This is a genomic window from Pseudomonas sp. ERMR1:02 (genome assembly GCF_002277815.1).
In the GTDB taxonomy this organism is placed as follows: Bacteria; Pseudomonadota; Gammaproteobacteria; order Pseudomonadales; family Pseudomonadaceae; genus Aquipseudomonas.
Map to the genome: position 1 here is coordinate 1 of NZ_NKJI01000033.1, position 47,381 is coordinate 47,381.

Consider the following 47,381-nt stretch of genomic DNA (forward strand, 5'->3'; position numbering starts at 1 on the left):
CCAGGTCGAAACCGTAGACGTTCAGCATCTCGACCAAATCGCGGCCCTCCCCTTGCAGGCACACCAGAAACGTTGGCGGTACCGGCAGGGATTTGTAGCCAGCGGCGTGTGCCGCAGCTTCATCGGTGTAGATCGGATCGGTCTCGCCAATGGCCTTGGCGAAGAACGCAGCCGGCCTTTTTCCACTTCGGCGCTGGTCACACCCAGCGAGCGGCCTATAAGGCTCTTGTCTGCCATGTCACTTGTCTCCTGTCAGGTTCTTCAAATCACGTGTTCACAAACACAGACGCAATGGATCAGGCACGGCCGTACAGCGTCACGACGCAGGCGCCGCCCAGACCCAGGTTGTGCTGCAAGGCATGACGTACGCCTTCAACCTGGCGGTCCTGGGCGGTGCCACGCAGTTGGTGAGTCAGCTCGTAGCACTGCGCCAGTCCGGTGGCACCCAATGGATGCCCTTTAGAGAGCAGGCCGCCGGACGGATTGGTCACCACCTGGCCGCCATAGGTGTTGTCACCATCGAGCACGAAACGCTCGGCGCCACCTACCGCGCAGAAACCCAGCGACTCATATGTCAGCAGCTCGTTGTGCGCGAAACAGTCGTGCAGTTCGGCGACACGGATGTCCTGGGGGCCGATACCGGCTTGCTCATAGACTTCACCTGCCGCGCGTTCGGCCATGTCGAAACCGACCATCTGGATCATTGACGGCGGCTCATAGGCAATCGGTCGATCAGTAGTCATCGACTGCGCCAGAATCACTACGTCAGCGCGCAGGCCGTGTTTTTTCGCGAACGCGTCAGTGCAGATGATCGCCGCAGCTGCGCCGCAGGTCGGCGGGCAGGCCATCAGACGGGTCATCACACCCGGCCAAACAACCTGGTCATTCATGACGTCTTCGGTGGTCACGATCTTGCGAAACAGGGCCAGCTGATTGTTCGCCGCGTGACGACTGGCTTTAGCGCGGATTGCAGCAAAGGTGCTCAGTTGCGTGCCGTATTTGTGCATGTGCTCACGACCAGCGCCGCCGAACATCTTCAGGGCCATTGGCATTTGCGGCACATCGCTGGCCAGTTGCTCGGCAATATCCAGCCCTTTACCCATCACTCCCGGACGGTCATCCCAGTTGTTTTTCAGGGCGCCGGGCTGCATCTGCTCGAAACCCAACGCAAGGGCACAATCGACGGCTCCGCTCTCCACCGCCTGACGTGCGAGGTACAGGGCACTGGAGCCGGTCGAACAGTTGTTGTTGACGTTGACGACCGGAATGCCGCTCATGCCGACTTCATAAAGGGCGGACTGACCGCTCGTGGAATCGCCATAGACGTAACCGACGTAGGCCTGCTGCACCAGCTTGTAATCTAGGCCGGCATCCTTCAGGGCCTGGCGAGTCGCCTCGGCTCCCATCTCAATGTAGGTACCGCTGGCGCCTGGTTTCAGAAACGGAATCATGCCTACGCCGGCTACATATGCTTTGTGCGACATCTTGTTCTCCATACGGGATTGTTTGTGCTTCGTGACTTGACCACGAAGCGACGCGGCGGCTGGGCCGGCTCACATCTCGAAGATACGTAGGGTGTCGACCAATCGACCTGCCCCGGAAGAGTGGTGGGTGGTGGGTTGCCCTGCCAGGCACCTGTTCGCCGACATCCCCCTCCCTGTGTGCCACTCCCCCGGAGTGGGTCCGATCAATCAACGCTGGCTTAGCTTCTGCTGCCATACCCGGCGATTGCAGGCCGATTACTTACCGCAAGGCATGCAGCGCCCTACACGGGCTGCATCGAGAATGCACTGAGGAGTTTCCATGACGGTTCTACAAGGCAAAGTCGCAATCGTGACCGGAGGGGCATCGGCATCGGCCGCGCCACTGCGCTGTTGTTCGCACGCCAAGGCGCCAAAGTCGTGGTCGCTGACAGGAGCGAGGCAGTCGGCCAGGAAGTGGTGCAGTTGATTGAGCAAGAAGGCGGCCAAGCTTTTTTTCATACACTGGATGTGCGCAGTGACGAGAGCTGCGCCGCATTGGTCGCGGCAACGCTGGCGCGTTATGGACAACTGGACATTGCCTTCAACAACGCTGGTGTGTTTGCAGCACCGACGCTGACAGAAGACCAGGGCCTGGATCTCTGGCAGCGCATGCTCGACGTCAACCTGACCGGCGTTTTCAATTGCATGGTCCACGAACTGCGCGCAATGAAAGAGCGCGGCGGTTCCATCATCAATACCGCCTCCGTGGCCGGGATCAGCGGTACGTACGGCGCGGCTGCCTATACCGCCTCCAAGCATGGCGTAATCGGCCTCACGCGCAGTGCAGCACTGGAATATGGCAAATACGGCGTGCGCATCAACGCTCTATGCCCAGGGCTGATCGAGACGCCGATGACCGTCGGGCCGGACAGCGGGTTCAACGAAAAAATGATCAATGCCGGTGTAAGGAGCTCAGCGTTACGTCGTCAGGGCCGCCCTGAAGAGATGGCCGAAATGGTCTTGTGGCTGGCCTCGGATAATTCGTCCTACGCCACCGGCGGGCATTTCGTGGTCGACGGTGGATTATCCGCTTAAGCGCTCCCCCCTCCTTAATACGCGGACCCGAATGATATGAAGCTATTGCAGAACAAGGTTGCAATCGTCACTGGTGGCTCGTCCGGCATCGGTCGTGCCACAGCGCTGTTGTTTGCCCGCGAAGGTGCCCGCGTGGTGGTGGCGGACATGAACGATAGCGCAGGCCAGACGGTAGTCGATGAGATCCGTCATGCAGGCGGCGAGGCCTTTTTCCGGCATGTCGACGTGCGCAGCGACGAAGATTGCGCCGCGCTGGTCGAAGTGACACTGGGGCATTACGGCCAGCTGGACGTCGCCTTCAACAATGCCGGCATCGGTGGCAAAAAGCACCGGTGGAGAACCAGACACTGGCGCAGTGGCGCAACGTGCTGGATGTGAACCTGACTGGGGTTTTCAACTGCATGGTCCATGAACTGCGGGCGATGAAGCAGCATGGCGGCTCGATCATCAACACCGCGTCGATCATGGGCTTGCAAGGCCTCGCAGGTGCTGCGGCCTATTCGGCCGCCAAACACGCGGTCATCGGCCTCACGCGCAGCGCGGCGCTGGAATACGGCAAATACGGCGTGCGAATCAACACGCTGTGCCCAGGCTTTGTCGAGACGCCGATGATCGCCGGCGCTGACAGCGATTTCGATCCGCAGACACTGGCCGTCCTGCACAAGACCATTGCCCAGCGGCGCTTGGGTGATCCGTGCGAGCAAGCGCAGATGGTGCTTTGGCTGGCCTCTGCCCAATCCTCCTATGCCACCGGTGGGCACTTCGTTGTCGACGGCGGCGCCACGGCTTAAGCCTCGGTTTATTACAGCATCCGATATTGAACAGTTTTTGAGGACTTGCTCGATGGACATTCGCTATACACCTGCCGAACTCGACTTCCAGGAGGAAGTGCGCGCGTTTTGCAGGAAAATCTGCCGGCCGCCATTGCTGCTCGCGGTCGCCATGGCAAACGATTCAACAAGCAGGACCAAGTCGCCTGGATGCGCCTGCTCAACAAGCGTGGCTGGCTTGCCGCCAGTTGGCCAGTTGAATTCGGCGGTACCGGCTGGGGCGTGGTTCAAAAGCACATTTTCGAAGAAGAGTGTGCCGCCTTCGGCGCCCCGGCCATTGTGCCGTTTGGCATCAACATGGTCGGCCCGGTAATCATTAAGTTCGGCACGCCTGAGCAGCAGGCGCATTTTCTTCCGCGCATCCTCAACAGTGAAGACTGGTGGTGCCAAGGATACTCCGAGCCAGGGGCCGGTTCCGACCTGGCCTCGTTGAAGACCCGTGCCGTGCGCGAGGGCGACCACTATGTGGTCAATGGCCAGAAAACCTGGACCACGCTGGCGCAATACGCCGACTGGATCTTCTGCCTGGTACGCACCGATCCCGACGCGCAACAACAACGGGGCATCAGCTTCCTGCTAATCGACATGAAAACCCCGGGGATTACCGTACGCCCGATCATCACCCTCGATGGTGAGCATGAAGTCAATGAAGTGTTCTTCGACAACGTGCGCGTACCGGTGCAAAACCTTGTCGGCGAGGAAAACCACGGATGGACCTGCGCCAAGTACCTGTTGACCCACGAACGCACCAGCATCGCCGGCATTGGCCAGGCCAAGCAGATGCTGTCACGCCTCAAGAAGATTGCCCGTGCGGAGTTGCGCAACGGCCGCCCTTTGATCGAAGACACCCTGTTCCGATCGCAGATCGCTGATGTCGAAATTCAGCTGAAGGCCATCGAAATGAGCAATCTGCGGATCGTTGCTGCTGCCCGTGATGGCGGCGTCCCAGGCCCGGAAAGTTCGTTTTGAAGATCAAGGGCACCGAAATTCGCCAGAGCATCACCTACCTGATGAGCAAAGCCGTGGGTCCCTACGGCATGCCGTTTATCGAGCAGGAACTGGGCTATGGCAAGGGCGAAAACCTCTACACCCAATACAGCTCCACGCCGACCGCTCAGTACCTGGATATGCGCAAGGCGTCGGTCTATGGCGGCTCCAACGAAATTCAGAAGAACATCATCGCCAAGATCATTCTTGAGCTGTAGGAGACTTGAATCATGGACTTTAAACTTTCCGAAGAGCAGCAAATGCTGCAGGAAACATCCCTGCGCCTGGTTCGTGACGCCTATGGCTTCGAACAACGCGAACAATTTTCTAAAACCGAATCAGGTTTCAGCGACAGGTTCTGGCAGCAACTGGGGGAACTGGGACTGACCGCCGTACCCTTCCCCGAAGAGTTGGGTGGTTTTGGCGGCAGTGGCGTGGAGAGCATGTTGATTATGACCGAGCTGGGCCGGGGTTTGTGCCTGGAGCCCTACCTGCACTCGGTCATTTATGCGGGCGGCCTGATTAGTCAACTCGGGAGTGATGCGCAGCGTCAAGAGCTCATCCCCCAAGTGGCCAGCGGTCAGCTACAACTGGCCGTCGCCGTTGATGAACCCACCAGCCATTACCAGCTCCATGATGTGCAAACCCGCGCCGAAGCGGTTGCGGGCGGCTGGAAACTTAACGGACGCAAGTCCGTGGTGGTGGCCGGGCAAAGTGCCGGGCTGCTCCTGGTGTCGGCGCGCACCGCCGGCGCCGACCGTGATGAAACAGGCATCAGCCTGTTCCTGCTCGACCCTGCCGCCCCCTGTGTGCATCGCCGCGCCTACCCGACCATGGATGGGCGCAAAGCCTGTGAGTTGTACCTTGAAGACGTCATGGTCAGTGCCGGGAATTTGTTGGGTGAACCGGGCGTGGCCCTGACCGCGCTGCGCTACCAGCAGGGTCGTGCGATTGCTGGGCAGTGCGCCGAAGCGGTTGGCAGTATGGCTGCCGCCTGCGACCTGACGCTGGAATACCTGAAGACCCGCAAGCAATTCGGTCAGGTGATAGGCAAATTCCAGGCGTTGCAGCATCGCATGGTCGATATGCGGATCGAACTGGACCTGGCCACGTCCATGACCATCCTCGCCGCCTGTGCGGCTGATGAACCCGACAGCGACGATCGCAGCAGAACGCTGGCCGCTGCCAAGTGCTACATCGTTCGGGCGGCGCGCTTCATCGCCGACCAGAGCATTCAGTTGCATGGCGGGATCGGCCTGACTTGGGAATATGTACTTTCGCATCATGCCAAGCACCTGCTGATGCTCAGCCATCAGTTCGGCGATGACGACCACCACCTAGACGCTTATAGCCGCCTGATGGACGTGGCATGAGCAACGTCCTGTTCTTTCACCCGATTCTGTCTGCGCAATTAAGGTGATTCCATGCTGCAAGGCATCAAGATAGTTGAAATTTGCGGGATCGGCCCCGGGCCGTTCTCCGCCATGCATTTGGCCGACCTGGGGGCCGAGGTGATCGCGATCGAGCGCGATGCCGGCGGTGCTTCGCGGGTCAACCTGCTCAATCGCGGCAAGCGTTCGGTCATCGCAGACCTGAAAAGTGCCGTGGGTCGTGAACTGGTACTGCGCTTGATCGAGGATGCCGATGCGCTCATCGAAGGCATGCGGCCGGGTGTGATGGAGCGCCTCGGGTTGGGACCGGAGCAGTGCCAGGCACGCAACCCGCGCCTGGTCTACGGTCGCATGACAGGCTGGGGCCAGAGCGGGCCGCTGGCCAAAACAGCCGGTCATGACAACAACTATTCATCGTTGTCGGGCGCGCTTTTTCACAACGGCACACCCGATGCGCCGCCCTCCTCCGCATTCGCCACCCTGGGTGACATCGGTGGCGGCGCGTTGTACATGACCATCGGGTTACTCAGCGGCATTCTGAATGCGCGGGCAACCGGCAAGGGTTCGGTAGTAGACGCGGCCATTGTCGACGGTTCAGCGCATATGCTGCAGCTGATGCTCTCGACTCGCAACATCGGCTACATGACCGACGAACGCGGCAAAAACATTCATGACAGCTCACCGTTCTACGCGACCTATCGTTGTGCGGACGGAGGCTTCGTCACACTCGGGTCCATCGAGCCGCAGTTCTATACCCTGCTCCTTGAAAAGCTTGGACTGCAGGGTGATTCGCGCTTTGTCTGGCAATGGGATCGTCGGCACTGGAAGCAACAGCACCAGCATTTCACCGAGCTGTTTGCCAGCAAAACCCGTGCTCACTGGTGCGATTTGTTCGAGGGCACCGATGCGTGCTTCGCTCCTGTACTGCCCCCACACGAAGCCGCGTTACACCCGCACAACAAGGCACGCGGCACGTGGTTCGAGCGCGACGGTTTGCTGCAAACAGCCGTGGCACCGCGCTTCAACGGTGAGGTGGTCACGCCAGGGGAAATACCGTCACCTGGGGAACATACCGAGCAAATCATGGGCATGTTGAATGCGCCCTCAAAAGGCTCGGTCTGGCGCTCCGCCTGATGCTCTGGCTCGCCGGGTCGGTAAGACCTGGCGCTTGTACTCCCGACATTCTGAAAGAGACTGCCGTGTCCCGTACCGATCAGACTCACCAGCAGCCAACGCAAGCAGACCCCGATGCCGGTTTTCCGGCTGGCGTCGCCTTGCGTGCGCTCAATGAAACACAGCCTCTCGACTGGCTTACCATCAATCGCTATTTGCACCAGCAAGGCCTGCACGTCGATTCACACTTGGTGCCTCGACAATTCGTCGGCGGCCTGGCCAACCTTAACTTTCTGTTGCGGGTCAATGACGAATGGGCGGTCCTGCGCCGCCCGCCGTCGGGCCCGCTGCCGCCTGGCGCGAACGACATGCGCCGGGAGCACAGAATTTGTCGCGGCTATCACAAGGCTTTGCCCTGGCTCCGCGCAGCTTTCATCTGTGTGAAGACCCCGGCATCGCCGGCGCGCCTTTTCAACTGATCGAGTTCCGTGCTGGCGTAGCGATACGTGGTAATCAGCTCGCTCCTTTGGCGGCTACCACGGAGGTCGGCGAGCGTCTGTCGCTGATGATGGTGCAGACCCTCGCTGCGCTGCATGCGGTTGACGCTGAGGCCGTCGGGCTTGGCGACCTGGGACGCCCAGACGGCTTTTTTCGCCGAACCACCGAAGGCTGGATCAAGCGCTGCGAACTGATTAGCGAAGGTGATCCCGGCGCAGCCGCCCGTGAAAGTATCCGCTGGCTGACCCGAGTTACCGACCCGTCAGCCACTGCACCTGTACTGCTGCATAACGACTTCAAACTGGACAATATCCTACTGGATCGTCACACGCAGGAGCCGGTAGCCATCGTCGATTGGGACATGGGCACCCGCGGAGATGCTTTGTTCGACCTCGCGACCCTGCTCAGTTACTGGAGCGAAGACGGCGATACATCCGCTATGCAACGCCTCAAACAAATGCCCACCGCGCACCCGGGGTTCCTTAGCCGCGAGCAAGTGGCCCAACGCTACGCGCACGCCACAGGGCGCTCCATCGACGAACTCAAACCCTGGCGCGTACTGACCCAGTTCAAGCTCGCCGTGGTTTTCCAGCAGTTGTACCAACGCTATCGCAGCGGTGAAACCCAAGACCCGCGTTATGCCGACTTCGGCCGCCTGGCGGATGAACTGCATGAGTTCACCCTCGCCATCATCACCGGCAAAACATTCTGAGAGACGACACCATGGACTTTTCATTAGCACCAGAGCAGTTGGCGTTGCGCGACAAAACCCAAGCCTTTATCCGCGACGTGGTCATGCCCTATGAACGCGATCCACGCCGCACACCACACGGACCTGACCTCAGCCTGCGCCAGGAACTGGTCGAGCACGCCCGCGCCGCCGGCCTGCTTACCCCTCAGGCAAGTAAGTCACTGGGCGGTTTGGGCCTTTCTCATCAGGATAAAGCGGTGATATTCGAAGCGGCCGGTTATTCCATGCTCGGCCCGGTCGCCCTCAACTGCGCAGCGCCAGACGAAGGCAATATGCACATGTTGGAACAGGTCGCCACGCCGACGCAGCAGGCTCGCTGGCTACAGCCAATGGTGGATGGCAAGACCCGCTCGTGCTTTTGCATGACCGAGCCGCATCCCGGTGCTGGCGCAGACCCGTCCCAGATGAAGACAACCGCCGTGGCCACCGCCGAGGGTTTCCTGATCAACGGCACCAAATGGTTGATCACCGGTGCTGAAGGCGCTGCATTCAGCATCATCATGGCGCGCACATTGGTCGATGGTGTGGACGTGGGCGCTACCATGTTTCTCATTGACTTGCCGAACCCGGGTTTCCGTATCGAGCGCACCCTCGACACGCTGGACTCGTCCTTCCCGGGTGGACATGCGCAGATCGTTCTCGACAACCTGTTTGTCCCCGCCGACCAAGTACTCGGTGAAGTCGGCAAGGGTTTCCGCTATGCCCAGGTCCGCCTGGTACCCGCCCGCCTGACCCACTGCATGCGTTGGTTGGGCGCGGCAAAGCGCGCGCACGACATCGCCACCCAATACGCCCGTCATCGCCAGGCATTCGGCAGCCCGCTGATTGACCACGAAGGCGTCGGGTTCATGCTCGCCGACAACGAAATCGATTTGCACCATACGCGTCTGGCTGTCGCACATACGGCCTGGCTGCTCGATCAAGGCGAACGCGCAAGTACCGAGAGCAGCATGGTCAAGGTGCATTCCGCCGAAGCAATCTGGCGCACGGTCGATCGTTGTGTGCAGATCCTCGGCGGTATGGGTGTCACACGCGACACTGAAGTTGAGCGCATTTTTCGCGACGTTCGAGCCTTCCGTATTTATGACGGTCCGTCGGAAGTCCATCGCTGGAGCATCGCGCGCAAACTGGCCAAGGCTGCATCATGAACAGCGCAACTCAGGCGGCGGGCCTGGAAAACAAAGTGGTGATCGTCACCGGTGGCGGGCGCGGATTGGGTCGCGCGATTTCCGCAGGCTTCGCTCAGGCCGGTGCTCGGGTAGCGCTCGTCGGTCGTGACGCCGCTACCCTGGCACAGGCCAGACATACGATTGTCGAAGCCGGAGGTCAGGCCGAAGCCTTTCTCGCCGATGTGTCTGATGAAAGCAGCGTCGAGGCCCTGTGCAAAGAGGTAGTCGCGACTTGGGGATGTATCGATGTGCTGGTCAACAATGCCGGCATCAATCCTTGGTACAAGCCTGCCGAAGACACCGCTTTGACGGAGTGGCGCGCAATTATCGACACCAACCTGACCGGTGTATTTCTCACCTGCAAACACGCAGGCAGGCATATGCTCGCAGCGGGTCGAGGCGCAATTATCAACATCACATCGGTAGCCGGCCGTGTCGGCCTGAGCAAAACCACTGCCTATTGCGCGGCCAAAGGTGGGGTTGAACTAATGACCCGGCAACTGGCGATGGATTGGGCACAACGGGGTGTTCGGGTAAACGCCGTGGCGCCGGGTTACTTCGCTACCGAACTCACCGAAGGTATGCGTCAACACCCTGTGTTGGGTAAACGGGTGACCGACCGCACGCCTATGGGGCGCTTCGGTGAACCCGATGAAATTGTGGGCGCCTGCCTGTTCCTGGCGTCCCCGGCGGCCGGATACATCACTGGTCAATCGCTAGGCGTCGACGGGGGCTGGACGGCTTGTTGATCTAAGCCCAAATACATTCGCCACTGCCGTTTTGTTGATTGGACAAAGCCCGCTCTTGAGCACTCTTGAGCGGGCTTTGTCGTTTTTGTCGATCCACCTACCCCTACCCACTCCTTTTCCCCTCCTCATGGGTGGACGTGTCAGGCAGAGGCGAACTTAGCATCGGGACGGCACAGAGAACCGATGGCCAGGCGACCGGCATTACCGCCTGCTGCCTCTGCGCTTTTAACGCTTATGACCCTACTCGGAGTACCGCATGACAAAACAACAATGCGCGGAATCTTTCGGCCGCATTTACTGGCCACTGCAGTTGCCCTGGGCATCAACGTGCAGGCTTACGCTGTCAATTTCAACATGGGTGAGATAGAGGGTAGTTTCGATTCATCGTTATCGTTGGGTTCCAGCTGGGCCGTACGCGGACCTGACCCGGATTTCATTTCCAACTTCAACTCGCAGGGTGTCAGGGGCAATGCATCGTCGCGCACCAACGATGACAACCGCCTGAATTTCAAAAAAGGTGAAACCTTCTCGAAGATCTTCAAGGGCGTGCATGATCTTGAATTGAAATACGGTGATAGCGGTGCCTTCGTGCGCGGCAAGTACTGGTACGACTTCGAGTTGATGGACGAAAGTCGTCCGTTCTACGACATCGATGACCACGGCCGCCAGCGTGCGGCCAAATCATCCGGGCGATGTTCCTCGACAGCTTCGTCTACCACAACTACACCATCGACAATCTGCAAGGCAATGTGCGTCTTGGCAAGCAGGTGGTGAGCTGGGGCGAAAGTACCTTCATCGGCAATTCGATCAACAGCATCAACCCGATCGACGTGGCGGCACTACGCCGGCCCGGCGCAGAAGTGAAGGAAGGCCTGATCCCGGTCAACATGTTCTACATGTCCCAGGGGTTGTCCGAGAACGTCACCGTCGAAGGCTTCTATCAGCTGGAGTGGGCACCCTCGGTACTGGATAACTGCGGCACATTCTTTGGCAACGACGTCACGCCTGAAGGCTGTAACGATCGTGCGGTGATCGCGGGTCTTGATTTGGCGCCAGGCGTTGCGACTAATAGCAAATCAGGCTTGGCCGTGGCGGGCACGGCGGCTCAAGGTGGGGGTTTCGACGATGCCTACGTGACCCGCACCAAGACCAAGGATGCCCGTGACAGTGGCCAGTTCGGCCTGGCGTTGCGCTGGTTCGTACCGGATTTCAACGACACCGAGTTCGGTGCCTATCTGATGAACTACCACGCCCGTAACCCCAACCTCGATTTCACCCGTGCGACTGTGACCGCCAACACCGGGGCAGGCGCAGCCACCGTCCCCGGCGCTATCAACTCGATCAGGACCGCGACTTACAACGTGGTCTACCCGGAAGACATCCGCCTGTATGGTCTGAGCTTCTCGACCAACATTGAGGGTACTTCGCTGGGAGGGGAAATCAGCTTCCGGCCGAACATGCCGCTGCAACTCAACGGTGCCGATCTCAACCTGGCCGCTGTTGGTAACAAAAATTCCCCGCTGTTCGTATCCGGTGCATCGCAGAACGTCGCCGGAGCGCCGCTCACGGGTTACGCGCGGATGCCCGTTCTGCAAACACAAATGACCGCTACCCGATTCTTCGACCAGGTGATGGGCGCGAGTCGCCTGACTGTGATCGGTGAGGTGGGCTACAACCGCATCAACGGTCTGGGCGATTCAGATGGCAACGACTTGCGCTTTGGCCGCAGCACGATATTTGGCGCTGGTGAACTGGTCACAGGAGCCGGTGCGGGTGCGACAGGGCCACAAACCTGTGCGGGCGCTCCGAGTCAGGTTCCAGGCGCCGCAGCAGGGGTCACCCGACCTAGCAACCCGCAACAGGAATGCAACAGCCACGGCTTTTACACCACCGATTCGTGGGGCTATCGACTGCGTGGCAAGCTGGATTACCCGAACGTGTTCGCCGGCATCAACCTGTCCCCCAACATCGCCTGGTCCCATGACGTTGACGGCAACGGACCGAACTTCGAGGAAGGTCTCAAAGCCGTCAGCCTGGGGCTGGATGCCGACTACGCCAACCTCTACACCGCCAGCCTCAGCTACACGGATTTCTTCGGCGGCCATTTCAACACTAACGGCGACCGCGACTATGTAGCGCTCAGTGTCGGCGTGAATTTCTGAAAGTCGATAGACAGAGGATGAACAGAATGAAAAAGAGCAGCATTTTGACTGCCGGCGTGCTGGCACTGACCTTATTGGCCAGTAGCGTGATGGCAGCGGTTTCGCAACAGGAGGCCGACAAACTCGGCACTGTACTCACCCCATTCGGTGGGCAGAAAGAAGGCAATGCCGACGGCAGCATCCCTGCATGGACCGGTGGCCTCAAAACCAACGCAGCGCCGGTTACCAACGATTTTATCGGTAACCCTTTCGAGGGTGAAAAGCCGCAGTTCGTGATTACCGCCGCCAATGCCGCGCAATACAAGGACAAACTGACACCCGGCCAAATGGCGATGTTCCAGCGTTATTCGCAGACCTACAAGATCCCGGTTTACAAGTCCCAGCGCACAGCCTCTTCGACCCAGGGTGTCTATGAGGCCGTCAAAACCAGCGCACTGAACACGGTGCCTGTCAACGATGGTTATGGCCTGCAGAACTTCGAGAAGTCGCACTACTACGCGTTCCCGATTCCGAAGTCCGGCCTTGAGGTGGTCTGGAACCATCTGACCCGTTATCGCGGCACCAGCTTCATCCAGAACCTGATTCAGGCTACACCCCAGGTTAACGGCAGCTACACCCTCGTCAACGTCCAGCAAAGTGCCGGATTTCCCTGGCAGATGAAAGATGCCGATCCGCAGCAAAGCGCTAACATCCTGTTCTACGTCAAGCAGGAAGTAACGGCGCCGGCGCGCATGGCGGGCAACGTGCTACTGGTGCATGAAACCCTGGACCAACTGAAGGAACCACGCATGGCCTGGGCCTACAGTGCCGGTCAGCGTCGAGTACGCCGCGCGCCGCAGGTAGCCTATGACGGACCAGGCACAGCCGCCGACGGCCTGCGCGTAGCCGACCAGAACGACATGTTCAACGGTGCCCCCGATCGCTACGACTGGAAATTGATCGGCAAGAAAGAAATGTATGTCCCGTATAATAACTACTCGTTGTTCTCACCCAAGGTGAAGTACGACGAGATCATCAAGGCCGGGCATATCAATCAGGACCTGACGCGTTACGAGCTGCACCGGGTGTGGGAAGTCGAAGGCACGCTCAAGGCAGGTGAACGGCACATTTATGCCAAACGTCATATGTACTTCGACGAAGACACCTGGGCTATTGTCGAAGTCGATCATTACGATGGTCGTGGGCAATTGTGGCGGGTCGGCGAAGGTTTTCTGGTCAATGACTACGTGCAGGGCACCGCGAACTACGCCGCCGTCACCGTGTATGACCTGATTGCCGGCCGCTATATCGTCTCCAACCTGCAGAACGAAAACAAACGTGGCCAGGACTATAGCTATCGTCCAACCATGACTGACTTCACCCCGGCTGCGCTGCGTAACGCCGGCATTCGCTAAACATCTCGCTCCAATGCCCCCGGTAGTTCGCCTTGTCAACGGGCGAATTACACGGGGCAAATGCTGAGGAACTGTAATGATCGTTACAAGATTTACACTCCCTATTAGCTTCTGTTTGGCGTTACTCCTGCCGCTTCATGCGCAATCGGCTAGCAGCGAATCTCAAACGCCCCCAAGCCTTACGGCGACACAGGCCCGTGAAGAGAACGCTTACACCCTTGGCGTGCAGGCTTATTTGTGGGGCTACCCGCTGTATTACTACGATGCTTCTGCGGCCAAATCCCTGCAAGCGGGCGCAGTCTCCATGAACGCCTTTCGCAAATACAGCGCGTTGAAAACCGCCAAGGACCGCACGATAGTCACCCCAAACAACGTGACTATCGATGCCTATGCGCGCTTCGATGTCTCCAGGGAACCTGTGGTGATACATGTACCGGCATTGACCGAGCCCCGGTGGTATTTGACTCAGATCGGCAACATGTTTGATGAGGTCAGCCGCAACATCGGCGGCGTGAAAGGTCAGCAACCGGGCGACTATCTGGTGACAGGTCCAGACTTTCGCGGCCCGGTCCCACCCGAGATGACCCAAGTACCGATTCGCACCCAGAGCGGTATCGCCGCTGTGCGCATCTTCGCCAACAGCGAGCAGGATGTCGACGCCGCAGTCCAGGCGCAGAAAGGCTTTCAGTTAATGCCTCTGTCGGCTTATCTACGCGAAGGATTGCAGTACAAACCCGGCAAATCGGACGTACCGCCGCTCTTCATCAGCAGCGCGCCAGAAGGCGTGCGCTACTTCGATCAACTCGGCCACGCCATGCAACAGTACCTGCCCGCGGGCGGTGATCAGGACGATGCACTCATTGCACAGTTCGCATCAATCGGTTTGAGCAAGGGCAAGGGTTTTGACTGGCGCACGCTGGACGAAGCAACTTTGCGTGGCCTGACCCGCGCGGCCATCGCCGGACAGCAGATCATCGATCAGCGTTGGAAAAACGTCGGCGAAGTCACTAACGGCTGGCGATATTTCCTTCTCGGTGGCCGTGCCGGAGGCGACTTCGCCTTGCGCGCCGCGCTGGCTAAAAACGCCATCGGCACCCAACTATCGGAACAAGTGCTGTATCCCAATACGCAAGTCGACGACCAAGGCGCCGCACTGGACGGCAAACACAAATACATCCTGCGCTTCGAAAAAGGCCAGCAGCCACCGGCCTCGCTGTTCTGGAACATGGCGATGTATGGCAGCGATATGCTGTTTGTCGAAAACACGTTTGGCCGCTACAGCATCGGAAGCACGACCGACGGACTCAAACCGGACACGGATGGTTCGTTAACGCTATTGATCCAGCAGGGGCGCCCGAGCGAAACCGCCAACTGGCTACCCGCCCCGGCCGGGCCGTTCAATCTGACAATGCGTTTCTACGGTCCTGGACCATCAGTGCTCGACGGTTCGTATCGCCTTCCGGCGATCAAGCGTGTGGACTGAGAAATAAATTCCAATATAGGCGTATTGCTGTTCATTTATCCGGTTCTTGTACATCGGCTCATGGCTTCGATTCACGCTTCCTCCCCACACTCGGTCGCCCTCATGCAGTTGCGCTTCACTTCGTTCGCTGTGGTCAGCTTACGGCGGGACTTTCACCCACAAGATTTCGCCCATGCTGGGCGCACAATCGAGTAGGAGGCGGATTTACATCCGCCGTCCTCTCACACCACCGTACATACGGTTCCGTATACGGCGGTTCAGGTTATGCGATTAAGCCGGTTTATCGTATCCAGTATTGAGACCAGCCCCAGACGATCCCAAAGCTTCTTCGGCAGCGCCTGATTCATATGTGACGCTCCCGAGTTCCACCATGGGCCGCGACCGTTGAACGCTGATTTGCAGGCGCGTGCTTCGTCGAGCCCCAGACGCATCAGGTTGCGCGCCCTCGTAGAGGGCCGCTTCCATTGGCGCCAGATGACGCAGCGAAGTTTATGCCGCACCCAGCCGTCCAGCTCCTCAAGTGGCCGTTTGCTCTGGCTTAGCTTGAAGTAGCCAGCCCAACCGCGCAGTACGGGGTTTATCCGCTCGATGATATTCGCCATCTTGTGACCCCGCACTTTGCGCAGAAGGTCTCTGACTCGGTCGCGCAAGCGACCCAGGCTCATCGTCGCCACTCTCAGCTTCGGTTGCTGATGCCAGCTCATCCCGTAACCCAGGTAATCACATCCAGGACCCGGCTACTCGGCTCTTATCCCGGTTCAGCGTCAGTTTCAGGCGCTGATTCAGGAAGCGCTCAACACTCCTCATCACTCGTTCGCCAGCACGAGGGCTGCGCACATAGATGTTCGCATCGTCGGCATAACGCACAAAACGATGACCCCGTCGTTCCAACTCGCGGTCGAGTTCGTTGAGCAGGATGTTCGACAGCAACGGCGAGAGCGGGCCGCCTTGCGGCGTCCCTTCCTGCCGACGACTGACGAGTCCGTCCGACATCGTTCCCGCTTCGAGATAACAACGGCTCAGCCTGAGCACGCGTTTATCTTCGATTTGGCGCGCCACGTACGCCATCAGGACATCGTGGTTGACCCGGTCAAAGAACTTCTCAAGATCAAGTTCCACGCACCAGCGATGCCCTGCCGCCACATGGCCGCGGGCTGTTTCGATGGCATGGTGGGCGCTGCTCCCCGGTCGAAAGCCGTAGCTATAGTCCGAGAACAGCGGATCGAAGATCGGCGGTGAGCTGTTGCAGCAGGGCTTGTTGGATCAGGCGATCCACGACGCAGGGAATGCCCAGCTGTCGGGTGCCGCCTTTGGGCTTGGGGATGTCGACGGCGCGTACACCTTGCGGGTGATACTCGCCGGCCAGCAACCTCCTCTGGAGGGTTGGCCAATACTGTTTCACGTAGCCCGCCAAGTCGTCGACCGTCATGCCATCGGCACCCGGCGCGCCCTTGTTGCTGACCACGCGTTGATACGCACGTCTGAGGTTGGCAGGTTTAAGCACCCGCTCCATCAACGTGCCCTGCTCCGCGTTCGTCCCCGTCACAGATACCGTCGATACCTTTGCGCTGTCAGCCGTCATCCTCGGATTCTGTCCGGGACTCGGAGTAACAGTCTTCTCTGGGAGAAATTTCTGCATTTCGGTATTCAACGAGACTCTGACGCCTACTGGCGGCATAACCTGTTCGGCCCTTGGTGACGCGGTTAACAGCCACTTACTACGGCGTCGGCTGACTTCTGCACGCTCATCCCGTCGCCTCTCGACGCCCGGTAGCACAGTGGCAAACGTGCAGATCTCCCAGGGTAATTCGCGCGACCTTCCTGCTTATGCCTGTCGGATCTACGTCACAGCGTTCCGTGCAAGTATTGGGCTTTGATGATTTTGGCCATCTCACCCCGCTGCGCCGCCTCTATCCGCTTCCTGTTCGTCAGGCCAGCATTTTGCCTCGGGCTTCCTTCAGATTCGCAGTCACCCGCGACACCCTTGCCTCTGGCTAACACTTCCCCTTAGAGGACTTGCACCTCCAAGTCACCAGCGAGGCCACCACAGCCAAGCTGGTTGCGCTTGCGCGCAACGCGCCATGCCTGGCGCACCAAAAAAAGGCGCCACCAGGGCGCCTAAAACCGCCTCCCAACCATGGGAGCAAAAAGGAAGCGGTGACCGCCTGGTCAGCGACCGCATTGAACAGGGTTCACGAACTCTAAGCGGGTCGGTTCAGAAGTGCCACTCCAGATGCACGGTCGGTGCGTAGGTGTCGGTACCCGGTTTGTTGATCGCTCCATATTTGTGTTTCCAGTACTCGTAGCCCGGTCCGATCAGCAGTTTGTTCTTGCTGCCGAAAGTCATTTGCCCCACATCGACCATCAACGAAGCCCGAACCAGGCTTTCCTCGCCTGTGTCCTGTTTAAAATAATCCTTGCCCTTCTGCGTCTTGTAGCTGGCGAAACCCTGGAATTTGAATGGCACGCTGCCCATTTGAAATGGGAAACCCCACACCATGTGCAGCACGTAATAAGGATCAAACTGAATGTTCTCGGTCTGGCAAGCGTTCAGCCCGCAATGGTTCCATTCCATGGCGTAAAGCAGGCTGACATCCAGGTACCCGGGCACGTCGAACTTTAGTGTCGGGCCAACCACCAGCATGCGCTTACGGGTCGCGAACTCGGTGTTCTTGTAGTTGAGTTCGACCCCACTGCTCAGCGCCACTTCCTTGACCGGACCGAACGCCATTGAACGGTCAAAGACCTTGCTCAGAAACAGTTGATGACGATAGACCAGGTAGGCTTCTGTCGCGCCGGAGTTGCTGTCCTTCTTCGGGTCATTACTGTCGGACTTCAGGACGTCCAGATTGAAGAAGTTGGATCCCGTGTCATTGCCGCTAACATGGCCCAGTTGGTAGATCTCCTTCTGGACCTTACCCCGGACGCCGGGCTCGGTGAAGTCGGTACCATAGCGAAACCCAACAAAAGTATCGTTCCAGTCCTTGGCGTTTACGCTGGTCGTGGCCAGGCTCATTACGCCAGCAGCCAGAAGTGCCTTGAAATACGTTTTTTGTAGTTGTTGTACGTACATAGTCAGGATTCCAATTAGTTCAGCCATGTGTTGGCCGCATGAACAGTGCTTCAAGGGCTATGGATTTCAGGCATAGGCAAGCCGTGCCCGCTTAGCCATAACGACCGGGATCAAATGATCAAATGCACTGTCAGTGACTGAAAACTGTCGGGCGCAGACGATGAAACAGCTGCGCGTTGAAAACCATCTTCAAACTTTAGAATATCGAGTGGACTGCCAGGCCATCATTTGCCAACCAACGTCGCCTTTTCTCCAGACGCTGATATAGCGCGAGTTCAACAGCATGGGCTCACCCCGAATAATCACATCCATGTCGATCAGCCCGGTGATGACGGCGCAGGTCCCCACCATACGAATGTGCTCTTGCTGGCTTTCGAAACTTCGATAGATCCAAATTCCTGCGCGCATCCCCTGGAGATACCCTCTCTTGCTATCGCTCTTGCCATCGGAGTGGCTATAAGTGAGATCGTCGGTATAGATGCCTTCCAGAAAGTCCATGTCCCAGTCGATCATCGCCTGACGACGGCGTGCTTCAAGTACTTCAATGTGTTGCTTTACATGTTGCTCTAGCATGCTTAAAACTCCGTGCTTGGCAGTTGATCGCGCGTACGCGGATAGCGGGGATAACCAAATGAGGGCTCTCGACTACGAATGGCTGGTACCCAGTGGCACACTCTGCGCAGGATTTACCTGGGGGATTTCCGCATGGGGCATGAAGAACATGGTGATCGTTGCCAAGGCAAAGAAGCCTGCGCAGACCAGCAGCCCCAATGCCAGGCTGTAACTGGTGGCAATACCACTCAACAGTAATGGGGCAAACGCCGCCAGGCCGCGGCCGAAGTTGAAGCAAAAGCCGGCGCCAATAGTGCGCACCCGGGTGGGGTAAAGGGCGCTGAAGTACGACGCGAAGAGGCTGGCAAAGGCATAGAAGAAGGCATAGACCGGCCCCAGCCAGAACAGGATGGCGTTCTGTGTGGTCAGCGCATAAATCGACAGCATGACGGCACTGCCCAGCAGCGAAAGCAACGTAGCGTTTCTTTTACCGATGTGGTCGGCAATAAAGCCGAACGCGTTAATCCCGATGAACGCGCCAATGTTCAGGATCGCCATGAAATTGGCCATCATGCCAATGTTCAGACCGCGCTCTTGCACCAGGTAGGTCGGCAACCAAGTGCTCGCGCCCCAGAAGCCGATGACTGCGCAACTGGCTGCCAGGGTACCCAACAGGGTCAGCCGCAGCAGTTCAGGGGAAAAGATTTCGCTGACCGAGACGCGCATTTGAAGTTTGGGGTTGGCAAGGCTCTTGGCCTTCTGCTCTTGCCATTCCCGGGATTCAGGAACAAAGCAAAAGAGGTAGGCCACAGGAATCAGCGTCGAGATACCCGCCACCATAAACAGCATCTTCCAGTCCGGCAGGTAGCTTGCCGCGGCCATTGCCGCGATCGCGGCTCCGATCGGGAAGGAACTCAGCACAAAACCGGTCGCTCTTGCACGCTGATGCGCAGGCCAGGTCTCCGTCACATAGGCCGAGACAATGCCCCAGACACCCCCCAGCCCCAATCCGGAAAGGAAGCGAAGCAACAGAAGCAAGGCCCAACTGTGGGTAGTTGAAACCAGGGTGGTCAGTACACCAAACACAATCAGCGATATGAGCAGTGCCTTGCGTCGACCAAAGTTATCGGAGTACCAGCCGGTGGTGATGCTGCTAAAACCGATACCCAGCAGTGTCGCCGAAGCGAGCATACCGGCCTCGTTGAAGCTCAGGCCGAGATCCTGACGGATCACCGGCAGCGCGATGGTCAGCAGGATGATCTCCATGGCATCGAACAGATACGCCAGGAAACCGCCGACAAGCACATGCCATTTCGAAATGGATTTCATCGTGTTTTTCCTTGTTTTTGTTGTTGTTTTGCCAGTCCGATTGATCGGGCGCGATGAGCCATGACGCGCAATCAGTCGGGCTGGAGGATTTGCTCGTTCACAGGGTGGGTGGAGCGTTACAGCAGCGTGCAGGCCTCCTCGAAACCCAGGCGAGGGCTTCGCGAAAACAGCTTGGCGGGGTCGCCATAACCGAGGTTGCAGAGGAAGTTCGACTTGACCTGCATGCCCGGGAAGCTGGCTGCCTGACCGTTATCGGCGGCGAAGAATGCCCTGTCGACCTGGTCATGATCGAAGCCGGACATCGGCCCACAGTCCAGTCCCAGGGCGCGCGCCGCGAGGATGAAGTAGCCGCCTTGCATCGAACTGTTGCGTAGCGCCGTGGACTCGATCAATTCCGGCTGCCCGGCGAACCAGCCGCGCACGCCGGGGTTGTGTGGAAACAGCTTGGGCAACAGCTCGTGGAAGCGTGTGTCATAACCGATGATGGCGGTCACTGGCGCGCTCAACGTCTTTTCAATGTTGCCGGCGCTCAGTGCCGGAAGCAGGCGCCGTTTAGCCTCGGTGCTGCGCACAAACACGATACGTGCCGGACAACCATTAGCGCTGGTCGGGCCCCAACGCATCAGGTCGTACAGGTTTTTCAGTGTGTCATCGCTCACGGGCTGATCCAGCCAGCCGTTCTGACTTCGGGCCTGGCGAAACAGCAGGTCGAGCCCCTGCTCTGTCATTGCTTTATTCATAGCATCGGTCCTCTTGAGATAGGTCAACTGCGCCGCTGGCGGGACGCCGTAGACCGGGGAGCGGTGTGCTGGGCTTCGCATTTACCGCCCAGGAAATACTCCACCGACATGGGAGGGCCCCACTGGTAGAGACTATCGTCGCAGGCTTGGGTGAAGCCGGAAGGTGAGTCCTGATTAAACAAATCGCCGTCGGTAAAATGCTCGATGAGGTTGCCGGACGGGTCACTCCAGTAGTCGAAGATCTGGCTGCCCAACACATGTCGGCCAACGCCCCAAAATGGCGACCAGCCTTGTTGGGTCATCCAGGCATGTCCCAGGCACTGTGCGTCGAAGTCTTGAACCTCGTAGGAAACGTGATGGACAAAGTCCTTTTCCGCCTGGAACAGGGCGATGGTGTGATGGTCGGTCCATGCACTCCCACGATTCAATCGCAGGAAGGCTGCAGCCGGGCAGTCCCGATTTGGTTCTTCAACCACCAGATCGGAGGGCAGCATGCCAAGCACCTGCTTGTACCAGTCCAAGTGCGCGACCATGTCTTGCACGCCGATTGCCGCATGGCCGAGACGCAACACTTGCGCGGCGCCTTTATTGGGCCGTTGCACATCGCCGAAGCGCTGTTTCTCTTGCGCCGAGTTGAGAGTCAACGCCGCGCGCAGGGTTAATGAACCCACCGTTTCAATGCCGTGGACCAACTCGATCCGGCGGCCGGACGGGTCGTGCAGCGCCACGTATTGCCCACCTCCGGGGCCATCCAGTGCGTGGATGGCTGATGCCCCCGGCAGCTGTGTTGCCTGGTGCAGGTCGTCGAGACTCTCGACGGCGAACGCAATGGCACCAAAGCTGCTGTGTTCAGATTTCTCGGCGATATACACATAGGGCAGCGAACAAGCGCCACGCAGGTAAAGCCGCTGTTCGGTTCGGTGCATGACGACCAGACCGAAATCAGTCAGAAAACGTTCGATCACGGCGAGATCGGGATGACGGTAGACGACGTGGTTGATGTCTTTTATCTGCAACACGATAGTTCCTCCACGGCCGCTTCCAGAGTGCTGTCTCTAAAAACGGGCCGTCAGCAAAAATCAAGGCAGCCGGGTCCGTGAACTGCAAAGCAATTCGCAAGAAAGGTGGCCACCATGAATCGGAGAGTCAGCGGTCGACCCAGTCGGGGCAGTGACTCCGCTATCTCGAAAGTAAGGCTGACGCTTGGCTTCAGGCCGGTGATTGTTCGTCGGCGATCAGATTGCTCAGCGTGCCGAGCCCTTCGATCTCTACGGTGCACAGATCGCCAGGTTTCATGAACAGTGGCGGACGACGCGCCCAGCCGATCCCCGCGGGTGTACCGGTGACAATGACATCACCGGGCTCCAGGGTGACCGCTTCACTGAGGATGGAAATCAGGTCGACGACGCTGAAGACCATGTCGGCGGTGTTGCCCTGCTGCACGATTGCCCCATTGAGGCGCGTCACCAGATTCAGGCCGCTTGCCCCTGGCGGCAGTTCGTCGGCACTGACGAAGGTCGGGCCAAACGCGCCGGTAGCATCGAAGTTCTTGCCAATCGTCCATTGCGGCGATTTGAACTGGTAATCACGGATCGAGGCTTCGTTGAAGATCGCATAACCCGCAACATGATCCAGAGCACGATCCTTGGCGATATGTCGGCCACCGGTACCGATGACGACCGCCAGCTCACCTTCGAAATCCAGTTGCTCGGAGATACGGGGACGAATGATGGGTTCGCCATGGCCAATCAGGCTAGAGGCGAAGCGAGGAAAAAACGTTGGGTAGGAAGGCTGCTCGTACGGGCTTTCCCTGGTGTGATCGGCATAATTCAAGCCGACACAGACTATCTTGCCCGGACGTTCGAGAGGTGGCAGGTAACGTATGTTTGACGGATCAAGCAAACGCGCATCGCTCAAGCGCTCATGGGCGGCTTTCAATGCGCCCTCGCCTGCCGCGAGCAGATCATGGAGCGAGCCCGGGTAGCCGGTTTCGTTTTCGTTCAAGCCGCGCAGAATGCCCGCTTGCTCAATACCCAGGCCTTTGGTAGTGCCTTCTACGAATTGTACAAAACGCATGATCTGTACCTCTATTGTTCTTATGTATTTTTGTAATGGTACGGTACGTTACCGTACCCTGTGGCGAAAAATGCACCCAAACGAAAGACTGGTCAAGAGTGCTGACCACCTTTTTTATAAATTTTTTGCGCTGACTTATACGCACGATGCACGCCTGTCCGGCTGGAAGGCATAACTAGAGCGGCGTAGGCTATGGCGAACTTCGCAGCCTACAATTCAGGAATACCCGAGCCACATGGAATCACCTACCCCCAAACAGGCAGCAAAGCGTCAAAGCATTCTCAAAGTAGCGACCGACATGTTTCTCACGGATGGCTATTCCGGGGTCAGCGTCGACGGGCTTGTCGCAAAAACCGGCGGATCAAAGCGCACGATCTATAGCTATTTTGGCGGCAAGGAGGGATTGTTCGCCGCGATTATCGAGCAGCTCTGTGCAGAGAACGTCAGCCCCCTCACCCATATGGATCTCAAGCAAAGACCCTTGCAGGAAGCTCTGTCGACCATTGCGGCGATCTTCCTGGACGTTGTGCTTTCGCCGCGTACCATTGCCCTGCACCGCCTGATCGTTGCTGAGGCGCTGCGTGCTCCGGAAGCGGCGCAGTCGTTCTTTGACGCAGCACCGGCGACGGCTTACAACTGCCTGGCGGAGTATTTCATCTGGGCCGAAGAATCCGGGCTGATCGCTCCGGGCAACGCCCATACGCGCGCGAAGATTTTCCTCGACGCCCTGACAGGCGATCTGCAACTGCGCTGCTTGCTTGGGCTTGGCAAGCGCCCTTCGAAATCGGAGCGCGAGCACTTGATCACTGAGACCATCTCCATTTTCATCAACGGGTTGTTGCCAGTGGAGCGAGAATCAGCCCTCCTCTGATCATTGTGACAACCATCACCTCTTCTGGGTTTTCCCTGCCGAGCCAGCGCTGACCTGGAGCAACTCATGGGTCAGAACCCGCTGAGTGGTTTCCTCATAATGTGCAGAGAGAATTTCACACGCCGCCTTGATGTCCTTACTCAGAGCAGCTTCAAGCAGGCTCTTGTGTTCTCCCCGTACGTCGCGTGAATCGCTGTCGGAGTAATGCATGGCAAGCAGACGATAACGCGCCGTCTGGTCGCGCAGCGTTGCGGCAAAACGCAACAGCCAAGATGAGCCGCAGCTGGACAATAGTGCTTTGTGAAAGGCGTCGTGGGCGACTTCCCACTCAGGTTTAAGCAGACGCTCCGCCCCCTCGATGACTGGCAAACGATCAAGGCGATGATGCGCAGCGATCACCCTGCTCTCCCACTCCACATCGCCCTGACTGATCGACAAAGTCAGCGCCCTGCATTCGATATGCAGTCGAGTGTCCGTGATGTCACGGATCTCCTGAGCGGAAATGTGGCCAACACTGAAGCCTTTCTGGTCCTCAGCATCGACGAATCCCGTCGCCGCCAATCGCGATAGCGCCTCGCGCAACGGAATTACCCCGGCGTCATAGAAGTCCGCCAACTCTTTGAGGCGCAATCGGCTGCCGGGCATCAGCCGCCCATTGATGATGTCCTCGCGAACTTGCACCTCCAGCTGCGACGCCATGGTGCGCTTCTCGAGAGCTTCACTTCTATTGGGCCATTGTTCGGGTTGATTCATGGAAAAGCATCATCCAGCGACGGTTGTGACCAAATCATACACAGGGCACAGATTAATAGAAAATAACTAAAAAATATATTGTAGTTGACGGTATATTTTATGGCGTTAGCTTTTTGTCCTACAAGCCATCCCATTTCTGGTGCGGCTTCAACCACAACAAGAGGCTCAACCCCATGCGATACGTTTACTTCAACCATCAAGGCCGAGCGGTGCTTGGTGTACGCACTGCCGATGGCGTCAAAGTGCTGGGCGAAGAGACGCTGGAGTCATTGCTCGAACGTGGTGTGGACCTGGCTACCTATGGCGCGAACGCCCAAGGCCCTATTGTCGAAATTGACGAACTGGACTACCTGCCGTTGATGTGCAAACCGGGAAAAATCATTTGTGTAGGCTTGAACTACGCCGATCACACCAAAGAGTCTCCCTACGCTCAGCCGGACTACCCAACGCTTTTCCCGCGGTTCAACAGCAGCCTGACGGCGCACAACAAGCCACTGGTTCGTCCGAAAATATCCGACACGCTGGACTACGAGGGCGAAATGGCAGTAGTCCTGAAGAGCGGTGGTCGCCACATTCCGAAAGATAAAGCCCTTGACCATGTCGCGGGCTACGCACTGTTCAATGAAGGGTCGGTGCGCGACTACCAGTTCAAATCGCCGCAATGGACCGTAGGCAAAAACTTCGACGACACCGGTGCATTCGGGCCCGATTTGGTCACTGCCGATGAATTGCCAGCTGGTGGCAAGGGTTTGCTGCTGGAAACCCGAGTGAATGGAAAAGTCGTTCAGTCCGCCAACACCAATGACATGCTTTTTGATGTAGCGACTGTCATCTCCACCCTCAGTGAAGCGGTCACTCTGGAAGCCGGCGACGTAATTGTCAGCGGCACCCCGGCGGGCGTCGGCTTCGGCATGAACCCCAAGGTCTACCTCAAGCCTGGTGATGTCGTCGAGGTGTCAATCGAAGGTATCGGCAAGCTGATCAATCCGGTGATCGACGAAGCGTAGTGATAAAAACAGCCCATGCCGACCCGCATGGCTCGACAACAAGAAGGCGGCCCGATGCAGGCCGCAAAAGTTGGAGGAATACGTAATGACCTTGTTAGACAAGGCATTGGACGGTTCGCCCCGCCCGTTGGGGGTCCACTCGCTGGACCACTACGCCCTGGATGTGCCCTGCCTGGAAACCGCCCGGGATTTCTACACCTGCTTTGGCCTGGATGTCCGCGAGGAAGCCGATACGCTGGTACTGCGTACCTTCGGTGATCCGCACCCGTGGGCTTACCTGCACAAAGGCCACTCCAAAAATCTGCGGCACATTGCCTTCGGAGCCTATGCCGAGGATCTGCTCGCATTACGGGAAAAAGTGATATCTGAAGGTTGCGAGGTGTCGTTACTCGCTGATCAAGGTTTCCGCTTCGTGGCCCCGGATGGTGTTTCAGTCGAGGTGCGGCGCGCTGCCAAAGTCACTCCCGACTGCAAGCCTGCCGTCAGTTTCGAAAGCTGCGCCGGTGGCGAGCGCGGGTCGCCCTATCGCCGTCATGCGGCGCAAGTACGACCACGACGTTTGTCACACATCATGCTGTTCACCCCGGACCTGGCACGGATTATCGAGTTTTACAAACTGGCACTGGGTATTCGCCTGTCGGACCGCTCGGAACACATCGTCGCCTTTATGCACACGGTACATGGCGCGGACCATCACACCGTTGCCTTTGTGCAGTCGCAAGCCCCCGGCTTCCATCACTGCAGCTGGGACGTCGCTTCGGTCAATGAGGTGGGCCTGGGCGCCATGCGCATGGCCGATCAGGGCTGGAAGCAAGGATGGGCTTCGGCAGACACGTGCTGGGTTCCAACTATTTCTACTACGTACGTGACCCATGGGGCAGCTACAGCGAGTACTCCTGCGACATCGACTTTGTCCCTCCTGGCATTGAATGGGAAGCCGGGAACCATCCGCCCGAGGATTCGCTGTATCTCTGGGGGCCGGATGTGCCTGACGAGTTCATTGTCAACTACGAAGCCCTATGAGTCGGTCCGTTACACAAGAACAAGATCGCGGAGCAAAGAAATGAATCAGCAAAACTCTACCGAAGTCCTTGAAGTACCCGTATTGATCGTTGGCGGAGGGCCATCAGGTCTTGCTGCCTCGCTACTGCTGTCGCGTTACGGCATCAAAAGCCTATTGATCAACAAGTACCGCTGGACGGCCAACAGTCCACGGGCACACATCACCAACCAGCGCACCGTCGAAGTGTACCGTGATGCCGGTGTTGAAGATTCGGTAGTCGCCGCCGCCACGCCGCATGAGCTGATGGCCAACAATGTCTGGGCCACCAGTTTTGCGGGCCAGGAGCTGGGTCGCCTGCTGACTTGGGGTAATGCCATCGAGCGTAAGTCCGACTATGAGATGGCCAGCCCTTCGGCGATGTGCAACATCCCCCAACACGTGCTTGAACCCATTATCGCCAACGAAGCGTTGCGAGCGGGTAGCGAAATGCGCTTTAACAGCGAGCTGCTCGACTTCACCCAGGATGCAGACGGCGTCACCGCTCGCATTCTCGATCGTACCGTGGGCCACGAATATGAGGTTCGCGCCCAGTACATGATCGGTGCTGACGGTGCGCGCAGTCGTGTGATGGAACTGCTTGGAATACCGCTGGAAGGCGAAATGGGCCTGGGTTGCGCGGTCAACGTCTGGCTGCGCGCCGACCTGCGCCGTTACTGTGAGAGCCGTCCCGGCGTACTGTACTGGATGGTCCAGCCGGGCAACGACTACTGGGTGGGCAGCGGCACCTTCATCTGTGTAAAACCCTGGACTGAATGGGTCATGCTCTACATGTACGACCCCACCCAGGGTGAGCCGGACCTGAGTGAAGCGGCCATCATCGAGCGCGCGCGACGGGTGATCGGCGACGCTGAAATCCCCGTCGAAATTCTCTCCACCAGCAAGTGGCAGATCAACCATGTTGTCGCCAACCGATACTCCCAGGGGCGGGTGTTCTGTGCGGGCGATGCCGTGCACCGCCACCCACCGGCCAACGGCCTGGGCACAAACACCTCGGTGCAGGACGTGTACAACCTGGCCTGGAAGCTCGCGATGGTGCTCAACGGCCAGGCCGGTCCCGGCTTGTTGGACAGCTACAACACTGAGCGCCAGCCGGTCGGGCGGCAGGTCGTTGACCGGGCGATGGGCAGCGTGCGCAACATGCTGCCGATTGCCAACGCCTTGGGTTTCAAACCAGGACAGAGCGAAGAAGAAGGCTGGGCCAGCCTGGGTGAGCTGTATGCCGAAAGCGAAGTCGGTCGCGAGCGGCGCGCCGAGTTGAACCAGGCCATCGCCTTGCAAAACTACCAATTCAATTGTCATGGCGTGGAACTGGGCCAGCGCTATCGCAGCTCGGCTGTTATTGATGATGGCAGCGAACAACCAGCCTATACACGAGACCGCGAATTGTATTACCACGCCACCACCTGGCCCGGTGCGCGCTTGCCCCATGCCTGGCTGCATGATGCCCAAGGTCATCGAGTGTCGACGCTGGATATCTGCGGTAAGGGCCGTCTGACCCTGCTTACCGGTCATGGCGGTGCGGTCTGGAACGAGGCCGCTGAGGCAGCGGCCCGCGAGCTGGGCATCGAGTTGCAAGTCAGGCGTATCGGTATCGGCCTCGAATACGCCGACAGCTATGGCGACTGGGCTCGCTTACGCGAGATCGAGGAAGACGGCTGCCTGTTGGTGCGTCCGGATAACCACATCGGCTGGCGTGCACAGAGCGCCAAACATGCCAATGGGGCGGTCCTGCTCGACGTGCTCAAGAGCCTGCTCGACCGCCGCTAGTCCTTTACACCCTCTGAACGCATGAACTTTCGCGCGGGTCGGCAACGGCCCGCTACGGACATCGTTTGCCCGTGAAACAGGCATGCGCGACGGCTTTCGCGTCACCCGCAATAACAACAATAAAAGAGGCTGGTCATGTTGAACATCGGCAAAACAATGCTCGGTACGGGTTTGCTCGCCCTCGCATCACTGCATTTACAGGCGCAAGAACAGGAAAAGGGTGAAGGCTCGCTGGTACGCAGCCTTTTCGGCCCAAGCCTGGAACAGGATTATGGAATCAAGGTCTCGGGGCTGCTCGACATCGGTTACGTACGCAACAACCGTTCAACCAGCGATGAGCGCGATGACGGCCTGAGCAACCTGCCGCTGACCGGTTATTCGGACGAGGGCCTGGAGCTGGCCTCGGTGCATTTGTTTATCGACAAGCCACTGGTTGCCAACGTTATCCCACGCGTCACTCCCCTGCCGGGGCCAAGCCCTGAGCAGTTTTCCTTCGGTTTCAGCATGGAAACCCTCTACGGGCGCAACGGGCAATTCGCCCGCACGTTCGGCTGGGATATGCACTGGGATGCCAACTCGCCCGGCGATGACGACCCCGACTCGGCCAAACGCCACAAGCAGAAGTTTGTCGCCACCCCCAACTTGTTTGCATCTATATACATGCCCTACGGTCCCGGCGTCAGTTTGATAGCCGGCATCTTCGGCCCAGCCATCGGCTACGAAATTCCACCGAACATCCGTGAGTCGCGCAACCCGTTCGCCAGCAAGACCTACGCTTTCGTCACTGAGCCCAGCACTGTGTCCGGCATCCTCGCCAGCACCCGTCTTTTCAATGGCGATAGCGGTCTGCTCGGGGCAGAGCTGGGAGTTGTACAAGGCTGGAACAACCTGCGTGACAACAACCACGGCAAGTCACTGATGGGCGCCCTGCGTTGGCGCACCGCCGATATGGGCACTTGGGTCGACTACGAGTTCATGGTTGGCGACGAGGAGAACCATAACGTCGATGACGTACAGGCGCCCACCGCACGGCTGATTTCACCCCGCGGTCAGCTTCGCCAACAGCACTCACTCAATGGTTGGCACACCTTTGATAAGCAATGGTCGATGGGCGCCGAATTGGTCTACGGCCGACAGTCCGGCGACGGCAAAGCCGATACCGTGGACATCGTCACCGGACCGGGCTTCGATGGTGCTTCCTGGTGGGGAGTCAACAGCGTGTTGACCTACCAATCGCGCCCTGATTTGGCGTTCTCGCTGCGTGGTGAGCACTTCCGCGACCATGACGGATTGTGCTGTTCCCCACCAGCACTGCGCAGGGCGACTTCAATGCCTTGACCGTCGGCCTGCGCTGGGACGTCAGTAAAAACGTCAGTTTGCGCCCCGAGCTGCGTTATGACTGGTTCGAGCCGCTTGACCACGATCGCATCTACGGCAACGGCCGCGACCGGACACAAATGACCGGGCTGGTCGAAGCGCTGGTTTATTTCTAACCCTTCCGTTGTGCGCCGGCTGTCGGCGTCATGTCCACCCATGCCCGCAAGGGCGGAGAACTGTCATGAACAATAAGAAATGGGACTCAGCTTACGAATGGAAGGCCGTCGCGCTGCTCGCGCTGGGTTTTGGTCTGGTCGGTCTGGATCGCTTCATCATTCTGCCGCTGTTCCCGGTGATGATGCGCGACCTCAATCTCAATTATCAGGACCTCGGCAACATCTCTGCGGTGCTGGCGCTCGCGTGGGGGATTTCCTCGATCTTCATGGGGCGTTTATCTGATCGCATCGGTCGGCGCAAGGTGATCATCCCATCTGTGATTGTGTTTTCGTTGCTGGCCGGTTTGTCGGGCCTGGCTACTGGAGTCGGCGCGCTGCTGTTGATCCGCGCTGTCATGGGCGTCGCAGAGGGCGCTTTTACTCCCACCTCTATCGCCGCTACCGCCGAAGCTTCGCATCCCAAGCGACTGGGCATGAACATCGGCATTCAGCAGTCATTTTTCCCTTTGCTAGGCCTCGGCTTGGCACCCATTGTTGCCACCCAATTGCTGCTGATCGTCCCGTCCTGGCGCTGGGTATTCGTGCTGGTGTCGGTGCCCGGGTTTCTGATCGCTTGGGCGCTGTACCGCGTACTACGGATAACCGCCAGACAGTGGCGACTGCGCAGCACGACGAGTTGCCTCGGACCAGTTGGAAGACCGTGCTTCGCCAACGCAATGTGCTGCTCAATATCGCGTGCATGTTCTGCATGCTGACCTGCTTGTTCGTCAGCTCGGTCATGCTGCCGAACTACCTGACTGACTTTCTGCATATGGGTATACAGCAGATGGGTTTCGTCATGTCAGCCATCGGTTTCGGTGGCTTCTGCGGCATGGTGCTGATGCCTACCCTCTCCGACCGTCTGGGGCGAAAACCTGTCGCCCTGCTTTCTTGTCTCGCTACAGGCGTGGCGCTGTGGCTGATGATTCAAACCGGTGCCGAACCGTTGAAACTGTTTCTGTTGTTGTTCGCGACCACCTTCTTCAACTTCAGCATGATCTGCATGACCGTCGGTCCGCTCACCAGCGAGTCAGTATCGCCTGCGCTGGTCTCCACGGCCACAGGTCTGGTCGTCGGCATTGGAGAAGTGTTCGGCGGTGGCGTGGCTCCCGCGTTGGCTGGTTACATTGCCCAACACCACGGCATCGAAAACACGCTGTACCTAGCCTTGAGTGGCGCGGTGTCCGGCCTGATCATCGCGTTATTCCTGCGCGAAACAGCCCCCGGCCGCGTGATGTTGAAAGCAAAAGTCAAAGAGGAAGCTGCATAGAAGAACGACGTCTTTCCAGGAGACAAAAGGGAAACATCATTAACGCTCCAGCGGGAGAAGACAGGACGTCGGAATGGAATCTGCTCTTGTGGAAAGGCCAGGGTGGGGCCCCGACCATGTGCATGCTATCGCCCGGAGTCACGAACGCCGCCCATAAACTCAAATTGCACAATGCCAATCATGGCTAACTTCTGCTTTCGGCCTCGCTCGGTTCGCTAAAAAAACCGAGCTGATGCCGAGTGCCTTGATTAACCTGCCTGGTGCGCAGCTGCTCTTGCAAGATAACGCGGTGTTATCCAGTCATCTGGCGGAGGCCAGAACGATAAATCTGAACCTACAATTTGCATCTGAAGCTTTGCCCGACAATAAGGATTAAGGAGTCAGAGCAATCATCGTGGGCGAAACTTGAACCGTAAACAAAGCACAATAACAAATTCCATTATGTAGCTCTTTGATTCCCGCATTTCAATAATGAGTGGCGCGTATATCTACGTGCTGAACATCACCAGTTTTCAGCTCCAAACCAATGCAGTCATCAATTGAAAGATGAACTTATCCGTTGACCACCCACCTTCGTGCCAGAAACGGCACTTACTCCGATGCCCGCCGCAATAAATGGTTTGAAGTTTTCGCCTGATAATTCATAAACGAACACAGATGAAAGCGAAACAGAGTGGCGGCCGCCTGCTCTCCCCTTCTACTAATACTTATAGCCTATATCTCAGTAACCACTCAGCGCATCGCTTTTATCCCCCCGAGAAACCCCATTCACTGCGGCAAATCAGATCGCCCTGATTCGACAATCCTACCGCTCGTGAAATTCCGGAAACAAGTCCATGAAATTAACTTCCGGCAACGAGGAGAATCGAAATGACTGCTGCCAATAGAGCTCTTAATCAACTCCTAAACCGATCATAGTTGTTGAATAAACCAATATCGCCAAAGCATTTGCTTGATGGTCTTTTATAAAAACCCAGATCCCAGCCTCAGATTAAAACATATTGAACACTGCTTTTAATACACCACAAGTCAGCGCCACGACGAGAATCGAAGCGATATAAATTAAAACAGCCCACAAAATTTGGCACTTTAGTGGTGAGTACGGCTTGCGCGGCATAAACATCGTTTAATCTCCCTTAACGTTACTTGCTTTACCCCGAAAAACCCAGTAAGCAAAAGCGTTGTACCCGAGAACAACCGGCAACATAACCGCTGTTCCAACGATCACTATAAGTTGACTTTCACGCGAAGCTGCTGCCTCTACATATGTCATGTTATAAGGTACTACATACGGCCACAGTACGCTCACGAATCCAAATAACAATACAAGCACGGCCCCATACTGAAAAACAACGGCCTGCAATCCGACTTACCGTCGACAGACCTTAAGGCAAGTGCCCATAACACGAAACTCAAAACCGCAACTACAATAAGCATAGTTGGTTGACTACTCCACAGCTGCTCAATACGGAAAGCCCCAAGTGAGAAGGTACAGGTCAAAACGGTTAGTACCAGAAAAGCGATTAACGCCTGTCGCAGCAGCAATTTTTGGAGATGCTGCAACTGCCCCTCGGTCCTCCAGTACGTCCAACCCGCACCGAGCGCTGCATAAGCAGTCACTGTCGTAAGGCCCACCAGCATATTGAACCAAGTGAATACATCAAGAGTATTGCCGGCGAAGCGTTCATGATCGACCACTACGTCACCAGATAACAGTGCGCCAGCAACCAAACCTTGACAGAAGGCAGCGACTATCGAACCGATGCTAAACGCATAGTCCCAGAAGTGTTTGAAGCGCGTTTCTGAACGAAATTCTATGGATACCCCTCGGAAGCCCAGTGCAACCAACATCACCAAAAATGGTAAATAGAACGCCGGCACCAAGACAGAGTAAGCGGTGGGAAAGGCCCCAAACAGTGTGATAGCAGCCAAGATGAGCCAAGTTTCGTTTCCATCCCAAATCGGTGCAATCGTCTCAACCAGTTCGTCGCGCTCATCCAAATCTTTTGTGATGAGTAACAGGATGCCTATCCCCAAGTCGAAACCATCTGCGAGCACATACATCGCAAGGGCAAAGACAGCAATTAGAATGCAAATAACACTCGTTGTCGCATTGATGTCCATGATGAAACCTCTTTATTTAAACGTATGGCGTTTTGTTACCAGGCTTCGCTATCATCAACGCTCTTTTGAGAGAGCCTCCATACGGCGAATGTGCAGCTATGTCGCTCGGCCCCTTTCGAATCACGTTGCAAGTTATTGCTATAAAGCTTACTAAGAATACCGTGTACGTGATAGCAAACAATATTAAGGTGAACAGCATACTGTTGGCAGGGACAGGTGATACTGCGTCTGCGGTGCGTAAATATCCGTAGATCACCCACGGTTGTCGGCCGATCTCCGAGGTATACCATCCCGCAACCGTGGCGATGAATCCAACGGGAATCATGTACATCAGAAGTCGGTGAAACCATGTTGCACTGAACAATCTCTTGCGTAATCGCAACCAAATACCTAAGGATGCCGTAGCAAACATCAGCAGGCCGAGCAAAAACATCGTTCGAAATGCATAAAACACCGCCCCCATTGGCGGCCGATCAGGGGCCAGTGTTTCCTTCAGTCCATGCACGGTACCTGTAAGCGAGTGCGTCAGCATGAGGCTGCCGAGATAGGGAATTCCAAATTGAATGCCGTTGCGCTCTTCCTGCTGATTGGGAGTAATAAACAACAGATATGCAGCGTTCGCCGTCGGTTCCCAGTACCCCTCCATTGCCTGAAACTTGGCTGGCTGATAGTCGGCCATTCGAAACGCCAAAGTGTCACCTAAAGAGAGCTGTGCAGCAATCGCTATGGACCCGAAACCAAGACTGAGCGATAGTGTTCGTCGCGCAAAATCCAAGTGTCGCTGCCGTAGTAGGTAGAACGCAGCAACACCGGCAATGAAAAAAGAGACCGCAATGTAGGCGGCTAGCAGCATGTGGGGTAGACGCACTAAATAGGACGGATTGAAGATAACTTGCAGACGGTCAATTACTTCAAACTTGCCGGCGATGGCGTCGTACACAACACCGTGTGGTGTATGCATCCAGGAGTTTGCCGCTAGAATCCACGCCGCCGAAATAGTAGTGCCCAGTGCGACCATTAGGGTCGCGAAGAAATGTAACTTTGGCCCTACCCTACCCATACCAAATAGCATAATACCAAGAAAGCCAGCCTCTAGAAAAAAGGCGGTGAGCACCTCAAGCGCAATCATCGGACCTATTACTGGACCTGCAATGCGTGAAAATCCGGAAAAATTAGTACCTAATTCGAACGATAGGACAAGCCCGCTTACTACCCCTACACCAAAGCCAAGAGCAAAAATTTTCAGCCAAAAGCGATATATACGGAGATATAGTTGATCTCCGGTCTTCAACCACACCCCCTCAACGATCGTGAGAAAGGCAGCCAGCCCAATTGACATCGTCGGAAAGATAATGTGGAATGTTATTGTTAGTCCAAATTGTACTCGGGCAAGAAAAACTGGGTCGAGCAGCATTGGTTATACTCTCCGCGATAGAAGTAATCGATAGCGCTGTATGGAGTTACCAGATATTTTTCTCAGCCTTAGTAACCACTTTAATTTGAGCAACTGGACAGTCATAGCCTCAATCACCCTCATCTACGTTTATATTAGTTCGTCTCCAAGCGTAAATTGACAGGGCAACAAAGGCAAGTAGCGTGGATACTCCGACCCACTCTCCGAACATATTGATTAACGCTCCAGCCATAACTATGCTGCTAAAAGCAACAATAATTATGCCTGCGCCGCTTTTCCGGATTCTACCGTTCATAGAGTTTCGCTTCGAGGTGTCGAATTCATGTGCGTTCAGTTCTACACTCTAAACATGTTGCTTAATGACCTGGACGCACGCTGGCGCAACAAATACAGGCAAAGCTGTTGTGAATTATTTGTTGTTTTTTCATAACTGATACAAGTCTCCTTTCAAAGACTCATCATCCTGGTATTGAGTAATTCTCGGGCTGGACTGTTGCGATCAGCAATTAGTGGTGTGTCATAGCCTGGGTGCAATCCTTCGTGATCGCCTCAAAGTGTCAGCGAGGGTGCAGACCAACATCGCAATGATGCTTTGGCGCAGAAGGATCGTTTGATCCGGCATAGTCCCGCAGAAGAGGCGGACTGGTATCCAGGCCATTGTGCTATCGGAACTAAGCAAACGAATGGGGACTCCGTCACCCACCCAAGCTCGTGGGCTACAGCGGACCTCCAGAGCAGTCTTCATCGCGCGTACACTGCAAAACGTGATGGACTCACATTAGTCGTCACGCTGCGTCTTCGGTAGTCATTGGATTAAGCTTCACCGTCTCAAAACTGGAACGACTAGACAAAAACGCGTTTATGACTCAAGCGCAAGGATTGCCGCGGGTGTCCCTAGACTTGCCGAATAAATGTTAGCGGTTGAGTTTGGCGGTTAATTTAGCGACGTACTCGCCCTGGTGACGAGCGATATCCAGTTCACGCTCGTCGGGTAGACGAGAGCCATCGCCGCCAGCAATGGTTGATGCACCATAAGGCGTTCCGCCACCCACTTTTGAGATATCGAAGAGTGCTGGATTGCTGTAGCCAATAGGCACAAGGACCATGCCGTGGTGTGCAAGGGTAGTCCAGGTTGAGATGATGGTCATCTCCTGGCCACCGCCGGTTCCGGTCGAGGTGAACACGCTGGCTAGTTTTCCAACCAAAGCACCTTTGACCCAGAGACCACCGGTCTGATCGAGAAAACTGCGCATCTGCCCGGACATGTTGCCGAAACGAGTCGGCGTGCCGAAGATGATCGCATCATAGTCGCCGAGTTCGCCGGGGACTGCGATTGGTGCGTCTTGGTCTTCTTTGCCATGGGCCGCTTTGAAGGCTTCGGCGCTCATCGTTTCAGGCACACGCTTAACGGTGACCTCTACCCCCGCGACACTGCGAGCGCCCTCTGCAACGCTCTGTGCCATGGTTTCGATATGGCCATACATCGAATAATAGAGCACGAGTAGCTTAGCCATTTTGACGTCCTCTTTGAGTGTGTTAACTGCGGGTTATGACCGTTATTTGTACAATCAAATCAGTGGGCCATCTCACTATAGTTTCTCCATTGCGGGGCACATAAAAACCATCAGAATAAATCCAACACGCAAGTGGCTGCACCGAGAGTCGGGTTGGGTAATTGCTACGCTGCGGCGCAGAGACTTAACCGGATACCGTCTATCTCTTCGATGTATAGAGCTGTTGAATGGGCTTGTTTAAGTGCGGGGTCGGTCAAGACATTGATCATTAAGTTTTGTCTGATACCGGCAGCTCTTTAGCTTTTCTGATCAGCGGTCTGACCGCACACAGCGCTAAAGGTCAAAGCGCAGCGACCCTAGGCCTATTCTTAAGCCTCTGACGCCAAACGGGTACGCACATCTGCGACGGCCCCTGCTTGCAATATGATCAGCTTCGGATGGACTACACTTTTTGCAGGCCGGCTGCAGCGTTGCATCCAGCTTTTTCAACCGCTCCGATTGGAGCCTGCCGATCCACCCGCCTGCTTCATGATCGAAGTGGAGTTCATCGGTGACCTCGCGTTGCGGTTCGTTTGCTGGCTTTACTCTTGGCAGCAATGCTGTTTGTCGAGTTGCTCGACCTCAGTGAAGATCTATGCTGAGTACCAACTTCGTGCCATTTGACAGCTGCATTTCTGCACATGGTCAGCCCTTAGGGTCACCCCCTCACCCGGAGGAATGATGCAATGAGTGACTTCTTCGTTTTTGCCGTCCTATATGCAAAAAAGGGTCAGGAAAAGAAGCTGCAAGAAGATCTGACTGCTCTGGTAGGGCCTTCCCGCAAGGATGAGGGCAATCTTGCGTACGATCTGTTTGTGCAACAGGACGATCCATGCCGGTTTGTGTTCCTGGAGCACTGGAGTAGCTCAGAGGCGCATCACAAGCACGATACCGAGACTAAGCACATCCAGCGTTTTCGTGCAGGGGGGATTGATGCGGTGGAGCGAACAGAACTGTTTTACACGCTTGACCGGATCGCCTGACTCGATCGCCACCGTAACGTGGCATTGACCGAACGAACGCGGAACCCGACCCAAACAAGGTACACCCGACTCGGGCCTGCCCGCTCAGCTGTTGCGGCACTCTCGCAAACACGCGTGCTGCGTTTCAGCACATTCCACTCACTATGGAGAAATACCATGGCAAGTGAACCCCTCCGTGATCCTGCAAAGGATCACCTACTCACACCGCAGAATTCAGCCTTCATCGTCATTGACTACCAGCCAGTGCAGGTGAATTCGATCGCCTCGATGGATCGACAACTGCTGGTCAATAACATCGTCGGCGCCGCGAAGGCGGCAATGGCTTATAGCCTACCGATCGTACATTCGACAGTGAACGTCAAAAGTGGCCTCAACAAGCCGCCGATTTCGCATTTACGCAAGGTACTCGAAGGCATCCCTACCATTGATCGCACCACCATCAACTCTTGGGAGGATGTGGAATTTGTGCAAGCCGTCAAAGCTACCGGCCGCAAAAAGCTCATCATGACCGCGCTATGGACCGAGGCCTGCCTGACCTTCCCAGCGCTGGACGCGCTCAAGGAAGGTTATGAGGTCTACGTTGTAGCCGACGCTGTCGGTGGCACCTCGGTCGCCGCGCACGAAATGGCCCTGCGTAGAATCGAGCAGGCGGGCGGTAAGATGATAAGCGTCGGGCAACTGTTCTGCGAACTGCAGCGCGACTGGAAGCGCACTGAAACCGTGCCTGCTTTTATTAGTCTCTTTATCGAGACCGGCGGGACTATGGGGATCCAGCTGTCCTACGATAGCGACTAAGCAATAGGGCGTGGGTGGTCGGGGCAAGACCTGAAAATTTTGCCCCGCTCCAGCTAATTCTCCATAGGCGTCACTTTAAACGTAGCCGATGGGATTGGTATCAGTTTGTCTCCTGGGCGTTGCTGTTTGCCCGTATCGGTAAGTGCCACGCGCTTTAATGCCGAAGTGAACTCATTGAGGTGGTTGGTAATGATGCCCACCTTAATACTTCACATCGTTCCAAAACCAAGACTCTGAGGCTCATTTATTCGCCTACCCAGTAGGGGTGTATCCGGTTATTTTCTTTCCAATATTGGCATCGCCGAAACTGTTAGGAGAGCAGTAGTGAGGTGCGTCAAAAAGTATTTGACTGCTCCAATACTCGTCGCAGTCGATGAATACTGTTCAGTCCCCTCCCTTTTTTTCCGACAACATTTTGCTCACATCTTCATAGATCCATCCCTGAGCCTGTTCTTTTGTAAGCGCTTGCGTCCAGATTGATAAATAGAAAGTACCCCAGCGACTCAGGAAAAAACTCTTCGAGAATGCAAAAACGCATCGTTAGGATCAACACCAAACTCTCAATACAGCACGATGAGTTAAATCGGTGTGCAAACGGTCTCTGACTCTAAAGACCTTTAACCCTGGAGTAAGCCATGCAAGACCTCGATCCCGTCGAAACCCAGGAATGGCTGGACGCCCTGGAATCGGTTCTCGACAAAGAAGGCGAAGACCGTGCTCACTATCTGATGACCCGTATGGGCGAACTCGCGACCCGTAGCGGTTCGCAATTGCCGTACGCCATCACCACGCCATACCGCAATACCATCCCCGTCACCCACGAAGCACGCATGCCTGGCGACCTGTTCATGGAACGCCGCATTCGCTCGTTGGTACGCTGGAATGCAGTGGCCATGGTCATGCGCACCAACCAGCAGGATTCCGACCTGGGCGGTCATATATCCACTTTTGCCTCTTCAGCGACATTGTACGACGTTGGTTTCAACTACTTCTTCCAGGCCCCGACCGACGAACACGGCGGCGACCTAATCTACTTCCAAGGCCCTGTCGCTCCAGGCGTCTACGCCCGTGCGTTCATGGAAGGCCGCATCACTGAAGACCAGATGAACAACTTCCGCCAGGAAGTCGACGGTCAGGGCCTGTCGTCCTACCCGCACCCTTGGCTGATGCCTGACTTCTGGCAATTTCCGACGGTATCCATGGGGCTGGGCCCGATCCAGGCGATCTACCAGGCACGTTTCATGAAGTACCTGGAAGCCCGTGGCTTCATTCCTGCGGGCAAGCAAAAAGTCTGGTGCTTCCTGGGCGACGGCGAGTGCGACGAGCCGGAATCCCTGGGCGCGATCTCGCTGGCTGGCCGCGAGAAGCTCGACAACCTGATCTTCGTCATCAACTGCAACCTGCAGCGCCTCGACGGCCCGGTTCGCGGCAACGGCAAGATCATCCAGGAACTCGAAGGCGTGTTCCGCGGTGCTCAGTGGAACGTGACCAAAGTTATCTGGGGCCGTTTCTGGGACCCACTGCTGGCCAAGGACGTCGACGGTATCCTGCAACGCCGCATGGACGAAGTCATCGACGGCGAGTACCAGAACTACAAAGCCAAAGACGGCGCATTCGTACGTGAACACTTCTTCAACTCGCCAGAACTCAAGGCGATGGTTGCTGACCTGTCCGACGACGAAATCTGGAAACTCAACCGTGGCGGCCACGACCCGTACAAGGTCTACGCGGCGTACCACGAAGCGGTCAACCACAAAGAACAACCGACCGTTATCCTGGCCAAGACCATCAAGGGTTATGGCACCGGTGCCGGCGAAGCGAAAAACACTGCGCACAACACCAAGAAAGTCGATGTCGACAGCCTGAAGTTGTTCCGCGACCGCTTTGATATCCCGGTAAAAGACGAAGAACTGGAAAACCTGCCGTTCTTCAAGCCGCAACCGAACAGCGCCGAAGCCCGTTACCTGGCCGAGCGTCGCACTGCACTGGGCGGATTCGTGCCACAGCGTCGCGCAAAAAGCTTCAGCATCCCGACTCCGCCACTCGACACCCTCAAGGCGATCCTCGACGGTTCGGGCGACCGTGAAATTTCCACTACCATGGCTTTCGTGCGGATCCTCGCGCAACTGGTCAAGGACAAGGACATCGGCCCGCGCATCGTGCCGATCATTCCGGACGAAGCCCGTACCTTTGGTATGGAAGGCATGTTCCGTCAGTTGGGCATCTACTCGTCCGTCGGCCAACTCTACGAGCCAGTCGATAAAGACCAGGTGATGTTCTACAAAGAGGACAAGAAGGGCCAGATCCTCGAAGAAGGCATCAACGAAGCGGGCGCCATGAGCTCCTTCATCGCTGCCGGTACTTCGTACTCCTGCCACAACCAGCCGATGCTGCCGTTCTACATCTTCTACTCGATGTTCGGCTTCCAGCGTGTCGGTGACCTGGCCTGGGCCGCTGGCGACAGCCGTACCCGTGGCTTCATGATCGGCGGCACCGCCGGCCGGACCACGCTGAACGGTGAAGGCCTGCAACACGAAGACGGTCACAGCCACCTGCTGGCTGCCACCATCCCGAACTGCCGCACCTTTGATCCAACCTACGGCTATGAGCTGGCGGTGATCATTCAGGACGGCATGAAGAAGATGACCGAAGAGCAACAGGACGTCTTCTATTACATCACCGTGATGAACGAGTCCTACCAGCAGCCAGCCATGCCGGCCGGTGCCGAAGAAGGCATCAAGAAAGGCATGTACCTGCTCGAAGAAGACACCCGCGAAGCGGCGCACCACGTTCAGCTGATGGGCTCCGGCACCATCCTGCGTGAAGTCCGTGAAGCAGCGAAAATCCTGCGTGAACAGTTCAATGTCGGCGCTGACGTATGGAGCGTTACCAGCTTCAGCGAACTGCGTCGCGATGGCCTGGCCGTCGAGCGCGCCAACCGTCTGCACCCGGGCCAGAAGCCTAAGCTGAGCTACGTTGAAGAGTGCCTGAACGGCCGCCAAGGTCCGGTCATCGCCTCTACCGACTACATGAAACTGTTCGCCGAGCAGATTCGTCAGTGGGTACCGTCCAAGGAATTCAAAGTCCTGGGCACCGACGGTTTCGGCCGCAGCGACAGCCGCAAGAAACTGCGTCATTTCTTCGAAGTTGACCGTCATTTCGTGGTGTTGGCAGCCCTTGAAGCACTGGCTGACCGTGGCGATATCGAACCTAAGGTGGTGTCTGAAGCCATCGCCAAGTTCGGGATCGACCCGGAAAAACGCAACCCACTGGACTGCTGAGGAGAGATTCTGTGAGCGAACTCATTCGCGTACCTGACATCGGCAGCGGTGAAGGTGAAGTAATTGAACTGTTTGTGAAGGTCGGCGACCGTATCGAAGCCGATCAGAGCATCCTGACACTGGAATCGGACAAGGCGAGCATGGAAGTGCCTGCGCCGAAGGCCGGTATCATCAAGAGCCTGAAAGTGAAGCTGGGCGACCGCCTGAAAGAAGGCGACGAACTGCTGGAGCTGGAAGTCGAAGGTGCTGCTGCGTCCCCTGCGGCTGCCGCTGCGCCTGCTGCGATAGCAGCGGAAAAACCGACCGCTGCGCCAGCGCCGGCTGCTCCTGCTGCTGCGCCTGCTGCCGCTTCGGTTCAACAAGTGCACGTGCCGGATATCGGTTCGTCGGGCAAGGCCCAGATCATCGAAATCCAGGTCAAGGTTGGCGACACCGTCGAGGCTGATCAGTCGCTGATCACCCTGGAATCCGACAAGGCCAGCATGGAAATCCCTTCGCCTGCCGCTGGCGTAGTCAAGAGCATCAGCGTCAAGCTCAACGACGAAGTCGGCACCGGCGACCTGATCCTGGATCTGGAAGTGGCGGGTGCCGCAGCACCGGCTGCTGCAGCTCCAGCTCAGGCGGCTACTCCGACTCCTGCCGTGGCACCGCCTGCCGCGCCAGAATCTGCTGCAAAAGCCGAGGCTGCTCCAGCTGTTCCAGCACCAAGCGGCGCCAAGGTTCACGCCGGCCCTGCCGTGCGTCAACTGGTCCGCGAATACGGCGTCGAGCTGAGCGCGGTGAGCCCCAGTGGCCCGCACAGTCGCGTGCTCAAGGATGACGTGCAGGTTTACGTCAAAGCCATGATGCAGAAGGCCAAGGAAGCGCCAGCCGCTGCTGCCGGCGCAACCGGTGGCGCGGGCATCCCGCCGATCCCGGTCGTGGACTTCAGCCGTTTCGGTGAGACCGAAGAAGTGCCGATGACTCGCCTGATGCAAATCGGCGCGTCGAGCCTGCATCGCAGCTGGCTGAACATTCCGCATGTGACTCAGTTCGATTCGGCTGATATCACCGAGCTGGAAGCGTTCCGTAACGCTCAGAAAGCCGTCGCAGAGAAGGCCGGCGTCAAGCTGACCATCCTGCCGCTGCTGCTCAAGTCCTGCGCGCACCTGCTCAAGGAGCTGCCGGACTTCAACAGCTCGCTGGCACCAAGCGGCAAAGCGATCATCCGCAAGAAATACGTGAACATCGGCTTCGCCGTCGATACTCCAGATGGCCTGCTGGTACCGGTCATCAAGAACGTCGACCAGAAGAGCCTGTTGCAGCTTGCGGCTGAGGCGGCTGCGCTGGTTGCCAAGGCCCGCGACAAAAAGCTCACCGCTGACGACATGCAAGGCGCCTGCTTCACCATTTCCAGCCTCGGTCACATTGGCGGCACCGGCTTCACGCCAATCGTCAACGCGCCGGAAGTGGCGATCCTCGGTGTTTCCAAGGCAACCATCCAGCCAGTCTGGGACGGCAAAGCCTTCCAGCCGAAACTGATGCTGCCGCTGTCGCTGTCCTACGATCACCGCGTGATCAACGGCGCCGCTGCGGCACGCTTCACCAAGCGTCTGAGCGATCTGCTGGCGGACGTTCGGATGCTGCTTTTATGACGGGTTCGATGTTAGGCCTGTGGTGCGGGATAAACCTTGTACTCACCCCCACATCGCGCGATTCACTGTTGGTGTGATGCATGGAGAGCAGACGGCTTCACGGGTACAAGGACAACCCATGCATGTCGTCGAGCCCCTGCGTATCTGCGGTGACAAAAAACACAAGGGTGTTTTTTCCAGGCTCTGTCGCGTAGCGAGATCAACAAGCACTGCATCATCAGCTGTGTCGTCTAGTTCGGCGCGTATGTGTAAGGTCGATTCACAGAGAAATTTCAGTTATGCATAATCCGCTATCGGTAGCCCTGGCACTCATTGCTTTAGGCTCAATCTCTGCTTGTTCCACGCAGCTGACACAAAAAGGCTCGAAAGTTGACTTGGTCACGGCATCTTCGTCGGATGGTTGCATCCTGATCAAGATGTTCACCGTAAAAGGCTCAAACCGAGACGAAACGTTACGCATGGCTTTTAATGAGGCAGGCGTCCTGGGGGCAGACAGCATGGCTGTGGCGGACGGCAAGGAAATCGCCACTGGAGCCGAGATAAACGGTGTCGCCCTAAGTTGCCAGAAGCGAACGGACGACACTAATGGCCCTCAATAAATCAGCGCTGGACTAAATGCGTGGAGGTAACGCAGCGTCACCTGTGTTCCCTGTGAGCGATTTTCAGCACCGCTTTCAAAATACAGGTTGGCAAACAGTGTCTGCTTGCCTTGCTGATACATCACACCCGGCCCGAGGCCCACCACTTGCTCCCGAGAGTCTTTTTGCCGATGACCATCGATCCTATCATTGCTGATCTGTTTGAGCTGGTAACCGGCCACCCCTACCCGCCAGCTATCAGAGACGGCATAGGGAACTGCGAGATTGCTATGAATAGCCTCGCCCGGCTGGATGCTGTCGGCCATTAATGCGGACGCCGGATCGTTGTTGCGACTTGACCTCGCATAATGAAAGCGACCGCTTCCGAGTACCGAGCGAGGCGCCCACTGCAACTGAAGCGGGCTGATGACCATGTCGCCCTATCATGAACGACTGCCATCAGGTCCGTGGTCGATATCCAGGTCCAGATGTAACGAGTGGCAACCGCATTTCCGCACTATAGGTAGCCCCCCGAACAGTGTTGGAGCTGATGTAGGCAAAATGCGGAAGCACGGTCGTACTGCGGACTTTTTGCGATCCCGGTTTCGAGTGGCCTCGAGCATTATTCGCCGAGTCGCTGCGATAGTTTGCGCGGGCAATTCGAAGAGCATTCCCGGGCCTGGGCGGCAAACCAACGTTATCGGCCTCGCTCGTTGAACAAACAAAAAACGAGCTGATGCCGATTTCCTTGATTAATCCTGCCTGCTGTCGCCTGTCATACCCTATTACGCTATTTGTTAAAAAATGCTGAACGGATAGTCCACGATCACGCGGTACTCATCGGCGTTCGAATTGCCACGGGTGTTTCCCGGAGCAGTGTAACCGTCACCCGTGCGATGCGCGGCCCAGCGCAGTGTCATGTTCAAACCCTTTGCCTTCCCGTCGGGCACGGCATAACGCAAAGCGACGTCGCGCTCCCAATGATGAGCATCCTTTGCGGAAGCGTTGAAGATGTAGCCATACCCTTTACTCGCGGGATCCACGCGGGTCAGATCGGCTTCGCCTCGGGTATAGGAAGTGCTGAACTGGACATTCGGTGCATCCAGAAACTTCAGGCTGGTCTGATATTGAAGCTTCCAGGATTTTTCCCCAGGCCCGTTGAAGTCTGCGTACTGCTGAGAATTGCTCAGGTAAAGGAACGACCGGTCATCCTGGGCTATGTAATCGAAGGGTGTATTGCCGTCGATTTTTTGCAGGCCCAGGGTCAGGCTCTGGCCAGCGCCCGACACCGTAAGGCCGCCGCTGTAGGTGTCATTGTCGATGCTACCGAGTTGACTCTGACCCTGATCACGAGTTTTGAAATAATGCAGATACGGCGTCAATGTCAGCGCTGGCGTCAATTTCAATGGCCAGCTCGCTCCCGCGTAATACTGATCCAGATATCGCTCAACTGTCCGCCATAGACCGTCAGCGTAAGAGCTCCCGGCACACTGTAAACACCTCCGAGCCAACCCATGTACGGGCTTTCACGGTCGGCAGGCAATCCCGCCTTGTTGCTCGCGCCATAGCTGGTGACAAGGTGGCTTTGACCACTCTGATTACGCAAGCGTGTGGAATCGACCCAGCCGACGTCGAGGGTCAGGTCCGGCACGCTATAGTTTTTCAAGGTAACGCCACGAAAGGTCTGGGGAAACACCCGGCTAACGCCACCCGCTACGACAGGGTTCTCAAGGTATTGATCGCCAGCCTGGACCAGACTGTCAAAGCCCCGCAATTTCAACGCGGCTCCGGCGGCAGAGAAGTCCGATTCCGGCTCTTTTTCGAGTTCAGCGGGAGTAGTCCTGCACCTCCGCTGCCCCCTCCACCATCCAGTTTGAGCCCATAAAACCCATGAACATCAATCCCGACGCCGATGGGCGTATCGGTATAACCGGAGCGAAAAGACAGATAAGCACCTTGTACCCACTCACGCTGGTCGAGCCTGGCCGGGGTGTTGTGATTATCGCGACTGAAGTAGTAGTTACGCAACAGTCCATTGAGTGAAGAGCCACTGACAAAACCAGCCGGCACCGACATTTCGGCCTTCTGCCGATCATTGATTCCGGTGCTAAGGTTATCCCGTTGGCCCAGGGAGTTATCGGCAAAGGCGTTACACATTGCCAGCGAAATACCAAACGGTATCGAGATTCCCACAAGTTGCTTCAAAGGGTGGCTCATCAACGCGGCTCCGTCTTATTATTGGGAGGTTTCCAACACCGTTACCGTGGCCGTGGTACCTGCACGCAGACCTTTCCCAACGTACTCCGGATCAATCTGGATTCGTACGGGGACGCGCTGAGCCAGCTTGACCAAGTGTAGCTAGGGTTGATATTGGCGAGTAATCGATTGCCCGGCGAGTTCTCCCGATCGGTGATAGCGAAGGCGATACTTTGCACCACCCCCCGAAAGTCTCGCCACTCATCAACTGAATCCGGACCTTGTTGCCCTCCGTGATTCTCGGCAGCTTGGTTTCTTCAAAGTAGCCACTGACATAGAACGAGTCACTGTCGACCAAGGCCAGCAGCGCACCAGCGGCACTGGCGTAGTCGCCTTGACGGGTCAGAAGATTGGTGACATAGCACTCACGGGGGCCACAACCCGAGTGCGTTGCAAGTCGAGCTCCGCCTCGGTCCTTGCAGCGATGGCCAGTTGCACGTTGGCTTGCGCAAGCCCCAGATTCGCCTGATTTCGTAACAACTCGGCCTGAGCCACCGCCACTTCGGTGCTGGATTTCTCCCACTCTTCACCTGAGATTGCGAAACCTTGTTTAAGGGTGCGACGACGGTGCTCTTCGCTCTGACGTTGCTTGAGCAAGGCCTCGCTGGCAATGATGGCCGCCTGGGATTGCCCCAGCGTGGCTTTGGCTACTTCGACTGAACGTTTGGCATGTTCGACAGCCAGCGTGTAACGCGCCGGATCAATCTCTAATAGCAGGTCCCCCATCTCGACATGCTGGTTGTCCTGCACGCGCAAACTGACGATGCGACCGGAAACATCAGCGGATAAGGTCACCACATCTGCCCGTACTCGCGCATCGCGAGTCCAGGGTGAGCGGGTGTAGTGCTCCCAGGCAAACCAGCCGAGTATTAACGCCAGCAAGACAACAACAAGGGTCACCAGTTGGGCAAGGCTTTTTTTTAAGGTCATGGAGTTCCCATCAATAAAATCACAACGGCACAGACGCAGGCATAGAGCGCGCCTTCAAACAATGCTTCGTGCCAGACGAAGCGCAGCACGCCAACTCGGCGCATACCCCAGTCGAGCAGTATGAAAATCGGCAACGCCAGCAACAAGGCTTGGGCAATGGGTGGCAAGTAGACGCCACCCATCTCGAATCAATGGGCAAGGACCGACACTCCTACTTCAGAAGGTTCAATAAGCTCGCGATAACGCTCGATAAATGACGCCACAATCAGCAATGCGACGCGGATCCGAAACACCGAACGCAGGTGTTCGTGGGCGGACAGCAACTCTTCGGAATACAGGTCGTCCAGCTCATCACCCAAGGTTCGCAAGTTGTCGAGCAAGGCATTCAGATCGATGTCCGCGCGGCCTGCGATATACCTTCCGCTCAGGCGTAAGATAGACTGCAAACGGCCTTTTACCTCGACCGTCAACAAGGTATTGCGCTGGCCCTGTTGTTTGAGTTGATTGAGTGCCACCCCAGTGCCATACACGCCAGGCTGACTTCGAACAGTTCACTAGAGCGCCGGTTATTGGCGCCGGCAACAGCCCCAGCATGATGGTCAGGCAATCGACCATGCGGCTTTCAAACGCAAACTGCTGTTCGTCCGCCGCCGACGTTTTCAGCAAGGCATACACCTGTTCGCGAGCTTCTTTGAACAATCGACGGATGCGCAGC

At 56.9% G+C, this 47,381-nt stretch carries 31 protein-coding genes and 11 pseudogenes; 23 read left to right on the forward strand and 19 right to left on the reverse strand.

Annotated features, from left to right (window positions below):
* Together CES87_RS30630 and CES87_RS30635 are read right to left on the reverse strand one after the other, a co-directional pair.
* Positions 1 to 237, reverse strand: a pseudogene (locus CES87_RS30630) (MaoC family dehydratase N-terminal domain-containing protein); the annotation flags it as partial.
* Positions 238 to 296: 59 nt separating this feature from the next.
* Entirely contained in the window at positions 297 to 1,484 is a 1,188-nt protein-coding gene (locus CES87_RS30635) for a lipid-transfer protein (RefSeq protein WP_128609090.1), read from the reverse strand.
* A gap of 417 nt (positions 1,485 to 1,901) precedes the next feature.
* Between CES87_RS30635 and CES87_RS30640 the strand changes: the two genes are divergently transcribed.
* From CES87_RS30640 to CES87_RS30690, 12 genes and pseudogenes are all read left to right on the forward strand, one after another.
* Positions 1,902 to 2,558: an SDR family NAD(P)-dependent oxidoreductase gene (locus tag CES87_RS30640; protein WP_256591147.1), complete on the forward strand. Its 657-nt coding sequence runs from the start codon at positions 1,902 to 1,904 to the stop codon at positions 2,556 to 2,558.
* A 36-nt stretch (positions 2,559 to 2,594) separates the two neighbouring features.
* Positions 2,595 to 3,349: pseudogene (locus CES87_RS30645) on the forward strand (SDR family NAD(P)-dependent oxidoreductase).
* A gap of 52 nt (positions 3,350 to 3,401) precedes the next feature.
* Positions 3,402 to 4,593: pseudogene (locus tag CES87_RS30650) on the forward strand (acyl-CoA dehydrogenase family protein).
* Between the two features lie 12 nt (positions 4,594 to 4,605).
* Entirely contained in the window at positions 4,606 to 5,748 is a 1,143-nt protein-coding gene (locus tag CES87_RS30655; RefSeq protein WP_128609092.1) for an acyl-CoA dehydrogenase family protein, read from the forward strand.
* A gap of 51 nt (positions 5,749 to 5,799) precedes the next feature.
* Entirely contained in the window at positions 5,800 to 6,900 is a 1,101-nt protein-coding gene (locus CES87_RS30660; protein WP_128609094.1) for a CaiB/BaiF CoA-transferase family protein, read from the forward strand.
* Positions 6,901 to 6,965: 65 nt separating this feature from the next.
* Positions 6,966 to 7,358 carry a hypothetical protein gene (locus CES87_RS33855; protein ID WP_256591148.1) on the forward strand — a complete coding sequence of 131 codons (393 nt, stop codon included), beginning with the start codon at positions 6,966 to 6,968 and terminating at the stop codon, positions 7,356 to 7,358.
* Positions 7,268 to 8,089 (forward strand): phosphotransferase family protein, encoded by an 822-nt coding sequence (locus CES87_RS30665; RefSeq protein ID WP_256591149.1) that lies wholly within the window; start codon positions 7,268 to 7,270, stop codon positions 8,087 to 8,089. Before CES87_RS33855 ends, CES87_RS30665 begins: the two co-directional genes overlap by 91 nt.
* A gap of 11 nt (positions 8,090 to 8,100) precedes the next feature.
* Positions 8,101 to 9,276 carry an acyl-CoA dehydrogenase family protein gene (locus tag CES87_RS30670; protein ID WP_128609095.1) on the forward strand — a complete coding sequence of 392 codons (1,176 nt, stop codon included), beginning with the start codon at positions 8,101 to 8,103 and terminating at the stop codon, positions 9,274 to 9,276.
* On the forward strand, positions 9,273 to 10,046 hold the full coding sequence (locus tag CES87_RS30675; RefSeq protein WP_128609097.1) for an SDR family NAD(P)-dependent oxidoreductase: 774 nt from the start codon (positions 9,273 to 9,275) through the stop codon (positions 10,044 to 10,046). The genes CES87_RS30670 and CES87_RS30675 overlap by 4 nt, the downstream gene beginning before the upstream one ends.
* Positions 10,047 to 10,316: 270 nt before the next feature.
* A pseudogene (locus tag CES87_RS30680) lies at positions 10,317 to 12,208 on the forward strand (DUF1302 domain-containing protein).
* Between the two features lie 26 nt (positions 12,209 to 12,234).
* Entirely contained in the window at positions 12,235 to 13,602 is a 1,368-nt protein-coding gene (locus CES87_RS30685; RefSeq protein ID WP_128609100.1) for a DUF1329 domain-containing protein, read from the forward strand.
* Between the two features lie 115 nt (positions 13,603 to 13,717).
* Positions 13,718 to 15,085, forward strand: a complete 1,368-nt coding sequence (locus CES87_RS30690; RefSeq protein ID WP_218196435.1) for a DUF1254 domain-containing protein — start codon at positions 13,718 to 13,720, stop codon at positions 15,083 to 15,085.
* Between the two features lie 257 nt (positions 15,086 to 15,342).
* Here CES87_RS30690 and ltrA read toward each other — a convergent pair.
* The 7 genes and pseudogenes from ltrA to CES87_RS30725 all read right to left on the reverse strand — a co-directional run bounded on the left by ltrA (position 15,343) and on the right by CES87_RS30725 (position 22,855).
* Positions 15,343 to 16,763: pseudogene (gene ltrA, locus CES87_RS30695) on the reverse strand (group II intron reverse transcriptase/maturase).
* 537 nt (positions 16,764 to 17,300) lie between these two features.
* Entirely contained in the window at positions 17,301 to 18,185 is an 885-nt protein-coding gene (locus CES87_RS30700) for a hypothetical protein (protein WP_256591150.1), read from the reverse strand.
* A gap of 162 nt (positions 18,186 to 18,347) precedes the next feature.
* The gene (locus tag CES87_RS30705) at positions 18,348 to 18,731 is read right to left on the reverse strand and encodes a nuclear transport factor 2 family protein (protein ID WP_128609105.1); all 384 of its coding nucleotides are present in this window, start codon (positions 18,729 to 18,731) and stop codon (positions 18,348 to 18,350) included.
* A 72-nt stretch (positions 18,732 to 18,803) separates the two neighbouring features.
* Complete coding sequence (locus CES87_RS30710) at positions 18,804 to 20,039, reverse strand: MFS transporter (RefSeq protein WP_128609107.1); 1,236 nt, start codon at positions 20,037 to 20,039, stop codon at positions 18,804 to 18,806.
* A gap of 116 nt (positions 20,040 to 20,155) precedes the next feature.
* Positions 20,156 to 20,779 carry a malonic semialdehyde reductase gene (locus CES87_RS30715; RefSeq protein WP_128609109.1) on the reverse strand — a complete coding sequence of 208 codons (624 nt, stop codon included), beginning with the start codon at positions 20,777 to 20,779 and terminating at the stop codon, positions 20,156 to 20,158.
* Between the two features lie 23 nt (positions 20,780 to 20,802).
* Complete coding sequence (locus tag CES87_RS30720; protein ID WP_128609111.1) at positions 20,803 to 21,798, reverse strand: 2,4,5-trihydroxytoluene oxygenase; 996 nt, start codon at positions 21,796 to 21,798, stop codon at positions 20,803 to 20,805.
* A gap of 190 nt (positions 21,799 to 21,988) precedes the next feature.
* Complete coding sequence (locus CES87_RS30725; protein ID WP_128609114.1) at positions 21,989 to 22,855, reverse strand: fumarylacetoacetate hydrolase family protein; 867 nt, start codon at positions 22,853 to 22,855, stop codon at positions 21,989 to 21,991.
* Between the two features lie 235 nt (positions 22,856 to 23,090).
* On the opposite strand from CES87_RS30725, the gene CES87_RS30730 reads away from it, so the two are divergent.
* Complete coding sequence (locus CES87_RS30730; protein WP_128609116.1) at positions 23,091 to 23,726, forward strand: TetR/AcrR family transcriptional regulator; 636 nt, start codon at positions 23,091 to 23,093, stop codon at positions 23,724 to 23,726.
* Positions 23,727 to 23,741: 15 nt separating this feature from the next.
* On the opposite strand, the gene CES87_RS30735 is transcribed toward CES87_RS30730, so the two are convergent.
* Positions 23,742 to 24,479 (reverse strand): GntR family transcriptional regulator, encoded by a 738-nt coding sequence (locus CES87_RS30735; RefSeq protein WP_256591151.1) that lies wholly within the window; start codon positions 24,477 to 24,479, stop codon positions 23,742 to 23,744.
* A gap of 173 nt (positions 24,480 to 24,652) precedes the next feature.
* Here CES87_RS30735 and CES87_RS30740 point away from each other — a divergent pair, with 173 nt between their 5' ends.
* From CES87_RS30740 to CES87_RS34715, 5 genes and pseudogenes are all read left to right on the forward strand, one after another.
* Complete coding sequence (locus tag CES87_RS30740; protein ID WP_128609119.1) at positions 24,653 to 25,486, forward strand: fumarylacetoacetate hydrolase family protein; 834 nt, start codon at positions 24,653 to 24,655, stop codon at positions 25,484 to 25,486.
* Between the two features lie 85 nt (positions 25,487 to 25,571).
* On the forward strand, positions 25,572 to 28,316 hold the full coding sequence (locus CES87_RS33860; RefSeq protein ID WP_256591152.1) for an FAD-dependent monooxygenase: 2,745 nt from the start codon (positions 25,572 to 25,574) through the stop codon (positions 28,314 to 28,316).
* Between the two features lie 135 nt (positions 28,317 to 28,451).
* A pseudogene (locus CES87_RS30755) lies at positions 28,452 to 29,809 on the forward strand (outer membrane beta-barrel protein).
* Between the two features lie 65 nt (positions 29,810 to 29,874).
* On the forward strand, positions 29,875 to 30,564 hold the full coding sequence (locus CES87_RS34710) for an MFS transporter (RefSeq protein ID WP_371858284.1): 690 nt from the start codon (positions 29,875 to 29,877) through the stop codon (positions 30,562 to 30,564).
* Positions 30,462 to 31,118: an MFS transporter gene (locus CES87_RS34715; protein WP_371858285.1), complete on the forward strand. Its 657-nt coding sequence runs from the start codon at positions 30,462 to 30,464 to the stop codon at positions 31,116 to 31,118. Before CES87_RS34710 ends, CES87_RS34715 begins: the two co-directional genes overlap by 103 nt.
* 535 nt (positions 31,119 to 31,653) lie before the next feature.
* Here the strand turns inward: CES87_RS34715 and CES87_RS33865 are convergent.
* The 4 genes and pseudogenes from CES87_RS33865 to wrbA all read right to left on the reverse strand — a co-directional run.
* Positions 31,654 to 31,785 (reverse strand): annotated as a pseudogene (locus CES87_RS33865) (acyloxyacyl hydrolase); the annotation flags it as partial.
* A gap of 459 nt (positions 31,786 to 32,244) precedes the next feature.
* A pseudogene (gene cydB / locus CES87_RS30770) lies at positions 32,245 to 33,242 on the reverse strand (cytochrome d ubiquinol oxidase subunit II).
* Positions 33,243 to 33,258: 16 nt separating this feature from the next.
* Complete coding sequence (locus CES87_RS30775) at positions 33,259 to 34,656, reverse strand: cytochrome ubiquinol oxidase subunit I (protein ID WP_128609127.1); 1,398 nt, start codon at positions 34,654 to 34,656, stop codon at positions 33,259 to 33,261.
* Between the two features lie 914 nt (positions 34,657 to 35,570).
* Complete coding sequence (gene wrbA, locus CES87_RS30780; protein WP_128609129.1) at positions 35,571 to 36,170, reverse strand: NAD(P)H:quinone oxidoreductase; 600 nt, start codon at positions 36,168 to 36,170, stop codon at positions 35,571 to 35,573.
* A gap of 725 nt (positions 36,171 to 36,895) precedes the next feature.
* Here wrbA and CES87_RS30785 point away from each other — a divergent pair.
* From CES87_RS30785 to CES87_RS30805, 5 genes are all read left to right on the forward strand, one after another.
* Positions 36,896 to 37,192 (forward strand): putative quinol monooxygenase, encoded by a 297-nt coding sequence (locus tag CES87_RS30785; RefSeq protein WP_128609130.1) that lies wholly within the window; start codon positions 36,896 to 36,898, stop codon positions 37,190 to 37,192.
* 156 nt (positions 37,193 to 37,348) lie between these two features.
* Complete coding sequence (locus CES87_RS30790; RefSeq protein ID WP_128609133.1) at positions 37,349 to 37,987, forward strand: hydrolase; 639 nt, start codon at positions 37,349 to 37,351, stop codon at positions 37,985 to 37,987.
* A gap of 635 nt (positions 37,988 to 38,622) precedes the next feature.
* Entirely contained in the window at positions 38,623 to 41,268 is a 2,646-nt protein-coding gene (gene aceE / locus CES87_RS30795) for a pyruvate dehydrogenase (acetyl-transferring), homodimeric type (protein ID WP_128609135.1), read from the forward strand.
* Positions 41,269 to 41,279: 11 nt separating this feature from the next.
* Positions 41,280 to 42,902 carry a dihydrolipoyllysine-residue acetyltransferase gene (gene aceF, locus CES87_RS30800; RefSeq protein WP_128609137.1) on the forward strand — a complete coding sequence of 541 codons (1,623 nt, stop codon included), beginning with the start codon at positions 41,280 to 41,282 and terminating at the stop codon, positions 42,900 to 42,902.
* Between the two features lie 278 nt (positions 42,903 to 43,180).
* A complete protein-coding gene (locus CES87_RS30805) occupies positions 43,181 to 43,501 on the forward strand; it encodes a hypothetical protein (RefSeq protein WP_178081517.1) in 321 nt (106 codons plus the stop codon).
* Here the strand turns inward: CES87_RS30805 and CES87_RS33870 are convergent.
* The 5 genes and pseudogenes from CES87_RS33870 to CES87_RS30830 all read right to left on the reverse strand — a co-directional run.
* The gene (locus CES87_RS33870; RefSeq protein WP_256591154.1) at positions 43,495 to 43,914 is read right to left on the reverse strand and encodes a transporter; all 420 of its coding nucleotides are present in this window, start codon (positions 43,912 to 43,914) and stop codon (positions 43,495 to 43,497) included. The genes CES87_RS30805 and CES87_RS33870 overlap by 7 nt on opposite strands.
* A gap of 363 nt (positions 43,915 to 44,277) precedes the next feature.
* A pseudogene (locus tag CES87_RS30815) lies at positions 44,278 to 45,697 on the reverse strand (OprD family outer membrane porin).
* 18 nt (positions 45,698 to 45,715) lie between these two features.
* Positions 45,716 to 46,666 (reverse strand): annotated as a pseudogene (locus CES87_RS30820) (biotin/lipoyl-binding protein).
* Positions 46,663 to 46,848, reverse strand: coding sequence for a DUF1656 domain-containing protein (locus CES87_RS30825; RefSeq protein WP_128609139.1), 186 nt, complete (start codon positions 46,846 to 46,848; stop codon positions 46,663 to 46,665). Before CES87_RS30825 ends, CES87_RS30820 begins: the two are co-directional and overlap by 4 nt.
* Positions 46,849 to 46,854: 6 nt before the next feature.
* Positions 46,855 to 47,381, reverse strand: a pseudogene (locus tag CES87_RS30830) (FUSC family protein); the annotation flags it as partial.

Excerpts from the sequence above, each read along its gene's own strand:
- CES87_RS30635 (WP_128609090.1), bottom strand. The coding sequence starts at position 1,484 with ATGTCGCACAAAGCATATGTAGCCGGCGTAGGCATGATTCCGTTTCTG.
- CES87_RS30655 (WP_128609092.1), top strand. The coding sequence starts at position 4,606 with ATGGACTTTAAACTTTCCGAAGAGCAGCAAATGCTGCAGGAAACATCC.
- CES87_RS30660 (WP_128609094.1), top strand. The coding sequence starts at position 5,800 with ATGCTGCAAGGCATCAAGATAGTTGAAATTTGCGGGATCGGCCCCGGG.
- CES87_RS30670 (WP_128609095.1), top strand. The coding sequence starts at position 8,101 with ATGGACTTTTCATTAGCACCAGAGCAGTTGGCGTTGCGCGACAAAACC.
- CES87_RS30675 (WP_128609097.1), top strand. The coding sequence starts at position 9,273 with ATGAACAGCGCAACTCAGGCGGCGGGCCTGGAAAACAAAGTGGTGATC.
- CES87_RS30685 (WP_128609100.1), top strand. The coding sequence starts at position 12,235 with ATGAAAAAGAGCAGCATTTTGACTGCCGGCGTGCTGGCACTGACCTTA.
- CES87_RS30700 (WP_256591150.1), bottom strand. The coding sequence starts at position 18,185 with ATGGCTGAACTAATTGGAATCCTGACTATGTACGTACAACAACTACAA.
- CES87_RS30705 (WP_128609105.1), bottom strand. The coding sequence starts at position 18,731 with ATGCTAGAGCAACATGTAAAGCAACACATTGAAGTACTTGAAGCACGC.
- CES87_RS30710 (WP_128609107.1), bottom strand. The coding sequence starts at position 20,039 with ATGAAATCCATTTCGAAATGGCATGTGCTTGTCGGCGGTTTCCTGGCG.
- CES87_RS30715 (WP_128609109.1), bottom strand. The coding sequence starts at position 20,779 with ATGAATAAAGCAATGACAGAGCAGGGGCTCGACCTGCTGTTTCGCCAG.
- CES87_RS30725 (WP_128609114.1), bottom strand. The coding sequence starts at position 22,855 with ATGCGTTTTGTACAATTCGTAGAAGGCACTACCAAAGGCCTGGGTATT.
- CES87_RS30730 (WP_128609116.1), top strand. The coding sequence starts at position 23,091 with ATGGAATCACCTACCCCCAAACAGGCAGCAAAGCGTCAAAGCATTCTC.
- CES87_RS30735 (WP_256591151.1), bottom strand. The coding sequence starts at position 24,479 with ATGAATCAACCCGAACAATGGCCCAATAGAAGTGAAGCTCTCGAGAAG.
- CES87_RS30740 (WP_128609119.1), top strand. The coding sequence starts at position 24,653 with ATGCGATACGTTTACTTCAACCATCAAGGCCGAGCGGTGCTTGGTGTA.
- CES87_RS33860 (WP_256591152.1), top strand. The coding sequence starts at position 25,572 with ATGACCTTGTTAGACAAGGCATTGGACGGTTCGCCCCGCCCGTTGGGG.
- CES87_RS34710 (WP_371858284.1), top strand. The coding sequence starts at position 29,875 with ATGAACAATAAGAAATGGGACTCAGCTTACGAATGGAAGGCCGTCGCG.
- CES87_RS30775 (WP_128609127.1), bottom strand. The coding sequence starts at position 34,656 with ATGCTGCTCGACCCAGTTTTTCTTGCCCGAGTACAATTTGGACTAACA.
- wrbA (WP_128609129.1), bottom strand. The coding sequence starts at position 36,170 with ATGGCTAAGCTACTCGTGCTCTATTATTCGATGTATGGCCATATCGAA.
- CES87_RS30785 (WP_128609130.1), top strand. The coding sequence starts at position 36,896 with ATGAGTGACTTCTTCGTTTTTGCCGTCCTATATGCAAAAAAGGGTCAG.
- CES87_RS30790 (WP_128609133.1), top strand. The coding sequence starts at position 37,349 with ATGGCAAGTGAACCCCTCCGTGATCCTGCAAAGGATCACCTACTCACA.
- aceE (WP_128609135.1), top strand. The coding sequence starts at position 38,623 with ATGCAAGACCTCGATCCCGTCGAAACCCAGGAATGGCTGGACGCCCTG.
- CES87_RS30805 (WP_178081517.1), top strand. The coding sequence starts at position 43,181 with ATGCATAATCCGCTATCGGTAGCCCTGGCACTCATTGCTTTAGGCTCA.
- CES87_RS33870 (WP_256591154.1), bottom strand. The coding sequence starts at position 43,914 with ATGGTCATCAGCCCGCTTCAGTTGCAGTGGGCGCCTCGCTCGGTACTC.
- CES87_RS30825 (WP_128609139.1), bottom strand. The coding sequence starts at position 46,848 with ATGGGTGGCGTCTACTTGCCACCCATTGCCCAAGCCTTGTTGCTGGCG.